Source organism: Pedobacter folensis, from assembly GCF_056490665.1.
This window is the reverse complement of sequence record NZ_JBWJIF010000002.1, coordinates 57,672-115,342: the sequence shown is the minus strand read 5'-3', so window position 1 is coordinate 115,342 and position 57,671 is coordinate 57,672. Positions and strand designations below refer to the sequence as shown.

59 protein-coding genes (2 of these 59 cut by a window edge) are annotated in these 57,671 nt (G+C 38.5%); 27 read left to right on the top strand and 32 right to left on the bottom strand.

Annotated elements, in window-relative coordinates:
- The 5 genes from AC04QZ_RS09080 to AC04QZ_RS09060 all read left to right on the top strand — a co-directional run.
- Positions 1-204 carry the 3' portion of a tRNA-binding protein gene (locus AC04QZ_RS09080; RefSeq protein ID WP_086548207.1) on the top strand. The gene continues 132 nt to the left of window position 1, outside the view, so only the last 204 of its 336 coding nucleotides appear in the window; its start codon lies off the left edge, out of view; its stop codon occupies positions 202-204.
- Positions 205-442: 238 nt separating this feature from the next.
- Entirely contained in the window at positions 443-910 is a 468-nt protein-coding gene (locus AC04QZ_RS09075; protein WP_086548206.1) for a nucleoside deaminase, read from the top strand.
- Positions 911-1,119: 209 nt separating this feature from the next.
- A complete protein-coding gene (locus AC04QZ_RS09070) occupies positions 1,120-1,728 on the top strand; it encodes a superoxide dismutase (RefSeq protein ID WP_086548205.1) in 609 nt (202 codons plus the stop codon).
- A 98-nt stretch (positions 1,729-1,826) separates the two neighbouring features.
- A complete protein-coding gene (locus tag AC04QZ_RS09065) occupies positions 1,827-2,288 on the top strand; it encodes a hypothetical protein (protein ID WP_086549451.1) in 462 nt (153 codons plus the stop codon).
- Positions 2,289-2,326: 38 nt separating this feature from the next.
- Positions 2,327-2,557 (top strand): hypothetical protein, encoded by a 231-nt coding sequence (locus AC04QZ_RS09060; RefSeq protein ID WP_478357503.1) that lies wholly within the window; start codon positions 2,327-2,329, stop codon positions 2,555-2,557.
- 162 nt (positions 2,558-2,719) lie between these two features.
- Here AC04QZ_RS09060 and AC04QZ_RS09055 read toward each other — a convergent pair whose 3' ends face one another.
- Entirely contained in the window at positions 2,720-3,652 is a 933-nt protein-coding gene (locus tag AC04QZ_RS09055; RefSeq protein WP_478357502.1) for a LysR substrate-binding domain-containing protein, read from the bottom strand.
- Positions 3,653-3,775: 123 nt separating this feature from the next.
- Positions 3,776-4,702 carry a GDP-L-fucose synthase gene (gene fcl, locus AC04QZ_RS09050; protein ID WP_478357501.1) on the bottom strand — a complete coding sequence of 309 codons (927 nt, stop codon included), beginning with the start codon at positions 4,700-4,702 and terminating at the stop codon, positions 3,776-3,778.
- A gap of 113 nt (positions 4,703-4,815) precedes the next feature.
- Here fcl and trmB point away from each other — a divergent pair, with 113 nt between their 5' ends.
- Positions 4,816-5,466, top strand: a complete 651-nt coding sequence (trmB, locus tag AC04QZ_RS09045) for a tRNA (guanosine(46)-N7)-methyltransferase TrmB (RefSeq protein ID WP_086548201.1) — start codon at positions 4,816-4,818, stop codon at positions 5,464-5,466.
- On the top strand, positions 5,466-5,798 hold the full coding sequence (locus AC04QZ_RS09040; protein ID WP_478357500.1) for an MGMT family protein: 333 nt from the start codon (positions 5,466-5,468) through the stop codon (positions 5,796-5,798). Before trmB ends, AC04QZ_RS09040 begins: the two co-directional genes overlap by 1 nt.
- Here AC04QZ_RS09040 and AC04QZ_RS09035 read toward each other — a convergent pair.
- Entirely contained in the window at positions 5,788-6,147 is a 360-nt protein-coding gene (locus AC04QZ_RS09035) for a hypothetical protein (protein ID WP_478357499.1), read from the bottom strand. The genes AC04QZ_RS09040 and AC04QZ_RS09035 overlap by 11 nt on opposite strands.
- A gap of 51 nt (positions 6,148-6,198) precedes the next feature.
- Here AC04QZ_RS09035 and AC04QZ_RS09030 point away from each other — a divergent pair, with 51 nt between their 5' ends.
- The 3 genes from AC04QZ_RS09030 to AC04QZ_RS09020 all read left to right on the top strand — a co-directional run bounded on the left by AC04QZ_RS09030 (position 6,199) and on the right by AC04QZ_RS09020 (position 7,576).
- Positions 6,199-6,540 (top strand): carboxymuconolactone decarboxylase family protein, encoded by a 342-nt coding sequence (locus AC04QZ_RS09030; RefSeq protein WP_478357498.1) that lies wholly within the window; start codon positions 6,199-6,201, stop codon positions 6,538-6,540.
- Positions 6,541-6,624: 84 nt separating this feature from the next.
- Positions 6,625-6,987 (top strand): four helix bundle protein, encoded by a 363-nt coding sequence (locus tag AC04QZ_RS09025; protein WP_478357497.1) that lies wholly within the window; start codon positions 6,625-6,627, stop codon positions 6,985-6,987.
- Position 6,988: 1 nt separating this feature from the next.
- On the top strand, positions 6,989-7,576 hold the full coding sequence (locus tag AC04QZ_RS09020; RefSeq protein WP_478357496.1) for a DNA-3-methyladenine glycosylase I: 588 nt from the start codon (positions 6,989-6,991) through the stop codon (positions 7,574-7,576).
- Positions 7,577-7,637: 61 nt separating this feature from the next.
- On the opposite strand, the gene AC04QZ_RS09015 is transcribed toward AC04QZ_RS09020, so the two are convergent.
- Together AC04QZ_RS09015 and AC04QZ_RS09010 are read right to left on the bottom strand one after the other, a co-directional pair.
- Complete coding sequence (locus tag AC04QZ_RS09015) at positions 7,638-8,318, bottom strand: hypothetical protein (protein WP_478357495.1); 681 nt, start codon at positions 8,316-8,318, stop codon at positions 7,638-7,640.
- A 47-nt stretch (positions 8,319-8,365) separates the two neighbouring features.
- Positions 8,366-9,136: a hypothetical protein gene (locus tag AC04QZ_RS09010; protein ID WP_478357494.1), complete on the bottom strand. Its 771-nt coding sequence runs from the start codon at positions 9,134-9,136 to the stop codon at positions 8,366-8,368.
- 159 nt (positions 9,137-9,295) lie between these two features.
- Between AC04QZ_RS09010 and polA the strand changes: the two genes are divergently transcribed.
- The 3 genes from polA to AC04QZ_RS08995 all read left to right on the top strand — a co-directional run bounded on the left by polA (position 9,296) and on the right by AC04QZ_RS08995 (position 13,635).
- Positions 9,296-12,103, top strand: coding sequence for a DNA polymerase I (gene polA / locus AC04QZ_RS09005; protein WP_478357493.1), 2,808 nt, complete (start codon positions 9,296-9,298; stop codon positions 12,101-12,103).
- Positions 12,104-12,155: 52 nt separating this feature from the next.
- On the top strand, positions 12,156-12,965 hold the full coding sequence (locus AC04QZ_RS09000; protein ID WP_478357492.1) for an energy transducer TonB: 810 nt from the start codon (positions 12,156-12,158) through the stop codon (positions 12,963-12,965).
- A gap of 325 nt (positions 12,966-13,290) precedes the next feature.
- Positions 13,291-13,635, top strand: a complete 345-nt coding sequence (locus AC04QZ_RS08995; RefSeq protein WP_478357491.1) for a hypothetical protein — start codon at positions 13,291-13,293, stop codon at positions 13,633-13,635.
- Positions 13,636-13,903: 268 nt separating this feature from the next.
- Here AC04QZ_RS08995 and AC04QZ_RS08990 read toward each other — a convergent pair whose 3' ends face one another.
- From AC04QZ_RS08990 to AC04QZ_RS08975, 4 genes are all read right to left on the bottom strand, one after another.
- Entirely contained in the window at positions 13,904-14,581 is a 678-nt protein-coding gene (locus AC04QZ_RS08990) for a metal-dependent hydrolase (RefSeq protein ID WP_478357490.1), read from the bottom strand.
- A gap of 77 nt (positions 14,582-14,658) precedes the next feature.
- Complete coding sequence (locus AC04QZ_RS08985) at positions 14,659-14,964, bottom strand: YbaB/EbfC family nucleoid-associated protein (protein ID WP_086548189.1); 306 nt, start codon at positions 14,962-14,964, stop codon at positions 14,659-14,661.
- Between the two features lie 255 nt (positions 14,965-15,219).
- Positions 15,220-16,452: a serine hydrolase domain-containing protein gene (locus AC04QZ_RS08980; RefSeq protein ID WP_086548188.1), complete on the bottom strand. Its 1,233-nt coding sequence runs from the start codon at positions 16,450-16,452 to the stop codon at positions 15,220-15,222.
- 68 nt (positions 16,453-16,520) lie between these two features.
- Positions 16,521-17,072: a cupin domain-containing protein gene (locus AC04QZ_RS08975; RefSeq protein WP_478357489.1), complete on the bottom strand. Its 552-nt coding sequence runs from the start codon at positions 17,070-17,072 to the stop codon at positions 16,521-16,523.
- Positions 17,073-17,273: 201 nt separating this feature from the next.
- On the opposite strand from AC04QZ_RS08975, the gene AC04QZ_RS08970 reads away from it, so the two are divergent.
- Positions 17,274-17,651, top strand: a complete 378-nt coding sequence (locus tag AC04QZ_RS08970; protein ID WP_478357487.1) for a GxxExxY protein — start codon at positions 17,274-17,276, stop codon at positions 17,649-17,651.
- Between the two features lie 110 nt (positions 17,652-17,761).
- Here AC04QZ_RS08970 and AC04QZ_RS08965 read toward each other — a convergent pair whose 3' ends face one another.
- The 3 genes from AC04QZ_RS08965 to pdhA all read right to left on the bottom strand — a co-directional run bounded on the left by AC04QZ_RS08965 (position 17,762) and on the right by pdhA (position 22,386).
- Positions 17,762-19,540 (bottom strand): DUF885 domain-containing protein, encoded by a 1,779-nt coding sequence (locus AC04QZ_RS08965; RefSeq protein ID WP_478357486.1) that lies wholly within the window; start codon positions 19,538-19,540, stop codon positions 17,762-17,764.
- A 143-nt stretch (positions 19,541-19,683) separates the two neighbouring features.
- A complete protein-coding gene (locus AC04QZ_RS08960; RefSeq protein WP_478357485.1) occupies positions 19,684-21,360 on the bottom strand; it encodes a 2-oxo acid dehydrogenase subunit E2 in 1,677 nt (558 codons plus the stop codon).
- A 30-nt stretch (positions 21,361-21,390) separates the two neighbouring features.
- The gene (gene pdhA, locus AC04QZ_RS08955) at positions 21,391-22,386 is read right to left on the bottom strand and encodes a pyruvate dehydrogenase (acetyl-transferring) E1 component subunit alpha (RefSeq protein ID WP_029274973.1); all 996 of its coding nucleotides are present in this window, start codon (positions 22,384-22,386) and stop codon (positions 21,391-21,393) included.
- 494 nt (positions 22,387-22,880) lie between these two features.
- On the opposite strand from pdhA, the gene AC04QZ_RS08950 reads away from it, so the two are divergent.
- The 3 genes from AC04QZ_RS08950 to AC04QZ_RS08940 all read left to right on the top strand — a co-directional run bounded on the left by AC04QZ_RS08950 (position 22,881) and on the right by AC04QZ_RS08940 (position 25,150).
- Entirely contained in the window at positions 22,881-23,438 is a 558-nt protein-coding gene (locus AC04QZ_RS08950) for a C40 family peptidase (protein ID WP_029274974.1), read from the top strand.
- A 266-nt stretch (positions 23,439-23,704) separates the two neighbouring features.
- Complete coding sequence (locus tag AC04QZ_RS08945) at positions 23,705-24,802, top strand: CapA family protein (protein ID WP_478357484.1); 1,098 nt, start codon at positions 23,705-23,707, stop codon at positions 24,800-24,802.
- Between the two features lie 165 nt (positions 24,803-24,967).
- Positions 24,968-25,150: a hypothetical protein gene (locus AC04QZ_RS08940; RefSeq protein WP_086548182.1), complete on the top strand. Its 183-nt coding sequence runs from the start codon at positions 24,968-24,970 to the stop codon at positions 25,148-25,150.
- 127 nt (positions 25,151-25,277) lie between these two features.
- On the opposite strand, the gene AC04QZ_RS08935 is transcribed toward AC04QZ_RS08940, so the two are convergent.
- The gene (locus AC04QZ_RS08935; protein ID WP_029274977.1) at positions 25,278-25,463 is read right to left on the bottom strand and encodes a hypothetical protein; all 186 of its coding nucleotides are present in this window, start codon (positions 25,461-25,463) and stop codon (positions 25,278-25,280) included.
- Positions 25,464-25,577: 114 nt separating this feature from the next.
- The gene (locus AC04QZ_RS08930) at positions 25,578-27,620 is read right to left on the bottom strand and encodes a M13 family metallopeptidase (RefSeq protein ID WP_478357482.1); all 2,043 of its coding nucleotides are present in this window, start codon (positions 27,618-27,620) and stop codon (positions 25,578-25,580) included.
- Between the two features lie 127 nt (positions 27,621-27,747).
- On the opposite strand from AC04QZ_RS08930, the gene AC04QZ_RS08925 reads away from it, so the two are divergent.
- Positions 27,748-28,980 (top strand): carboxypeptidase-like regulatory domain-containing protein, encoded by a 1,233-nt coding sequence (locus tag AC04QZ_RS08925; protein WP_478357481.1) that lies wholly within the window; start codon positions 27,748-27,750, stop codon positions 28,978-28,980.
- A gap of 91 nt (positions 28,981-29,071) precedes the next feature.
- Complete coding sequence (locus AC04QZ_RS08920) at positions 29,072-30,013, top strand: SPFH domain-containing protein (RefSeq protein WP_057930724.1); 942 nt, start codon at positions 29,072-29,074, stop codon at positions 30,011-30,013.
- Positions 30,014-30,235: 222 nt separating this feature from the next.
- Here AC04QZ_RS08920 and AC04QZ_RS08915 read toward each other — a convergent pair whose 3' ends face one another.
- From AC04QZ_RS08915 to AC04QZ_RS08900, 4 genes are all read right to left on the bottom strand, one after another.
- Positions 30,236-32,401, bottom strand: a complete 2,166-nt coding sequence (locus AC04QZ_RS08915) for a carboxy terminal-processing peptidase (RefSeq protein ID WP_478357480.1) — start codon at positions 32,399-32,401, stop codon at positions 30,236-30,238.
- 270 nt (positions 32,402-32,671) lie between these two features.
- On the bottom strand, positions 32,672-33,361 hold the full coding sequence (locus AC04QZ_RS08910) for a hypothetical protein (RefSeq protein WP_086548179.1): 690 nt from the start codon (positions 33,359-33,361) through the stop codon (positions 32,672-32,674).
- Positions 33,362-33,390: 29 nt separating this feature from the next.
- Positions 33,391-34,233, bottom strand: coding sequence for an isoaspartyl peptidase/L-asparaginase (locus tag AC04QZ_RS08905; protein ID WP_478357479.1), 843 nt, complete (start codon positions 34,231-34,233; stop codon positions 33,391-33,393).
- Between the two features lie 72 nt (positions 34,234-34,305).
- Positions 34,306-35,181 carry a cyanophycinase gene (locus AC04QZ_RS08900; RefSeq protein ID WP_086548177.1) on the bottom strand — a complete coding sequence of 292 codons (876 nt, stop codon included), beginning with the start codon at positions 35,179-35,181 and terminating at the stop codon, positions 34,306-34,308.
- Between the two features lie 294 nt (positions 35,182-35,475).
- On the opposite strand from AC04QZ_RS08900, the gene cphA reads away from it, so the two are divergent.
- On the top strand, positions 35,476-38,091 hold the full coding sequence (cphA, locus tag AC04QZ_RS08895; RefSeq protein ID WP_478357478.1) for a cyanophycin synthetase: 2,616 nt from the start codon (positions 35,476-35,478) through the stop codon (positions 38,089-38,091).
- 204 nt (positions 38,092-38,295) lie between these two features.
- Here the strand turns inward: cphA and AC04QZ_RS08890 are convergent, their stop codons facing one another.
- From AC04QZ_RS08890 to AC04QZ_RS08825, 14 genes are all read right to left on the bottom strand, one after another.
- Complete coding sequence (locus tag AC04QZ_RS08890) at positions 38,296-38,751, bottom strand: PA2169 family four-helix-bundle protein (protein ID WP_086548175.1); 456 nt, start codon at positions 38,749-38,751, stop codon at positions 38,296-38,298.
- A gap of 137 nt (positions 38,752-38,888) precedes the next feature.
- On the bottom strand, positions 38,889-39,806 hold the full coding sequence (locus tag AC04QZ_RS08885; protein WP_478357477.1) for a glycosyltransferase family protein: 918 nt from the start codon (positions 39,804-39,806) through the stop codon (positions 38,889-38,891).
- A gap of 172 nt (positions 39,807-39,978) precedes the next feature.
- Complete coding sequence (locus tag AC04QZ_RS08880; protein WP_478357476.1) at positions 39,979-40,740, bottom strand: class I SAM-dependent methyltransferase; 762 nt, start codon at positions 40,738-40,740, stop codon at positions 39,979-39,981.
- 13 nt (positions 40,741-40,753) lie between these two features.
- Positions 40,754-41,401 carry a class I SAM-dependent methyltransferase gene (locus AC04QZ_RS08875; RefSeq protein WP_086548171.1) on the bottom strand — a complete coding sequence of 216 codons (648 nt, stop codon included), beginning with the start codon at positions 41,399-41,401 and terminating at the stop codon, positions 40,754-40,756.
- On the bottom strand, positions 41,398-42,717 hold the full coding sequence (locus tag AC04QZ_RS08870) for a flippase (protein WP_478357475.1): 1,320 nt from the start codon (positions 42,715-42,717) through the stop codon (positions 41,398-41,400). Before AC04QZ_RS08870 ends, AC04QZ_RS08875 begins: the two co-directional genes overlap by 4 nt.
- A gap of 88 nt (positions 42,718-42,805) precedes the next feature.
- A complete protein-coding gene (locus tag AC04QZ_RS08865; protein WP_478357474.1) occupies positions 42,806-43,417 on the bottom strand; it encodes a hypothetical protein in 612 nt (203 codons plus the stop codon).
- Positions 43,418-43,462: 45 nt separating this feature from the next.
- Positions 43,463-43,975 carry a DinB family protein gene (locus AC04QZ_RS08860; RefSeq protein ID WP_478357473.1) on the bottom strand — a complete coding sequence of 171 codons (513 nt, stop codon included), beginning with the start codon at positions 43,973-43,975 and terminating at the stop codon, positions 43,463-43,465.
- Positions 43,976-43,994: 19 nt separating this feature from the next.
- Positions 43,995-44,702 carry a DUF4476 domain-containing protein gene (locus AC04QZ_RS08855; protein ID WP_478357472.1) on the bottom strand — a complete coding sequence of 236 codons (708 nt, stop codon included), beginning with the start codon at positions 44,700-44,702 and terminating at the stop codon, positions 43,995-43,997.
- A gap of 74 nt (positions 44,703-44,776) precedes the next feature.
- Positions 44,777-45,466, bottom strand: a complete 690-nt coding sequence (locus tag AC04QZ_RS08850) for a YjjG family noncanonical pyrimidine nucleotidase (RefSeq protein WP_478357471.1) — start codon at positions 45,464-45,466, stop codon at positions 44,777-44,779.
- A gap of 41 nt (positions 45,467-45,507) precedes the next feature.
- Positions 45,508-45,825: a low molecular weight protein tyrosine phosphatase family protein gene (locus tag AC04QZ_RS08845; protein WP_478357470.1), complete on the bottom strand. Its 318-nt coding sequence runs from the start codon at positions 45,823-45,825 to the stop codon at positions 45,508-45,510.
- 74 nt (positions 45,826-45,899) lie between these two features.
- A complete protein-coding gene (upp, locus tag AC04QZ_RS08840; protein ID WP_478358347.1) occupies positions 45,900-46,544 on the bottom strand; it encodes a uracil phosphoribosyltransferase in 645 nt (214 codons plus the stop codon).
- 92 nt (positions 46,545-46,636) lie between these two features.
- Positions 46,637-47,905, bottom strand: a complete 1,269-nt coding sequence (locus AC04QZ_RS08835) for a DUF7033 domain-containing protein (protein WP_478357469.1) — start codon at positions 47,903-47,905, stop codon at positions 46,637-46,639.
- A 134-nt stretch (positions 47,906-48,039) separates the two neighbouring features.
- Entirely contained in the window at positions 48,040-48,546 is a 507-nt protein-coding gene (locus tag AC04QZ_RS08830; RefSeq protein WP_145954283.1) for a DUF6702 family protein, read from the bottom strand.
- A gap of 58 nt (positions 48,547-48,604) precedes the next feature.
- A complete protein-coding gene (locus tag AC04QZ_RS08825) occupies positions 48,605-49,270 on the bottom strand; it encodes a class I SAM-dependent methyltransferase (protein ID WP_478357468.1) in 666 nt (221 codons plus the stop codon).
- Between the two features lie 251 nt (positions 49,271-49,521).
- Between AC04QZ_RS08825 and AC04QZ_RS08820 the strand changes: the two genes are divergently transcribed.
- The 7 genes from AC04QZ_RS08820 to AC04QZ_RS08790 all read left to right on the top strand — a co-directional run.
- Complete coding sequence (locus AC04QZ_RS08820; RefSeq protein WP_086548161.1) at positions 49,522-50,106, top strand: HupE/UreJ family protein; 585 nt, start codon at positions 49,522-49,524, stop codon at positions 50,104-50,106.
- Positions 50,107-50,117: 11 nt separating this feature from the next.
- Entirely contained in the window at positions 50,118-52,490 is a 2,373-nt protein-coding gene (locus tag AC04QZ_RS08815; protein WP_478357467.1) for a M1 family metallopeptidase, read from the top strand.
- Positions 52,491-52,942: 452 nt separating this feature from the next.
- Positions 52,943-54,985 (top strand): excinuclease ABC subunit UvrB, encoded by a 2,043-nt coding sequence (gene uvrB / locus AC04QZ_RS08810; protein ID WP_086548159.1) that lies wholly within the window; start codon positions 52,943-52,945, stop codon positions 54,983-54,985.
- 77 nt (positions 54,986-55,062) lie between these two features.
- Positions 55,063-56,355: a DUF3472 domain-containing protein gene (locus tag AC04QZ_RS08805; protein WP_478357466.1), complete on the top strand. Its 1,293-nt coding sequence runs from the start codon at positions 55,063-55,065 to the stop codon at positions 56,353-56,355.
- 55 nt (positions 56,356-56,410) lie between these two features.
- A complete protein-coding gene (locus tag AC04QZ_RS08800; RefSeq protein WP_086548157.1) occupies positions 56,411-56,608 on the top strand; it encodes a YwbE family protein in 198 nt (65 codons plus the stop codon).
- Positions 56,609-56,738: 130 nt separating this feature from the next.
- Complete coding sequence (locus AC04QZ_RS08795) at positions 56,739-56,987, top strand: DUF4834 family protein (RefSeq protein WP_086548156.1); 249 nt, start codon at positions 56,739-56,741, stop codon at positions 56,985-56,987.
- Between the two features lie 264 nt (positions 56,988-57,251).
- On the top strand, positions 57,252-57,671 hold the 5' portion of the coding sequence (locus tag AC04QZ_RS08790) for a nuclear transport factor 2 family protein (protein WP_478357465.1). The gene runs 30 nt beyond the window's last position; only the first 420 of its 450 coding nucleotides appear in the window; the start codon lies at positions 57,252-57,254; its stop codon lies beyond the right edge, outside the window.

Below are 57,671 nucleotides of genomic sequence, written 5' to 3'. Positions count from 1 at the left end.
AAAATGAGCAGTGCACAAATTACCAAACATTATACATTGGAAGAATTGCCTGGAAAACAGATTGTGGGGGTAATTAATTTCCCGAAAAAACAGATCGGCAAATTTATGTCCGAATTTTTAGTTACTGGTTTTGCCGATGAAAACGGCGATATCGTATTAACAGCTGTGCAAAGTAAAGTGCCTAACGGGAGTAAGTTGGTCTAGTTTGCACACGTTTTCCTATTTCCCGCAGATTTAAAAGGATAAGAAACGCAGATTTTCTTAAGCAATTTTAAATCTGTTTGATCTGCGGTTTCCATCAGTGCCTATCTGCGGGAAAATAAGCTAGTTATTTTCCAGGCCATGCTAAAATAGTCCTGATTAAAGTGTTTGCTCTAGACCTTTGAAGATACCCAGCACTTTGCCGTATTAAACTTCGGAAGTGTTAGCCTATATTTGCTTCATGAGTTTTTACAATTTCGAAAATACCGATCCCGAAGAAGAAGATATCCATTATATGAAATTGGCTTTGGAAGAAGCGAAAAAAGCTTTGGCTGATGATGAGATTCCGATCGGCGCTATCGTGGTCAGTAAAAACAGGATTATTGGCCGGGGTTATAATTTAACTGAACGCTTTAATGATGTAACCGCACATGCCGAAATGCAGGCCTTTACTTCTGCTGCCCAAACCATTGGCGGAAAATATTTAAGGGATTGCACCTTATATGTAACCATCGAGCCTTGTGTAATGTGCGCCGGTGCAAGTTATTGGACACAGATTGGTCGTATTGTTTATGGGGCCCGCGAAGAAAAAAGAGGCTTTATCTCCAAAAATGCAAACCTGCTTCATCCTAAAACCGTATTAAAAGGAGGTGTAATGGCGGAAGAATGTGCCACGCTGATGAAAGATTTTTTTGCGAAGAAGCGGTAGAGGAGATTGACCATCAACGATTGACTAAAGATCAATTTTTTCATTAAAAACCACTTGGCTATCGCCCTGAACCTTACAGCTTTTTAATCCTCCCGGCTTTACAACAATACACAGAAAACGATTTGATGATAATAACATGAACAAATCTTAACGTTCTAATGTTATATTTGCTACAAGAAACATTTTTAAATCTTTAAACATAAAACATTATGGCTTTTGAATTACCTGCGTTACATTACGCAACCGATGCATTAGAACCGCATATTGATAAAACTACCATGGAAATCCACCATGATAAACACCATCAAGCTTACGTTACCAACCTAAACAAAGCGTTAGAGGGTAAAGCAGAGGCGACTTCGAGCATCGAGGAAATTGTAAAACACATTTCAAAATTCCCTGCTGCTGTTAGAAACAATGGTGGTGGCCACTATAATCACTCTTTATTCTGGAACATTTTAGGCCCAAATAAAGGTGGTGAGCCAACTGGCGATTTAGCTAAAGCAATTAACGAAACTTTTGGTTCGTTTGCTGATCTTAAAACTAAATTACAAGAAGCTGGTGCTACCCGTTTTGGTTCTGGCTGGGCCTGGTTATCAGTTGGTGCTGATAAAAAACTTCAGGTTTCTTCTACACCAAACCAGGATAACCCTTTAATGGATGTTGCTGAAGTTAAAGGAACACCAATTTTAGGTATCGATGTTTGGGAACACGCATATTACTTAAAATACCAGAACAAACGCCCTGATTATTTAGCAGCAATCTGGAATGTAATTAACTGGGATGCAGTTGCTGAGCTTTACAAAAAAGCTTTATAAGCAAAACATTCAATAAAATTTGAGAGAAGTCCCGATGTAAATCGGGACTTTCTTGTTTTAAGATAATTAAGTAACTTCGCAGGTATAAAATGTTCGAAATGAAAAGGCTTGTAATTTTATTTTTAATTATTGTTGGTGTAAATGGATTGGTGCGTGCACAACAGAATAAAGTACCAACTCCAACGGAAATTGCACAGAAGAATGTGGAGGATCTGGATAAGCGGTTAAAACTGAATGGAACACAAAAAAGCGTAATCTACAGCTTTACCTACAACCAGGCTAAAGAACAGGCTGATTTAATTAAAAGACAACAGGCAGGCAACTCACGTGAAGAGGATGTAGATAAATTCTATAAACTCCAGAACGAAACCTCAAAAAATATCCGCAATGTTTTAAGACCAGAGCAACAAACCGAATATGACAAAATCATTGAGGAACGTTTAAGTGGTAAAGGCTTAAAAGCGAAAAACAAGAAAAAGAAAAAAGGCGAAGAGGAAGAAGTGGAAAGCGATATTAAAGGATTGCTATCTGCACCTCCAATACAAAAACAAGATCTTTAAGCATTTAGCGCTTTTGTAATCGGTTAATTCAATAACAAATGCCCGAAATAATCTTAGGCACAATTGTACTCGGACTACTATTGTCGCCACAATTACTTGCAGGTTTTTTGGCAAAACGAACAGGCCGGAATTTTTGGTTCTGGTTTTTCATTTCCTTTTTAATCCCCATCATTTCATTAATTATTTTGATCTTTTTAGAGGATAAAAATCCAGCTGCAGCAGGCTATAAATTAGCTGAACATGTAGATAGAGATAAGAAATTAGTTTGAGATGCGGTAGAATAATCAATTTTATAGAAAAGTCGTCATCTCGACTGAAGCGCAGTGGAATGGAGAGATCTATCTAGGATAGATTTAGCTTCGCTGAGCACTACGTGGTTCTCGGCTACGTTACACTCCGCCCGAAATGACGATCGTGAAGCAAGCTGTAACTTATATCCCAACAATATCTTTTTTCTTTTTTTGCTTCATGGCTTTTGGGATAATTTCTAAAATCTCATCTTTTAAAGCATTAAGCATCCGTTTTTTAATGAAGTTTTTATGTGTGACCAGACTGATCTCGCGCACAGGCTCAGGCGATTTAAAATGACGGATTTTATTGGTCTGTTTTGCATTTAATTCGGTTATGGCCAATTCAGGCAATAATGTTGCACCTCCGTTTAAGTCAACCATGCGCACTAGGGTTTCTACACTACCGGTATTGTATTCCAGTCCTTGTAACCTGTTGTTTTTGGTGGAACGGCAAATATTCAATACCTGATTGCGCATACAATGACCTTCGTTTAAAAGCCAGATATTTTCGTCATTCAAATCTTCGGCATCAACTGCTTTCTTTTTGTAAAGCTTGCTGTTTTTGCTGATGTAGCTTACAAAGTTTTCGTAATATAGTGGGGTTTCGGTAATGTTCGGGTCGGTAAGTGGCGTGGCCAAAATGCCGCAATCCAATACACCTGTTTTTAGGTGGTGAATAATATCTTCGGTGGTATATTCCCAGATTAAAAGTTTTAGTTCAGGATATTTATCCAGCATGGCCGAAATCACTTCGGGCAGCAGATATGGTGCAACAGTTGGGATAACGCCTATTCTTAATTCACCAAGAACATCCTGCTGCTGACTGCTGATGAGTTCTTTAATCTTGCCGCTTTCCTGTAAAATAATTCTGGCCTGGGCAATAATCTGGGCGCCAATTTCAGTCGGGCTTACAGGCTGTTTGCTCCTATCGAAAATTTTAACGCTAATCAGTTCCTCCAGTTTTTGTACCTGCATGCTTAAGGTAGGTTGCGTTACAAAACATTTATCTGCAGCAGTAACAAAACTTCTGTAAGTATCTACAGCAACAATATATTCTAGCTGAACTAAAGTCATATAGGTAAAATTGATTTATATTTTCAAATATATAAATTCTAGCTATATAAAATTATGGAATGAGCAAATTAATGAGTGATTGAATGGAAGCGGATTTAATCCTTCTCTCATTCAATCATTATTTTAATATCTGCTTTCGAAATCCTGATAAGCCAAAGCTATACCCTCAGGGAGCTCGATTTTATGTTTCCAGCCTAAATTGTGGAGCTTGCTTACGTCCATTAATTTACGTGGTGTTCCATCGGGTTTAGTGGCATCAAACACCAATTTTCCTTCAAAGCCCAAAACATCTTTAATCAATAAAGCCAGGTCTTTAATGGTTAAATCGTGCCCGGTACCAATATTGATCAGGTGCGGCTCGTTATAGTGTTGCATTAAGAAATAACAGGCATCGGCTAAATCATCGGCGAATAAAAATTCGCGCATGGGTGAACCCGATCCCCAAACCACAACTTCTTTTTCGTTGTTTGCTTTTGCCTCATGTACCTTACGGATCAAGGCAGGTAAAACATGCGAATTTTGTGGGTGATAGTTATCATTAAAACCATACAGATTTGTTGGCATTACCGAGATAAAATTACAGCCATACTGATCGCGGTAGGCATCACACATTTTGATGCCTGCAATTTTTGCAATGGCATAAGGCTCATTAGTATGCTCTAAAGTTCCGGTTAAAAGGTAATCTTCTTTTAAAGGCTGTGGGGCCATTTTAGGGTAAATGCAACTCGAACCCAAAAACATGAGTTTTTTAACGCCGCTTACATAAGCGTTGTGGATCACATTATTTTGTATGGCTAAATTCTCGTAAAGAAAGTCGGCGCGATAAGTATTGTTGGCTACAATTCCACCCACTTTTGCTGCGGCAAGAAATACGTAGTCTGGTTTTTCTGCTGCAAAGAAATCTGTAACGGCCTGTTGGTTGCGTAAATCTAATTCGCCGGAAGTTTTAGTTACAATATGCTCATAACCCTCTTTTTGCAGTTTGCGGTAAATAGCCGAACCCACCATGCCACGATGGCCTGCAACATATATTTTAGCGTTTTTTTCCACGGTATTTTTTATAGGCTACAAAAATACGATTCCTAAATAAGAATGGCAGTAATCTTTCTGGCAAAAGAAACTTCGATTATTGATTTAATTGTATTTTTGCAGAAAAAAAACTTTTGGGTAAAGATAAACTTAGGCGTTTTGCAGAAATCGAAACATTTGCAAACGTATATCAACTGGAACAAGGAAAAGCTTTAAAGGGAAACTGGGCTTCAGCACATTTTAAAAATACGAATCCCATTGTGCTCGAGTTGGCATGTGGAAAAGGCGAATATTCGGTAAATTTAGCCAGACTGTTCCCTGAAAAAAACTTTATAGGCGTTGATTATAAAGGTAACCGCATTTGGAGGGGGGCCAAAACAGCTATTGAAGATGGAATTAACAATGTTGCTTTTTTAAGAATCCAGATTGAAAATTTACTGGATTATTTTAACGAAGGAGAAATTGATGAGATTTGGATCACTTTCCCCGATCCGCAACCACAGGATAGCCGTGAGAAAAAAAGGTTGACTTTTCCCGCATTCCTGAACCGTTATAAACTTGTTTTAAAACCGGGAGGCAACGTTAATTTGAAAACAGATAACGACCAACTGTATGCTTATACTTGCGAAAAAGTGGCAGAATTAGGCTTGCCTGTACATAAAAATACCGATCATCTGTATACTTCTGATCTAGTTGATGAGGTATTGTCGATCAAAACCTATTACGAGAAAAAATACTTGCTACACGATAAAAATATTAATTATATTCAGTTTTCTTTTGAATAATGGATACCAACTTTTACGAACAGGTTTATGAGATTGCCCGGTTAATTCCGAAGGGAAGGGTAACTTCTTATGGAGCCATCGCTAAAAGTTTGGGTGCAGCAAAATCATCACGAATGGTGGGGCATGCCATGCTTTATGCCGGAACAGCCCACCCCAAAGTACCAGCCCACAGGGTAGTAAACAGTAGTGGTTTACTGACCGGGAAGTTTCATTTCAAACCTCCGGAATTAATGGAAAAATTGTTAAGAAACGAAGGCGTTGAAGTAAAGAACGATAAGGTGGTTAACTTTAAAAAGGTATTCTGGAATCCGATGGAAGAAATTACAATATAACGGGTAAACTTCGCTTATAATCAGTAAGGGTAAAAATAATCAAAATCAATAAGCCCAGGCAGGCGTAGAAAATTTCGTCAACTAAATTTCCTTTAAAAAGCGTAAAGGCTAAAATGACAAGAACAATACTGACAAAAAACTCGATAAGGCCATGAAGTTTAAGGTTAATAATTTTAAAAATGCCTCCACTAAAGTTAGTGCTCACTGTTAATAAAAAATGAATAATGCCTAGCACATATGCCAGTGTTGAAGCAGTTTTAGAAAGGCCAAAAACATCAGGTGAAGCCAATAGAAGCATTACTAATAGGTAGTCTAAAACAGCATGAAATTTTGGAGATATCATTTTCATAATCAAATGTTTATATCTCTAACAAATAATAGTTAAAAAAGATTTTAGAATATGGGAAAGCTTATAGAAGAATTTAACGGCTATCGTGAGAAAATGAACGATAGGATAATGGAAACGGCGAACACAAATATTAAACGTTTTTTTGCCCTGGATACCACCTCCTATGCTGATGGAGCTTTAGATGTTAAAACGAAAGAGATGTTAGGTCTGGTAGCCTCAATGGTTTTGCGTTGTGATGATTGCATTAAATACCATTTGGGTAAATGTTTTGATGCCGGCGTAAACCATGAGGAGATGAACGAAATTTTCATGATTGCCAATCTGGTGGGTGGTAGTATTGTAATCCCGCATTACAGAAGAGCTGTGGAGTATTGGGATGAGCTGAATGCTTAGTCCATAGTCCATAGTCCATAGTCTTTAGTCCCAAGTCTATAGTCTCATTCTCTTCCCAAATTGTTATATTAGTTTTAAAAAACGATGGGAAAGTTTAGGGAATTAATAGCCTATAAAAAAGGATTCGCCCTCCTGATGGATATCTTTACATTGACGAAAGATTTCCCTAAATCAGAGCAGTATAGTTTGGTTGATCAGATCCGTAGATCTTCGAGATCTGTTTGCAGCAGTATTGGTGAAGCCTATAAAAAAAGAAGATATCCAAATCACTTTATTAGCAAGCTATCAGATGCTGATATGGAGAATGGCGAAACGCAAGTTTGGTTAGATGTAGCACTTGCGTGTAATTATATTTCTGAAGAAAAATTCAATTACCTGGATGCTCAATGTGAGGAAATAAGTAAATTATTAAATTTCATGATTAGCAACCCTGCAAAATTCGCATAATATGACTGAAGACTCTGGACTGAAGACTAAGGACTTAATAACCCGTTGCACCTGGGCTGGCTCTGATCCGCTTTATATCAAATACCACGATGAAGAATGGGGGAAGCCTGTTTACGATGATAAAATCTTATTCGAGTTTTTAATACTGGAAGGTGCTCAGGCTGGTTTAAGCTGGATTACCATACTTCGAAGAAGAGAAAACTATCGTAAAGCCTTTGCCAATTTTGATGTGAACCAGGTAGCTGCTTTTACCGAAAAAGATGTAGAACGCTTAATGAACGATGAGGGCATTATCCGCAACCGTTTAAAAATTAATGGAGCCATTACCAACGCCAAACTGTTTATTGAAATCCAGAAAGAATTTGGCAGTTTCTCTAAATACATGTGGAGTTTTGTTCCTGGGGGTAAACCGATCCAAAATCACATCGAAAAAATGAGCGATGTTCCACCAAGGACTGAACTCTCCGACCAAATCAGTAAAGACATGAAAAAACGGGGCTTTAAATTTTTCGGTACCACCATCTGTTATGCCCACATGCAGGCAACCGGAATGGTAAACGATCACCTGTTAAACTGTTGCGCAAGATAAAATTTAGTTTAATATTTGGTCAAAAGCGATTTCGCAATCCTGAAATCAGTTAATCCTAGCGCTATTTCTTTGTCGCATTATACTCCTTAACCCATTCAATTACATCCCGGCTGTTAAAATCTGTCCCGGCTTCTACTTTAGCTTTTAAGGCAGGCTGATCACCGATTTTTTGCAATAGAATATTTTTAACCTCCGTCTTTTTGGTGTCCTCTGTAATCGCTTTCATGGGTACTTCCTGTAAAGGTCCGGCACCAGGCTTTTCAATAAAGTAACGGATAACGGGTGCTCCTGCTGGTCTTTCTGGTGCAGCGCTGCGTCCGCCGCCGATGCTGATACCTCCACCCATGCCCATGCCCCCATAACCGCCGGTTCCGGTACCAATGCCAATCGATGGCCTGAATTTTACTTTTTTCTCTTTCACTTCAGGAACCAGTGTGCCTCCGCCAAAAGAATAAAGATTAACCGTTCCCATTTCGATTATCTTAACAAAACGATATTCGAAGTTTCGTCCATTTGCAAAACCCTTGCTTACAAAACTATCACCGTTCCAGAAGAAGTTTTTAACATCCTTTGCCGGCAAAATTACATCCGCTTCATCATTGGCACTGATAAACACAGAAAAATAATCGGTTCCCTTTATCGTCCCGCGGATGACATCATCATTGTTTTTAACGATAAAATCCTGAGCTGAAAGTTGATTTAGCGTAAACAAGAAAAGAAAAACAGGTAATAAAAATTTCATTTGATCAATTGCTTTTCACAAATAACGGAACTTAATTCCAAAACATACTAATTCAGGTTAATTTTGATATTGCCCGCTGCTACATCAGGATGTTCTTTTTGGAAATTAATAAATGATTCTTTCATTTTATTTAAGGCATAAGCTTTTGTGTTGGGGATGTTTTTGCCCAATGCATAAAATTTATTCAAAACATAAAGCTTAAACAGGTAATTCTTTAGCTCCGGATCAGCCTGCGTATCAGTCATCACTTTACGCAAGTTTTCCCGGTCAATAAAATTAACCAGCCCTACATTACTGGCTATGTAGTTGGCAATCTTGTTAATATTTTCCTGTTCTTTGGTAAAAGCATCTTTTGCGGTATTAATATCATCAATTGCTTTTAGCTGTACTGCAATTTCTTTTGCCAGAACCGCTTTGCTAACCGCAACCAATCCTTTGGGGATATAAAATGTAGAATCGGTTTTATAGGGATCAACAAATAGGAATAGCGTATCTTTTGAATCGGGATTTATCAAAGTATAGCGATCTACAATACCAGTACTTGAATGCTGACTACTTCTTTTAGTAAAATCGATTTTTGATCCATTTGGCCAGCGGTAAGAATTTTCCAGTTTGGCCATTCTTACTTTTAAATTATCTCGGTCGCTGATGTTTTTAAAAGCCCCACTGCCTATGGGCCGGTCTATTGATGCGCCATAAGCATCATCAGGTCCTTTTAGGTTTTCGAAAGTGATGTAGGTCATCAAGGTATCAGATGGGAGTTGAGCCTTGGTTAAGCAGGCAATTAAGCAAAAAATTAAGGTGTAGCAAGTTTTCATAAAAGCGTTTTTATTTTGATGATGCTTAAAATAAGAGATTTCAATAAATAAATTTATTTTTTTTGTTGAAAAAGCATTTTAGTGATATGACTAACTTTGGTTACTTTTATCACTCGATAAATCTATTTGTCGGTGTAATCATTAAACCGGTGTAATCACATGAATAAAAAACTCTTTCTCCTAGATGGTATGGCGCTGATGTACAGGGCGCATTTTGCATTAAGTAAAAACCCTCGTTTTACCTCAACAGGCATCAATACATCAGCAGTAATGGGCTTTACCAATACTTTGTTAGATGTTTTGAAGAAAGAAAAACCAACGCACATTGCGGTTGTTTTCGATACCGAGGCACCAACAGAAAGGCATACAACTTTTGAGGCTTATAAAGCACAACGTCAGGCCATGCCCGAAGACCTTGCAGCTGCCATGCCTTATGTGATTAAGTTAATCACTGGTTTTAATATTCCGGTAATCACCTCTGATGGTTACGAGGCCGATGATATTATTGGTACACTAGCCAAAAAAGCTGAACTAAAAGGTTACCAGGTTTACTGTATGACGCCTGATAAGGATTTTGCTCAATTGGTTTCCGAAAATATTTTCATTTACAAACCTGCCCGTATGGGTAACGATATGGAAATATTGGGGGTAAAGGAAATATTAGCGAAATGGGAGATTGAAAATGTGCTGCAGGTTATTGATATTTTAGGTTTATGGGGCGATGCAGTAGATAATATTCCAGGTATTCCAGGCATTGGCGAGAAAACAGCGAAAGCTTTGATCAAACAATATGGTTCTATGGAGAACATTATTGCAAATTCGCATGAGTTAAAAGGGAAACAACGCGAAAACGTAGAAAATTTTGCTGAACAAGGTTTAATATCGAAAAAACTGGCTACGATTTTATTGGATGTTCCCGTTGAACTGGACGAGGCCAGTTTAGAACTCTGCGATCCTAGCCGCGATTTATTGGAGCCGTTGTTTACCGAATTAGAATTCAGGACTTTGGGCCGCAGGGTGTTTGGCGATGAATTTTCGGTTACTACAGCGCGCTTTCAGGAAGGTACGCAGACCGATTTGTTCGGTAACCAGACAGGGGAAGCCATTCAATATACCAATACGCTTGAAGAAGAACCAGCAGAAAAGCTTCCGGCTAAAACCATCGAAAACACCGAACACGATTATCAGTTGGTTGATACTGCTGAGCAGCGTGCAGACTTGATTAAATTATTACTGGCTGAAAAACGGATCTCATTTGATACGGAAACCACAGGTACCGATGCAAACATGGCCGATTTAGTTGGTTTATCTTTCTCTATAAAACCAGGTACAGGCTATTATATTCCCGTTCCGGCGGCCAGAGAAGAAGCTCAGGTTATTGTTGATGAGTTTAAGGTGGTATTGGAAAATGAAGAAATTGAAAAAATTGGTCAGAATACCAAATACGATATTTTAGTGCTGAAATGGTACGGCGTAGAAGTAAAAGGTAAACTCTTTGATACCATGCTTGCCCACTACCTGATTGATCCTGATACCCGCCATGGCATGGATGTATTATCTGAAAACTATCTTGGTTACTCGCCTATTTCCATTACCAAACTGATTGGTGCAAAAGGCAAAAACCAGGGCAACATGCGCGATGTACCGGTAATTGATGTGGTAGATTATGCCGCAGAAGATGCCGATGTGACTTTACAGCTGGCACATATCTTCGAGCCAAAATTAAAAGAACTAAATGCAGCTAAATTAGCTGATGAAATTGAAAATCCTTTGGTTTATGTTTTGGCAGATATAGAAAAAGAAGGTGTCCGCATTGATATCGAAACCTTAAAAGCCTATTCTAAAGAGCTCGAAACCGAAATTATCAAGTTTGAGCAGAATGTTTACGACAAAGCTGGAATTAAATTTAACCTGGCTTCGCCAAAACAATTGGGAGAGGTTTTATTCGATAAACTTCAGCTCGATCCGAAAGCTAAAAAGACGAAGACAGGCCAGTATCAAACCGGTGAAGATGTTTTATTAGCTCTGGCCAGTAAAAGTGATATTGTACAGGATATTTTAGATTTCCGCCAGTTACAGAAGCTTAAATCAACCTATGTGGATGCATTGCCATTAATGGTTAATCCTAAAACCGGCAGGGTGCACACTTCCTACAATCAGGCTGTTGCAGCAACGGGAAGGTTAAGCTCAAACAATCCAAATTTGCAGAATATCCCGATTCGTACCGAGCGTGGCAGAGAGGTGCGTAAAGCCTTTATTGCAAGGGATGAAAATCACATCTTGTTATCGGCCGATTATTCGCAGATAGAATTGCGCATTATTGCCGAAATCAGTAAGGAAGAGAATATGCTGGATGCTTTTAATAAAGGAATCGATATCCACACCGCAACAGCCGCAAAAGTATATGGCGTAAGTATAGAAGAGGTAGATGGAACGCAGCGTAGAAATGCCAAAGCCGTTAACTTCGGAATTATTTACGGCCAGTCTGCTTTTGGTTTATCGCAAAACTTAGGTATTCCGCGTAAAGAGGCTGCCGAAATCATTGAACAATATTTTGCACAATATCCGGGTATTAAACGTTACATGAGTGATACGATGAACTTCGCCCGCGAGAACGGATTTGTAGAAACGATAATGGGCAGAAGACGTTATTTAAGAGACATTAACTCTGCCAACCAAACGGTAAGAGGTTTTGCAGAACGAAATGCCATCAACGCGCCCATTCAAGGCTCTGCGGCTGATATGATCAAGATTGCCATGATCAATATCCATAAAGAGATGAAAGCACAAAATTTACAATCAACCATGACCATGCAGGTGCATGATGAGTTGGTGTTTGATGTGCTGAGATCAGAAAAAGAAGCAATGAAAGCAATTATTCAGGATAAAATGGCCAATGCCATTAAATTGACCGTACCGATCGTGGTAGAAATTGGTGAGGGCGATAATTGGTTGGCCGCACACTAACATGAAAGCGTTCTCCATGTATATTGTATGCTGCTTCATATCCATTGGATGTTTGGCGCAAAAAAGCGATACACTGATTACCTATAATTTTGGCGGCAGCCTAGCAAAAGGGGAAAATGTGAGCGTCTATAAAATTAATAGGAGAGATACAATGGCGTGGGTTAAAACTACCGCCGATAAAAATTTTGTTCTACTCAAAAAAGAGACCTTTGCCGATGAACAACTGACCGTACATGATGGGAGTTACCAAGAATTTTTGAATGGCAAGCTTTTTATCCACGGACATTATGATAAAAATGCTAAAACAGAAAAATGGATAATTTTCGATTCTCTGGGCTACACAGCGCAAGAGATTCATTTCCTAAACAATAAATTTGATGGTCCATTTAAATCTTTTTGGGATAAGGACCATGTAAAATATCAGGGCAATTTTAACCAGGGTTTAAAAACTGGGGAATGGAAAATCTTTTACCTCAACCAAGAACTGGCAGCCAAAGAGCTTTATAATACAACAGGCGATTTAACAGAGAGTGCATATTTTGATCAAAATGCTCGGCCAACAGTGAAGAAAAACATTTTAACCGAGCCGATTTACAAGGGCGGTTATCCGAGGTTTTATAAATTCCTAGCTAAAACCCTTCGTTTTCCCGACCCCGATCTAACTGGCCGGGTAGTTTGTTCCGCAATGGTAAATACTGATGGCCATTTATCAAACATTGAAATATTTTCCTCATCGCATGTTAGCCTAAGTCAGGAAGCCATTAGGGTGCTCGAATTATCACCTCCATGGCTTCCAGGTACTTTGTTTGGTGAACCTATGGCTATGCAAATCAAAATTGCAATCAACTTTACGATTAACTGATGATTTTTTTTGATAACTGAACCTTCCTAAAAGGAGTTTAGTTGGAAAGATAAAGTAGATGTAAAATTAGTGCCCAGCAACTAACAACTATCCGAAGTTAGGGATATCGCTAACTAAAAGGCTATAGCTTTATTCTTAAGAAAGCGAGAGTGTAATAATACCAAGCCATGTAATAAATTATTAAAAATTATTATCTTCATTAAAACTTCATTCAGATTAATCAATTTTATATCAACAAATAACGAGTAAACAAAAATCGAAAAAGATGAAACCTCGGAGTGAAACAAAGAAGCTTCATCACAACTAAAAAACAAATCCAAGTATTATGAAAAAGTTATTGAGTTTAATCGCAGTCGCAGCATTTGGTTTAACAACAGCATTTGCACAGACACCAGCTACGGCTCCTGCAGCTAAAGCTAAAACAGTTGTAAAAAAAGAAGTAAAAACAACCACAGCACCGGTTAAAGCAGGTGTAAAACAAGAGGCTAAAAAAGTAGAAACTAAAACCACTACAACAGCTGCTAAAGTAAAAGCAGATGGTACGCCAGATATGCGTTTTAAAGAAAATAAAGCAAAAGCAGTAACTAAAGTGGCTGGTCCAACTAAAAAAGACGGAACAGCTGATATGCGTTACAAAGCAAACAAAGCTGCTGCCGCTAAAAAGAATTAGGTTCAGGTTTATAATTTGAAGGGTCTCCAATGAAAGTTGGAGGCCCTTTTTTGTTTTAGAACATTTTAATACTAGCGGCGTCACCCTGAATTCATTTCAGGGTCTTAATAGCCGGAAAGATGCTGAAATAAATTCAGCATGACGATCAATTTTAGATAAATGAATATTTTCGTTGGTCGTGATTGACTGGAATGCAGTAGAATGGAGAGATCTGCTAGATAGATCTCTCGACTGCGTTGCACTCCGCTCGAGATGACGGTGAATTAAATTATAAACTTATCGTTTCGCCAATTTCTGGCAGCAATAAGGTTTTGTTTTCGCGCTTAAATTTATCCAAAGCTGCTTTGGTATCAATTTCGATTACCGGGAAAGTATTGTAGTGTACGCCGATTACCTTGTCGCAATCGAAATATTTCGTTGCAACCAAAGCATCATCAACATCCATAGTGTAATTTCCTCCAATCGGTAAGATGGCATAATCCAGGTTGTAAATATCCGCCAAAACTTTCATCTCGATGGTTAAACCTGTATCCCCGGCAAAGTAAATCTGTTTACCCTCTACTTCAAGTACAAAACCAGCAGGATTTCCGCCATAACTCCCATCTGGTAAACCCGATGAGTGTGTAGCCGGTACCATGCGCACCGCTCCCCAGTCGAAGGTAAATTTACCAAAATTCATTCCATGTACTTTTTCAACGCCTTGTTTACTTGCCCAATCTGTTACCTCTGGCATGGCTATAACTGTTGCTTTTGTTTGTTTGGCAAGTGCTACCAAATCGGCCACATGATCGCCATGCCCATGGCTAACCAGGATATAATCGGCCTCAATGGTTTTAATATCTATATTTTTAGCTAATGGATTGTGCGATATAAACGGATCGAACAGTAATTTTTTGCCCGCTGCCTCTAACAAGAAACAAGATTGGCCATAATAGGTGTATTTCATAATTGTGGTCTCAGGATTTAGTATTGCACATTCAGATTAATGCACACAACAATTTAACAATAAAACAATTGTATCACTTATTGCCCAAACATACCGCCTAAACCGCCAAGCATATCTTGTGCCGATGCCTGCATTTCGGCGGCGCTTACCTGTTCGGCGCTTGCCATAGCTTTATTAATAGCCGTTAACAAAAGTTCTTCCAGTTCTTCCTTATCGGCATTTTTCAAAAACGTCTCATCAATAGAAACTCCGGTGATGGCTTTGTTTGCTGTAGCGGTGATTTTTATGGCACCATTTTCAACTTCGCCAAATACCGAGATCGTATCCAGGCGTTTTTTAATTTCTTCGGCTTTTTGTTGAGCCGCAAATAATTTATCGAACATAACTTGTGTTTTTATTATAAAACGAAATTAGGGTAAATTGTTTTTTAGTGAGCGAAATATTTGTTTTTTGAAGCGCAGGTACAGCAACCAGATCGAGCTTTGTTCCCGTTCTTCGCTATATCCTTTCGCTGCGCTACAGGGATGCCGCTTCGCCCGGGGCTAAGCAATTAATTCCTGTTCGCGTAGCTTCCGTTAACAAGCCTTTGCCAATTAACCCCGACCGTAAATACTGATTTTTTCCCGGCCTTATATTAATTAATCCTCGTCGCTTCCCGGTAAACTGCCGTTGCCATGATAAGCCCCCTTACGGATAACCGGCATATTGAAGTGTTTATAAAGTTCGTCAAGATGCATCAAACTTCCGTTAGTAAGGTTGCCTAAAAATATAATGACAATGTTTTTGTCTAAATCCCGCACATAAATATGGCGGAAACCATGCCACCAGCCGGTGTGGTAAACCACTTTGTCCATTTTGTCGCCATCGAACATCCTCCAGCCGTAGCCATAGTTAAAATGACCGTTTATTGGTTTATTGCGACCAACATACGCAGAATCGAGGCTCTTCTTGGTCAGTAATCTTCCGTTTTTCAGGTATTTATCAAATAATACCAAATCGTGTACTGTGCTATAAATGCCTTTATCTCCAACCGGTCCGTCTAAAAAATTCTGCGCTACAGAGTATCTAAAACTATTGCGGTCGTGACCCACCACATCAACCGGAATTTTTTCATACTCAGTGGTGCTATACACATGTGTATGTTTTAATCCGGCAGGTTTAAACACATGTTCCATCATATACTGCGAGTAACGTTGTCCGGTTACCTTTTCTATAATGGCGCCCAAAACCATAAAGTTTGAGTTATTATAGTGAAAACGGTTATCGGGTTTAGTATATGGATTTGGTTTCCGTTCAGCAATAACATTCATTACTTCCTGATTGGTGACACCTTTCTTCATGTTGCGCTTTTCCTTACGCCAGATATCGTCTATGAAGTACACATAGTTCATCATACCGCTGCGGTGAGAAAGCAGTAATTTCACCGTTATGCCTTCATATGGGAAGTTGGGGTAGAATTTTTTTACATTATCGTTCAACGAAAGTTTCCCTGCTTCTACCAATTGCATAATCGCTGTACCGGTAAAGGTTTTGGTAATCGAAGCCAGCTCAAATTCTGAGTTAATGGTTAAACTATCGCGGTGCAGGTAATCGGCCCATCCAACGGCTTTTTCGTAAAGAATTTTTCCGTCTTTGGCGACCAGCATATTTCCGTTAAAATTGAATTTCCGGTGCAGGTTATCTACAAAATCAGCAATCCATTTATCGCCTTTTTGTGGATTATAAACCAGTAAGAGGCTATCTGCTTTGTCGTCGTCTTTAGTGCGGATTTTTTTTTCAGCGGCCTTTTTCTCTTCAGATTTTTTGCTTGAACATGCGGTTAGTAAAGTTACAGAGAGGGCTAATGCTGAACATATATATCGAAAATTCATTTATATTAAGGATAGTGTATTTAAAACCCGAAAATTAAAGAATTTTAGACGGTTAAAACGAAAGAGTTTTACACATTTTCGCAATTTTGATTGTACCAGCACTCAAATAAATGACCTTTACTTCCATAAACAGGGTCGCTGTCTGGATTTTTCACTTTGGCAATGGTTTCATCTGCTTCAGGACGCTCCTCAGCTTTGCCATATTTTATATCATAATCTGAACCATTTGGATAGGCACCAACAACAGTGAAGTCGTCGGTTGAGTTCAGTTTTTTATGTGCTACACCTGCAGGGATAATAACCACATCACCTTTGTCCAGCTCTATACAAACACCATGATCGCCCCCAAACTGTACGTCGGCTTTGCCGCAGAATACGCCCATTACTTCATGTGTATTGCTATGGTAATGGTGGTAATCAAAAATACCATCTACCCAGGCGTTGGTATATCCGTTCTGCGCAAAAACCCTTTTAATTACTTCTTCAGTATCATCAGGGTGCAACCTAAAGGTACCTTTGTAAATCATTAGCGGCAAATTCGGATTATTCGGAAAATCGCCGTTCTCCTCTATTTTATGCGCAACCAGGTAAGCTTCCTGAATCAATTTTTCTTTGTCCATGATTTGGGTGTTTTATTATTTAACAAAGTAATTGGCAAAGGGTTTACAATTCGCGGGTTTTTCTCCCGCAGATTTAAGATGATTAACGCAGAGTCATATACTTTAATTCTACAGAAAACAAAGAACCAACTTTTATAATTACCAAGATTATCATATTTTTATTTCATCATCCTGATTAAGAATACCTAACTAATTTTCAACATGGATGAGAACAATATCTCTTATCAAATAAGGGGAGCAATATTTACAGTTTACAATACATTAGGGCCAGGGCTACTAGAGTCTGCTTATGAAACTGTACTGGCTTATGTTTTAACAGAAAATGGGTTAAATGTTAAGCGGCAAGTGCAATTACCTATTGTTTTTGAAGATATAACCCTAGATACTGGCTACAGGATAGACTTGTTAATAAATGACTTGGTGATTATTGAAATCAAATCTGTAGAAACAGTTGCTCCTGTACATCATAAACAAGTGCTTACATACCTCAAGCTTTCCGGTCTCAAACTTGGGTTACTGGTTAATTTTAATTCATCAGACATTTCTCAGTCTATATGGAGAAAAGTGAATGGGCTTTGATAAATGTTTCCCGCTGATCGCTACGAAAAACGCCGAGTTGAATCATTCTATCTGCGTTCTTTGCGAAATCTGCGGGAAACATCTTTCTTTTATCATTCAAAAGATATAAACTACTTCTGGCTTTCCGCCCAGGTATCCATTTTCGCTTCAAAAACAGATAATGGGAAAGATCCATCTTTTAATACTGCAGTATGAAAAGCGGCCACTTTAAACTTCGGACCTAGTTCTTTCTCGTATTTGGTTCTCAACTCCCTTATTTTCATTGCACCTGTTTTATAACCTAAAGCTTGTGCAGGTATGCCCATGTAACGTTCAATTTCTGCAGTAGCACCTTCCGTGCTAATGGCTTCATTATCTGTCATGTATTTAATAGCTGCTTCTCTGCTCATGTTTTTGGTGTGGATGGCCACATCAACCACCAGGCGAATGGCTCTGTGCATTTCATCACCCAAGGCCCCCATGTGCTGATAAGGATCTTGATATAAGCCTAATTCTTTGCCCAACGATTCGCAGTATAAGGCCCAGCCTTCTACATAAGCGTTATGACCGCCAAAACGACGGAAATTAGGGAGCGATTTATTTTCTTGCGTTAAAGAAATCTGATAATGGTGACCAGGTATAGCTTCGTGTAAAAAAAGAGATTCCATTCCCGAGGTGGTGTTAAATGTTTTAGCATCTAAAATGGGTACATAAAAGATTCCTGGACGTGATCCGTCAGCCGAACCTGGATTATACTCTGCGCTGGCAGATGCTGCCCTGAAAGCTTCTGTTTGGCGGATTTCGAAGGGTGTTTTAGGCTCAACATCAAACATCTTTTTCAAATTGGGTTTCATGCGCTGGTGAATGTGCTCAAAGGCCGCTAAAACTTCTTTTGGAGTTTTATAAGGCATGAATTTTTTATCTGTTTTCATGTATTCGAAAAAGGCTTTCAAATCGCCCTTAAAGCCTACCAGGTTTTTGATGCTGTCCATCTGGCCTTTAATACGGGCAACTTCTTTTAAACCCGTTTGATAAATTTCTTCCGGCGTTTTGTTGGTGGTCGTTTGTTGTTTCACCAGATAAGTGTACCAGGCTAAACCACCTGGCATGGCCGAGTAACCTGAAGTAGTTCTGGTTTTTGGCAAATATTCATTCTGCAGATAATCGCCCAATTTTTTGTAGGTAGGGATAATTACTTTGGTGATCGAATTGCGGTACGCTTCTGTTAACTTTTGTTTATCTGCTGCAGAAAAACTGGCCGGCATTAATTTGATCGGTCCATAAAATAAACTTTCTTCGGGCGTAGCCACAACCATACTCTGCATCTGAGGGATCATTTTAATCACCAATGCTTTTGGCAATACAATACCGGCGGCAGCGCCTTTTTTAAAATTGCCAATGGCGGTATCGGCCCATACCGAAAAGGCATCAATACGTTTTAACCAATCTTCATAATTCTTTACCGTTTTAAAAGGCTGTATGCCCGTTCCGGCACCAAACTGACCAATGGTTAAAGGCAAAGCAAACATCTGGTTAAAGGGCAGGTATTCGAAGTGATATTGAAGTCCTTCGATATTGATGTCTAACTGATCTTTTAAATAATCGAAAGATAATTTATCGTTTGCACTGAGGCTTTCTCTATCATATTTGCCCAGGCTATCTAAATAACGTTCGTTATAGCTTTTAAATTCTTTTATATAGGCTTGCGACCCGTCGTTGGCTAAAAGGTCATTATAACGCTCGTCGCCAATATAAGTGGCATTTATGGGATTTAGTTTTAATCCATCCTGATAATATTGTTCGCACAGGGCTGCAAAAGTTTTGTTTTCGGTGGTATTGTCCGAACTACTTTTTTGCTTGCAGGCAACCACCGCGGCAATGCAGGCTGCAAAAAGAAATATCTTTTTCATTTATTTTGAGTTAAGGTTCTAATCAAAAATAACAAATTATTAGCCATTTATCAGTAGGTCGCCTTAACGCAAAAAAGCCACCCCTAAGGGATGGCTTTAATATATAATCAGTATGAAACTGAAAACTGTGAATTGCTAACTGATTAAGCTAATAACCTGATTGGCTCTTCTAATAAACCTTTTAATGTTTGTAAGAACTGTGCTCCGGTTGCACCATCAACCACACGGTGATCGCAACCTAAAGTCAATTTCATTACGTTACCAGGGACAACAGCACCATTTTTAACCACAGGAACTTGTTGTATTGCACCTACTGATAAAATTGCACCATCAGGAGAGTTGATAATTGAAGTAAACTCATCAATACCAAACATACCTAAGTTAGATACGGTGAACGTAGAACCTTCCCAATCTGCTGGCTGTAATTTTTTAGCTTTTGCTTTACCACCAAAATCTTTTACTTCTGCAGAGATATGTGATAAAGATTTGCCATCAGCGAAACGCACAACCGGTACCAATAAACCATCTTCAACAGCCATAGCTACACCAATGTTGGTATGTTCGTTAAATCTGATTTTATCGCCACCCCATGATGAGTTAACAGCAGGGTGTTTTTTCAATGCAACGGCAACCGCTTTAATTACGATATCGTTGAAAGAAACCTTAACAGGAGCAACTGCATTAATAGCCGTACGTGCAGCCATTGCATTGTCCATATCAATACTGATGGTTAAATAGAAATGTGGCGCGGTGAATAAACTTTCTGCTAAACGTTTTGCAATTACTTTACGCATCTGCGAAACCGGCGCTTCAGTAAATTTAACTTCACCAACATATTGAGGGATTACTGGTGCCGGAGCAGCAGCTTTCTCGGCAGCCGGAGCTGATGCAGATTCTGCTTTTGCTGGTGCTGCACTTGGTTTAAAGTTTTCGATATCTTTTTTAATGATACGGCCACCTTCTGCACTACCTGCAACCTGTGCCAGGTCGATTCCTTTATCTTTAGCAATTTTCTTAGCTAAAGGAGATGCTTTAACGCGGCTATCGCTGTTGTCTGTAGTTGTACCACACGATGAAGTTCTTGGTGTTTCAATTTCAGCAACAGGTGCAGATTTTTCTGCTTTAGGTGCTTCAGCACTTTCCGCTTTTGGAGCCGGGGCTGAGCCACCTGCTAAAATTCCGCTCACATCAGTTCCTTCAGGACCAACGATAGCGATAATTCCGTTTACTTTTGCAGCAGCACCTTTCTCTACACCGATGTGTAATAAAGTTCCGGTTGCGTAGCCCATTACTTCCATAGTTGCCTTATCGGTTTCTACATCAGCAAGCACATCATCATCTTTTACTTTATCGCCAACTTTTTTATGCCATTCAGCAATTACGCCTTCAGTCATGGTATCGCTTAACAAAGGCATGCGGATAACCGTAACACCTTTTGCTGCTAATTCTTCTTCGCTTAAGCCACCGCCCTGAGCAGGTGCAGCTTCTTCTTTTTTCTCTTCAGCCTTTGGAGCGTCAGCACTTTCGGCTTTTGGGGCCTCTGCACCTTTTTCTGCTTCCAATGCTGCTTTATAATCTTCGCCTTCTTTACCAATAACGGCCATGATGGCATCAACCGGAACAGCTGTTCCTTCTTCTACACCTACGTATAAAAGCGTACCATCCCAATAAGATTCCATATCCATTGTTGCCTTGTCAGTTTCTACTTCTGCCAAAACATCGCCGCTTTTCACTTTATCCCCCACTTTTTTATGCCACTTTGCCAAAACCCCTTCGGTCATGGTGTCGCTCATTTTGGGCATTTTAATTACATCAGCCATTATATCTAATTAATTGAAATCTTATTAATATTAGTCCATTACGTAAGGGTAGTCCTGTTGCATATATACATCTTTGTATAATTCAGATGCATCAGGCCAAGGAGATTCTTCAGCAAATTTTACTGCCTGATCTACAATTGCTTTTACTTTAGCTTCTACTTCTTCAATCCAGGCTTGATCTGCATACTTTTCTTTAAGAATCGTTTCTCTTGCGTGCTCAACCGGATCTTTTGCTTTATAATCTTCTAATTCTTCTTTGGTACGGTATTTTGCCGGATCTGACATCGAGTGACCACGGTAACGGTAAGTTCTCATTTCTAAGAAAGTAGGTCCTTCACCTTTACGTGCACGTTGGATCGCTTCGTCCATTGCATTATGAACCGCAACCGGATCCATACCATCAACTGGTGCACATGGCATATCAAAACCTAAACCTATTTTATAAATATCGGTCATGTTGGTTGTACGTTGTACTGAGGTACCCATTGCATAACCATTGTTTTCGCAAACAAAAATAACTGGCAATTTCCAAAGCATGGCCATGTTAAAAGTTTCGTTTAATGCACCCTGGCGCACTGCACCATCGCCCATATAACAAATGTTAACATTATCAGTTCCTTTGTATTTTTCTGCAAAAGCAACGCCAGCACCTAATGGAATCTGACCACCAACAATGGCATGACCACCGTAGAAGTTATGCTCTTTGCTGAACATGTGCATTGAACCACCTTTACCTTTAGAGCAACCTGTAGCTTTACCGTACATTTCTGCCATAATACTATCAGCACTAACTCCTAAAGCTAAGGCATGAGCATGATCACGATATGTTGTAATCATTGAATCACCTTTTTGCATTGCAGATATTGCACCTGCAACTACAGCTTCTTGTCCAATGTATAAATGACAAAAGCCACGTATTTTTTGTTGTCCGTATAACTGGCCAGTTTTTTCTTCGAATTTGCGCATCAGCAACATTGACTCAAACCACTTTAACCAGGTATCTTTATTTATTTCTACTGCACTCATTTTAGGGTATTTGTTTTTTGCGACAGCAAATCTAATTTTTTTATTGTAATTTTTGGCACTTTTTAGTGTAAAAACATCATAGTATTAGGGTTGTAATCAGATTTAACAGTTGTTTTACAATTAAATATAAAACCAGGGAACCGATATCGATTTAATAGCGATTTCTTATAATTAAATCAATGCCCTTTATCATAATATGGAATCAATTTATTCTGAAATTTAATTCTGCATATGTGCTTATTTCCATAATTTAAAATAACACCGATTTATTCCTGTTTAGAATATTGAACTAAATCGTTTTTTTTAAAAAGATAATTTTAAGGCTAAGTTTATGAACAAAAATGAGGAGCAAAAAATAAAAATGTTAATAACTTTCGTTTTTTAACGTCTAACATTTGGATAACATTTGTATAATTAATACTTTTGGCAACCAACAATAAGCCCATGTGGTGTACGTTAATGTGTAAGTGAATACCCAAACATAACTGTATAACATGATTAAAAAATTTTTGTTTTCTACTCTAATTGCTATTTGCACGCTCTCAGCCGCATTTGCGCAAACAAAAACAAAAGAATCTGGTAAAGAATTAAATGATCCCGACAACCTTGCATCGCAATATTTTTCGCAGGTTATGGGTGTTGCGGTAGATGCAACTTCGAATTTAAAACTGTACAAGTTTATTTACGAATGGATCGGAACGCCTTATAGTTATGGTGGAAACACCAAAAGAGGGATAGATTGTTCGGCTTTCACTAAAGCGATTTACGATAAAGTTTTCAACACCACCATCAGAAGAAACTCGCGCGATATTTTTAGTATGGTAGATCCACTTTCTAAAGAAGATTTAAAAGAAGGTGATTTAGTTTTCTTCAAGATTAAAAGCAGAAGTATTTCTCATGTTGGTATTTACCTGGGCGATAACAGGTTTGCACATGCATCTAGTTCTCGTGGTGTCGTAATCAGCAACCTCAACGAACCTTATTACAGCCGTTATTTTTACAAAGGTGGGCGTGTGTTAGAATCATTTAAGAAAGAATTTACAGTAGAATAGATCAGTTGACATTTTCAGTTAACAGTTAAAAACATATACAATCCTCCTGAAGAAATTTTGGAGGATTTTTTTATACCATCAAAATCAAAACTAAACCACTATGGACTGAAAGTCTATAGGTTTTACGACGAATGAAATCATTGTTAAAGAAGGCCACAGACTCGCATATTGTATCTAATCTGTGAATCTGTGGCAAAAAAATAAAAATTTGTAGAAAAGAAAGTCTTGCACTAAAAGTGCATCGTTTCGACTAACGGATGAGACCAATGAAGTTTATCAATACCCTTATAATATCCGCTCTTGCGTTAATTATTTTAATTAGCTGCACGAGTAATAATGCACAGGTTACTACGCCGGTAGCCAAACAAGATACGGTAATCAGAAAAATAAAGGATACCATATCCATTACAGCCGTAGGCGATATTATGCTTGGCTCTGCTTTTCCTTCTAAAACTAACCTCCCTCCTGACGATGCTGTAAACAGCTTTCAGGCGGTAGACAGTTTATTAAAAGGAGATATTGTTTTTGGTAACCTGGAAGGTTGTTTCCTTAACTCAGGCAATTCGAACAAATGTAATGGCATTAACCCGAATAACTGTTATGCTTTTAGAATGCCGGAGCGTTATGCCGGGATATACAAGGATGCAGGATTTAATGTGTTGAGTATCGCCAACAACCATGTGGGTGATTTTGATGCCAGGGGAAGAAAAAATACAGCCAGGATTTTAGACTCGCTGCAGATCCATTATGCCGGACAGGTAAATAAACCTTTTGAAGTTTTTGAAAAAGACAGTGTAAAGTACGCATTCTGTGCTTTTGCGCCGAACGAGAATACCGTATCGATCAATAAAATCGACAGCGCCAAAGCTTTGGTTGCACGTCTAAAATTGATGGCCGATATTGTGATTGTCTCTTTTCATGGTGGTGGTGAAGGTGCAAGGTTTGAACATGTTCCCCGTAAAAACGAGATTTTTTATAAAGAAAACAGAGGTAATGTTTACGCCTTTGCACATGCTGTTATTGATGCTGGTGCTGATGTGGTATTGGGACATGGTCCGCATGTAACCCGCGCTGTTGAAGTGTATAAAAATAAATTCATTGCTTACAGTTTGGGTAATTTTTGCACCTATGGTATGTTTAGCTTAAAAGGCAATAACGGCATTGCGCCCTTGCTTCAGTTAAAAGTAAATGCTAAGGGTGATTTTTTGTATGCCGATATTGTATCAGTTAAACAGGATAAGGTTAGCCGTTTAACCCTCGATGAAAATCATGGTGCCTTTAAACGAATTAAAGAACTGACAGATATTGATTTTGTTGGCCATCAGTTAAAATTCGCAGATAACAGGATTAGTTTAAAAGATTAATTTTCTCCGACATCAATCTCAATTTATTTCAGAATATTTGTTGGATGAAAGCATCATGATTTTTTAAATCACCTAGTGACAGGAATAAACGGCTCAAGCCTTCTTGAACACCGTTACCACACTACACATGATAGCTTCATCATTGATTAAAACAACATTATAGGGATGAAAAAAGGATTAATACTTCATTATATTATAGGTATAGCCGCCGCTATTTTAGTACTGGCAGCAGCCTACTACATCAACCAAAACCCCGATAATTTACTGTCGGCAGGGATTATTATTCTGGCGGGTTGCCTGGTCGCTTTTAGCCAGTACCAGATCATCAAGCACAAAAAGAAGCAATAGTATGATTGCGACTATACTCCAGATCACAAAGACTGGAAATGCTAAAGATAGCATCTACCTTGCTTTAGCCATCGGAGCGGCGGTTGTTCTGTTTGTGCTATCTAAAAAGTTCAGGAGAAAAGCCTGATTAGCTTTCGTCCTTGGTGTTCTTCACCAGGCCAATTCCAGATACAAAGAATATAAGTCCGATGATGCCGTAAACCATCAATCCCCTTGTATTTTCGCTGTGGCTAACAAAGCCATAACCAGCGTATATCAATCCAATTATACCAAGTACGGTTAATATTGTTCCAAAAGTGCGTTTTACATTCATATGGTTTATTATTTAATAAGGTAAAGACAAAATATGATCGATTTTGTTTTAAACAAACAAAGAAGCCCATCTCATCAACTGAAATGGGCTTCTTTTATGGGGGTGAAGGATAACTTACCAAACACCTAAACGGTTTGCCGGAGTTATGTACATTTTTGCGGTTGCAGGAATGTTGAAGGCTTTATAAAATGCTTCCATATTATACACAGGTCCGTTTACCCTGAACATCTCTGGACTATGTGGATCTGTTTTTAATCTTACACGCATACTTTCGTCGCGGGTTTTAATTCTCCATACCTGGGCAAAGCTTAAAAAGAAACGTTGATCGGGGGTAAAACCATCAATCTTTTTATCGCCTTTTCCTTGTTCGGTTAATTTAAAGGCATCGTAGGCAATGTTTAATCCGCCAATATCGGCCAGGTTTTCGCCTAAGGTTAACGAACCATTTACATGCTGATTATCCAACAGCGAGAAGTTGTTGTAAAATGTTTCTACTTTACCTGCTTTGGCTTTAAATTTATCGGCATCAGCTTTTGTCCACCATTCTTTTAGGTTACCAACGGCATCATACTGGCGACCCTGATCATCAAAACCATGTGTCATTTCGTGACCAATTACAGCACCTATTGCACCATAGTTAATGGCATCATCAGCGGCAAATTCAAAGAACGGGAACTGTAAAATTCCTGCAGGAAAAACAATTTCGTTGAAAGATGGATTGTAATAGGCATTAACTGTTGGTGGAGTCATTCCCCATTCGGTTTTATCTACATTTTTGCCCAGCTTATCCATCATTTCCTTGTAGGCATGTTTACTGGCCGACTGAAGGTTTGCATAATAAGTGTTTTTCGAAACCTCAACATCATCGTACTTTTTCCATTTATCAGGATAGCCGATCTTTTTGATAAATGCGTTTAATTTTTCTAAAGCTTTCTTTTTGGTTTCCGGGGTCATCCAATCTACCTTCTGGATTCTCTCTGCATATACTTTCTGTAAATTGTTTACCAAAGTTAACATACGTTCTTTGGCCTCTGGCTTGAAATATTTTTCGGCATATAATTGGCCTAAAAGCTCACCTAAATTACGATCAGTAGCATTTACAATGGCTTTCCATCTTTCTGTTGGCGCCTGTTGACCATATAGTGTTTTAGAGAAAAAATCGAATTTAGCATCTCTGAATTTTTTGGTAAAAGCATTTGCCGATCTGTTTAAAGCATCAAACTTTAATTTTTCTTTCCAGATTTCGATAGGCTGGCTTTTTACCAGGGCTGATAAGGTTTGATAATATTTTGGCTGTCTAACAATAACAGTATCAGTACTAGCGCCCAGTTTACTTAAAACGGATTTCCATTCAATATTTGGAGTCTGCTTTTGAAAATCAGCCACGGTCATTTTGTTATAGTTTTTCTGCGGATCGCGCAGCTGAACAGGAGTTGAATGCGACTGGGCAATTGCTGTTTCGAGTTTTAAAATGTTATCGGCATATTTTGCTGCATTTACAGAATCGCCAGCGAGGCCAAAAATTTTGGTGATGTATTTGATGTACTCCACCCTGATTTTCTTTGCCTTCTCGTCTTGTTCTAAATAGTAACTGCGGTCTGGCAGGGTAAGGCCAGCCTGTGAAAATGATAAAGCATTTTTGGTGCTTAATTTGTCATCGGGTTCTACACCAAAGCCCAATAAATCTCCTTCGCCATTTTTATAACCATCGGCAACAAAGTTGATTAAATCCTGATCATTTTTAATCCCTTCTATTTTACTTAAGAGCGGTTTTATAGGTTCGATGCCTAACTTTTCGATGGTAAGCGTGTCCATTCCACTGGTGTAGAAATCGCCAACTTTCTGTTCAGTACTTCCTTTGGCTGCATTGGCTTTTGAAGAGTTTTCCAGAATGTTGTTCAGGTTCTTCAGGTTATCGTTATATAAAGTATAAAAAGAACCCCAGCCTGTTTCGGTTTTTGGAATTTCGGTGTTTTTCATCCATTTCCCGTTGGCATACAGGAAAAAGTTATCACCTGGTTTTACAGTAGTGTCCATGCCGGCTTTATCGAAAAATTCGGTGCGCGCATTCGCCACATCGGCATCCTGATGGCTTTTATTCTGGCAGGCAGCAAAAAGCAATACGCCGGCAGCCGGAAGAAATAATTTGATTTTCATTGTATATAAGTTAGTTAGAAAAGCTTAAAGCTACAAAATGCCTGATGTAGTTTGTATGAATTTTTTTATAACTTCATCAAATTCTTACATGGATATACAACAAACGCTATCAGCCAAATATTTAACAATGAATAAAACGCTACTCAAAAAGACCTCTTTATGCATATTCTTTTCTTGCATAGTAACTTTAGTTTCTGCCCAAATTACGATACAGGGAAAGATTTTAAATGCCGAAACCAAAAAGCCTGTTGAAAATGCAAGTGTATATTTTAATAATACCCAAATTGGTGCAACAAGCGATGAAAAAGGGCAGTTTAAATTATACACCAAAAGACTTTATAGCGACCTGGTGATTTCTGCTATTGGCTACGAAAGTAAAACCGTTAATACCAGTGCTAACCTTACCAATTACACCATTTTGCTAAAAGAAAAAACCAATAGCCTTATGGAAGTAACGGTAAGTACTGGTAAAAACGACTGGAACAAATGGGGAGATCTTTTTTCTATGCTTTTATTGGGTAACAATCCGTTTAATCGGCGTAATTGTAAAATAATGAATCCGAACGACATTAAATTTTATTATGATGAGGATAAACAATACCTGGAAGTAATAGCTGAAAAGCCCATCCTGATCAAAAATAGTGCTATGGACTGCCTCGTGCATCTGGATATTTATGAGTTTGGTTATCACTTTACCGATGATAACCTTACCTACAGCTCTTACGCTTATTATGATGGTTTTGGCAATAAACCAAATAAAAGCAGACAATTAGCGATCAAGGTTAATTATTTAGGATCAAGGATGCATTTTTATAGAAGCTTGTATGCAAATACGCTCGAAAAAGAAAACTTTCAAGTATACCGTTATACCGCTGTAAAGAATATAGAGCGGGAAAATGTTTTCAGAGCTGTGCAACAATATAGAGCGGCTAAAATGGCGGCTGGGCGAACCGGCAATGCGTTACTTAAATTATCAGATAACCCTGATTCGGCCTCGTATTATAAAAAAGTATTGATGCAAAGCAGCATTTTAAAGTGGGATACCTCGAGGGTGGATTACAAACAGTTTTTGAGCTTCGATAGCCTAAATCACAAAATGACGTTCAAGTTTAATGATACACTTATGGTGGTATATAAACGAAATCAGAACATGCTGGGAGGTTTAACCATGTTGCGTTTGGGTGCAATTAAAGAGTTATCAACTGTGGACCTAAAAACACTGTTACATTTAACTGATAAAGAAGGTGTAGAGATAGATCCTATGGGATACGTAACACCAAACTGGTTATTGATGACCGGTGATATGGGAAACAGGAGGCTCGCTGAGCAACTTCCTTACGATTTTATATATAGCCCTTAGCCCGGCGGAACCGCACTTTTTAAATCCATCACGAAGTAGAGGTCTAGGTATATTGCATTTATTTTTTATAACTTCATAAAAAAATCTAATTATGCAATACACCATTTACATTATAGCTGTGGTAGGATTTATCATCCTGCTGAGCTCCTTTGTTACTGTTAAACAGGGAACCATTGCGGTGGTAACCGTTTTCGGTAAATACCGCCGCCAGTTAAGACCGGGCTTAAACTTTAAAATTCCATTAATAGAGCAGATTTATTCTCGTATTTCCATTCAAAACCGTTCTGTGGAGCTATCCTTTCAAGCGGTAACGCAAGATCAGGCCAATGTATATTTTAAGGCCATGCTATTGTATTCTGTGGTGAACCAGGATGAGGAAACAATTAAAAATGTAGCTTTTAAGTTTGTAGATGCGACCAACTTAATGCAGGCATTAATCAGAACCATCGAAGGTTCGATTAGGGCATATGTGGCCACACAAAAGCAGGCGAATGTTTTGGCGCAGCGTAACGAAATTGTACTTCATGTGAAGGAACAGATTGATCAGGTTTTAGACGGATGGGGTTACCATCTTCAGGATCTTCAATTGAATGATATTACTTTTGATGAAGAAATTATGCGTTCGATGAGTCGTGTAGTAGCTTCAAACAACTTAAAGGCAGCGGCTGAGAATGAAGGTCAGGCATTATTGATTACCAAAACCAAAGCTGCCGAAGCGGATGGTAATGCAATCAAGATTGCGGCTACGGCCGAGCGTGAGGCTGCACAGTTGCGCGGGCAGGGTATTGCTTTATTCCGTGCCGAGGTTGCACATGGGATGAGTAAAGCCGCTCAGGAAATGGAGCAAGCCAATCTGGATATTTCGGTAATCTTATTTACCATGTGGACGGAATCGATTAAACATTTTGCAGAGAATGGTGATGGAAACGTGATTTTCCTTGATGGAAGCAGTGAAGGCATGAACAGGACCATGAAAGAAATGATGGCCATGCAGTTAAACAAACAGACTGAGCCAACCGCGAAGAAGGGCTAATGCTTTAGTGTTGTCAGATGTTACCATCTGAGAGTTAATATAAATAAAAAGATAAATGTCGTTCAGTGTAGGATAGAAATATCCGATACCACGAGAAAATTGCCTTTAGAGTTGTCAACTTTCTAGCAAATTGGTTATTAAAGTTGACAACTCTGAAATCCAATTACAAAAAAGGCCGCTTTAGTTTTGCTAAAGCGGCCTTTTTGTTGAATATATTTCTTTTTAGTTATTCTTTGGCATCACACCTAAGTTCATCACATAGTTGCCAGATTGCTGCATAAAATCGCCCATTACTTTTAACGATTCATCTTCTATAAAATCGAAAGCATCTTGCTTGGTAATTTTATCTCCTTTTTTAATGGCAGGCAAGCCTCTCAGCGCTCTTAATTCATTCTGTCTGGCAAGTGTTTTAGCTTCCTGCGCATCGCGCTCTGCTTTAAGTTTTGCTTCGTTTAAAGTTACAGAAACTTCAGTATCGCGTTTTTTAAGATCCGCAATATCTTGTTTCAGGTATTTAAAATCCAACGAATTTGCAATACGCTGTTCGCTATTTTTGATTAACTGTGCTTTAACAGGAGTCAGATTTGCAACCGGTTTAAAGCTTGAGCTTGGAATAACGTCCCATGGTAACGCTGATGATTCAGTGTCTTCACCAATTTTATCCATCGGATAAACTGAAGGGAAAACAACGTCAGGTGTTACACCTTTATGCTGCGTGCTGCTTCCTGCTACACGGTAAAATTTAGCCATGGTTAGGTTAATCTGTCCTAAATTAATATCAGCCGGATTTGCTCCGCTTGGCGAAGTGCCAACTGTTTTATCTTTAGAAATTAATCCGGCTACTCTTTGCAACATACTTGGGTTCACCAGTTTGTTTAAATCGATAGAAGACTGAACGGTACCTTTACCATAGGTTTGGCTACCCATAATAATACCACGTCCATAATCTTGTATTGCTCCGGCAAAGATTTCAGATGCTGATGCGCTTAAACGGTCTACCATCACGCCAAAAGGGCCATCCCAGGCTACACCGCTGTTTTCATCTTCATCTACTTCAATTTTACCGCGTAAATCTTTTACCTGAACAACAGGTCCTTTATCGATAAATAAACCCGTTAATGAAATGGCTTCAACTAATGAACCTCCACCGTTTCCGCGTAAATCCATTACAATGGCATTTACTTTATCATAGGTTTTTAACGAATCAATTAATTTTCTAACATCACGGGTAGTGCTTTTGTAGTTTTTATCACCTGCATTAGCGGCTTTAAAATCAGCATAAAATGCTGGAAGGGTGATAATGCCGATTTTATAATCTTTACCATTGCTATTAATGGTTTTAACTTTTTTCTTGGCCGATGTTTCTTCTAAAACAATTTTATCGCGAACTAGATCGATAATTACCGGTTTAGACGACATTTCTTTTCCAACTGGGATTACTTTTAAACGCACCTTGGTTCCTTTCGGACCTTTAATTTTAGATACGGTGTTATCCAATCTCCAGCCTACCACATCTACAAATTCTCCATCACCCTGTGCTACGGCAATAATGCGGTCGCCAGCACTTAATTGTTTGCCTTTAAATGCAGGTCCGCCAGCAATAATTTCAGAAATTTTAACGACTTCGTTTTCTAATTGTAAACGGGCACCAATGCCTTCGAAAGAACGAGACATATCTTCGTTAAATGCTGCTGCATTGGTTGGGTTAAAATAATTGGTATGTGGATCAATAGATTCAGTAAAGGCATCCATCAAAATCTGGAAAACATCCTGATTATTGGTTTTTGAAGTCTGCGATTGTAGGTTCTGATAACGTTTAGTTAAGGTTTCTACGTTCTTGGCTTCTGCAGTGCCAGCCAGATTTAAATTAATCAGTTCGTATTTAACACGTTTTTTCCAGGTATCATTTAAGGCTGCTGAAGAAGTTACCCAAGGCTGTTTCTCCCTGTCGTAAACATAGCTGTCGGTTTGATTAAAATCGTATTTGGTTTTAATCTGTGCTAAAGAATAGGTGAAATATTCGTTTAACCGTTTGGCATAAACGTTATAGATGAAAAACGGACCACTTAGATCACCATTTTTGAAATCATCATCCAAAGTATATCTGTATTTTTCAAATTCTTTGATATCTGAAGCCAAAAAGTAATTTTTGCCCTGATCCAGCGACTTGATATACTTATCTAAAATAATCGAAGATATAGAATCGTTGATCTGAATTTTTTTATAATTATAACTCTCGATCAAATTGACAACCTCTTTTATCACAAGTTGTTGCTGCTCGTCTGGTTTCACATTGGTAACACCCTCAACCATTGGCTGAGTTTTAGGTGCAGCATGACAAGCAAGTACTGCCGCAGTAAAAATTACAAAAAATATTCTCTTTAACATCTCTTTAAATGATTTAAAATCCATTTCCAATTCTATATAGCCAATATGATACCATTTTAGCAAAAAAACAAAAAAGAGACAGCATTATTACCGTCTCTTGTTAAAACTTTATCAAATCTAACTAAAAGCTTTTTATTTAACAATTTCTTATGTAGAACGTTGCGCGTTATTTTTTGTTTTGATTGACACTCAAAATTTGACCATTTACAGACCTTTAAAGCCTATATGATGGGTAATGTAGTAAGATTTACGGGAAAATAAATATTTAAATTAGCTAGGATTTACCTTTTTGCTGGTGGTTTTGCTGGCAATCATTTCTCTGGCATCTTTGATTTGTGCCTTGTATTGCGTGCTTTTGATGGAGTTGGCCAGCCATTCAGCCGATTTCAGGTCTCTCAGTGCAAGTGTAAAATCTTTCTTTTTAATTTTAACCTGAACAATACCTAAAATGGATTCAATGTAAGAATTATTGCTTTTTAACTGTTTTGCCAGAATACCTTGCTGTGTGTAAAACCACATGGATTGGGTGTACTTGGTATTGGCCAGGTAAACTTTGCCCAAAAGATTATACGTGTTCATTACGCCAGCTCTGTTTCCGGTTTTAGAATAATTTTTTAACGCCACATTTAAAAGAATCTGCTCCGCATCCGTGAAACGCCCAAGTTGATAATGCATACTGCTCATCTTGATAACGGCCTGTCCGTACCTGTTGAAGTTTTTTACGGCATTATATTCGAAAGCTGCTTTGCCAAATAAGGTGAGGGCTTCGTTGTAATCGCCTTTTCGCTCTAAGTCTTCTGCTTCCTCAAAAAAAGAATTGCCGTCTTCCAAATCAAATTTAGATACTGCAATATTTATAGCACTACCATTAGGTTCTTGGATCTCAGATTTATCTATGTTTTGAGCTTGTAGTTGTAATGATGCAAAAAGGCCGATTAAAGCCAATACAATCTTGGTCATGCAACAAAAATAATACTTTAAATCTAATTTTAGCTAAATACCTGTAAATTAACATCAAAAGATGCCCAAACCATGTATGGATGCGAGTCGCAATGATATACTTCGCCTGCCGCAGAAATGCCTATAATGCCTGCAAAGCCATCAAAAGCTTTCAATTCGGCAAAGGATTTGTCTGACGCTTCCTTTAAAGAAAATCCATCCGTAACTCGGGTTACAATTTTGGCGGCTAAAGCACCGCTTACAATATCTTCACCTACCCCGGTACAGGAGATACCTGCATATTGATTAGCGTAGTTGCCGGCCACGGTTGCAGAATCGCTTACCCGGCAAGGGATTTCGAAACCTTTTCCGCCGGTGGAGGTTGCTGCTGCTAAATTTCCATCTGCATCAAGTGCTACACAGCCTACGGTTCCTTTATTGTTTTTTTGGTTCAATTTAGCTTCGTATTCTGACTGGCGCTGCGCGGTAATCGGGTTGAAATATTCAAATCCATTTGCTCTTGCAAATTGTTGTGCGCCATCACCACTGAGTACCCGGTCATCATAAGGTAACAGGTGTTGTGCAATTTGTATCGGATTTTTAACCTCCTCTACATTAATGACGCCACTAAATTTTTCAGTTTTACCATCCATTAAGGCTGCGCTTAACCTCACCTTTCCATCGCTTTGGATCTGCGAACCAATACCAGCGTTAAACAGCTCATTATCTTCCAGCAAAGCAACGGTATAAACCACGGTCTCTAAAGCGGTATGTGTTTTTAGATATTCGTGTCCGAGCGTAACAATCGAAGCTAATGCATCTTGTTTAGCTTTTTTTGTTTCCTGGTTGGTAGACGATTCGCTGAAGAAGCCGCCATGTATGATTAGTTTCATCTGCTGGATTTGAGTATTGAGACATTTAATAGGCTTAGGCCTTAAACCCTAAACCTTCCACCTTAAACCTTTTTAGGCTATCGGAACAACCTTTGGATGATGGATCACTAAACTATGGTCTGTTAAATCATAAACGTCGCCATCGCACATGACGTGTACCACCATGTTTTTAATGGAAACAGGTTGTCCCATTTCTACATCAGTTAAATTGGTGTCGGCCATATTACGGCCATCTACTAAAATTACCATACCAGAACCAATGGCTTCCATGGTATGGCCATCAGAGATGAAAAGTCCGGTATCTTCGCCAAGCCCAATGCCTAAAATACCAGGATTGCTGGCAGCGGCATATAACAAACGACCAATTCTGCCGCGTTGAACAAAGTGTGTATCTACAATAACATCATCAATAAAGCCTAATCCACCGGTAATTTTAACCTCTCCCTTAAGTAAGGCATCCTTACTGCTGCCCTGATAAATCATGTTTTTAGAACTTGCCGCGGCTCCAGCCGAAGTACCTGCAATAACCACGGGTTCATTTCTATATTTTTCTAACAGGATCTGGTGGATTTTTGTTCCGCCAAAAATTGACGAAAGGCGAAGCTGATCGCCACCGGTAAAGATAATGACCTCTGCGGCTTTGATACGTTCATAATTTTCATCTGAATTGGCTTCTTCGCGATTGGTAATATTAAGTACACCCACATTATGCACGTCTAATTGTGCATAAGCCTTGATATACTCTTCGCCCACTTTTTCGGGCATTAACGATGCTGTGGTGATGATCTCGAAGCGAGATTGGGTATCTCTTAATGATTCGGTAGTAATCCGTTTTAAAATTCCACGCTCAAAAAAATTCATGTTATCAGGCAGTCCAAATTGCGTTTCTGCGAAGCTACCTGTATTTATTGCGCCACCAATGATGATGAGTTTACCTTTCGGAACCATTCGTTGTGTATTATAATTGTATCAAAAAACCCAAATATATAGGCTTAAGATAAAAAACACGACTTTTTTTGTCAAGAATATTCAATTTATTAACAAAAGTTAAAATATTATAACATAAAATTAACGCTGTTGTGCTTGAAAGTAAAACAAATAGGCGTTAAAATTGATTTAGGTAAATGGGACGCCTAATTTCAAAATAAATGCATAATTTACAGTCATCAATTTCATTCTAAAAATTGAGTTAAAAAGGCCATCCCAAACGCTTGTTTAAATAAAAAACGAACAAAACATTACATGAAGATATCAAACATACAAGTATTAAGAGGGCCAAATATATGGTCAATTAGCCGGAAAAAATTAATCCAGATGCGCTTAGATCTGGAAGATTTGGAGCAAAAGCCAACCAACGTAATTGAAGGGTTTAGTGAACGGATAGAGAAATTGTTGCCCAGCATGTTTACACACCGCTGTTCTAAAGGCGTAGAAGGCGGGTTTTTTACACGGGTGAAAGAAGGAACATGGATGGGGCATGTAATTGAACATATTGCTTTAGAAATCCAAACACTGGCCGGGATGGAAACTGGCTTTGGCAGAACACGTCAAACTAAAACGGAAGGTATTTATAATGTGGTATTCAGTTACCTGGAAGAAAAAGTTGGTGTTTACGCTGCTGAAGCTGCAGTTAAAATTGCCGAAGCCCTGATTAATAATGAAGAATACGATTTAGAGCACGATATCCGCAGGATGAAAGAAATCCGCGAGCTGGAAGCATTAGGCCCGAGTACAGGCTCTATTGTGGAAGAGGCCGTAAGCAGAAGTATTCCCTGGATCAGGCTGAATAAAAGTTCGTTGGTACAGTTGGGATATGGTAAAAACCAGGTCCGCTTTAGGGCAACCATGACCGAAAAAACCAGTAGCATTGCCGTAGATATTGCCAGCAATAAGGAAGAAACAAAACGTTTGCTTACCGAAGCGGCCATTCCGGTAGCTTCTGGAGTAACCATTTCAAATCCTGATGATCTGGAAGCATCCGTTAAAAAAGTTGGATTTCCTCTAGTTTTTAAACCACTTGATGGCAACCATGGTAAAGGTGCAACCATTAATGTGAAAACGATGGAAGATGCTGTTGCCGCTTTTGAATATGCCAAAACCTATTCGAGAAAGGTAATTATAGAAAAATTTATTACCGGATTCGATTTTCGTGTGCTGGTAATCGATCATAAAGTAATTGCTGCCGCGCAACGCGATCCTGCACATGTTAAGGGGAATGGAATTCACACCATTCAGGAGTTAATTGATAAGGAGAATGAAGATCCACGCCGTGGTTATGGTCACGAAAATGTGTTAACCGAAATTGCTGTTGACAGGGATACCTTGGATTTGCTGGCCAAAAAAGAATATACCTTAGAAACCATTCCTGAAAAGGGAGAAGTGGTTTATTTAAAATCTACCGCAAATTTAAGTACAGGTGGAACATCTATCGATGTAACCGATATTGTACATCCACAGAATATTTTTATTTGTGAAAGGATTTCGAGGGTAATCGGATTGGATATCTGCGGTATCGATATTATGGCGCAGAATCTTACCCAACCCTTAACCGAAAATGGCGGGGTGGTTTTAGAGGTAAATGCAGCACCTGGATTTAGGATGCACTTGGCACCAAGTGAAGGTTTGCCTCGAAACGTAGCTGCGTCGGTTATTGATATGCTTTATCCGCAAGGAAAATTATCACAAATCCCAATTATTGCAGTAACCGGAACAAACGGAAAAACCACTACCACGCGATTAATCGCGCACATTATCCGTAGCAATGGTAAACGCGTAGGTTTTACCACCAGTGATGGGGTATATGTGCACAATACGATGTTGATGAAGGGTGATACCACCGGGCCGGTAAGTGCCGAGTTTATTTTAAAAGACCCGACAGTGGAGTTTGCCGTACTGGAAACTGCCCGTGGTGGCATTTTAAGAGCAGGGCTGGGATTTAATGCCTGTGATATTGGCGTAGTGACCAATATCCAGGAAGATCACCTGGGTATTTCTGATATTCACAATCTGGACGATTTAACGCGGGTTAAAGCTGTTGTGATTGGGGCAGTGCGCCGTAAAGGCTGGGCGGTATTAAATGCCGATAATGGTTATTGCGTTCGTATTGCCAAAGACGCCCGTTGTAATGTGGCTTATTTCAGCATGGATGAAAATAATCCTGTCGTTAAAGAACATTGTAGAAAAGGCGGTATCGCAGCTATTTATGAAAACGGATACATTACCATTAAAACCGGCGACTGGAAATTAAGGGTAGATAAAGCCACCCATATTCCTTTAACTTTCGGTGGGTCTGTAAACTTTATGATTCAGAATGTGCTTGCAGCAACGCTGGCAACCTATTTATGGGGTTATAAACCTGAGGATATCCGTTTATCGTTAGAAACATTTATTCCTTCAGCAGCGCATACACCGGGAAGGATGAATATTTTCAGGTTCAAAGATTTTAAAGTACTAGTCGATTTTGCGCACAACCCGGATGGATTTAATGGCGTAAAAGGTTTCTTACAAGGGGTTGAAGCTACTGAGCATGTAGGTATTATTTCGGCAACCGGAGATAGAAGAGATGAAGATATTATCGAAACTGCCCGTATTTCTGCACAGATGTTTGATAAAATTTATGTTTGTCAGGAGAAATATCTCCGTGGCAGACAACAACAAGAACTGGTTGATCTGCTGGTAAAAGGCATCAAAGAAGTTGATCCAAATAAAGAAATCATCATCAATAACAAAAGTACTGAGTGTTTGCAGATTGCGATAGAAACCGCTAAAAAGGGTTCTTATTTAACAATTTTAAGTAACACGATCGATAATACAATTCAACGTGTTACCGAACATTTAGATCGGGAATTGGAATCTTAGTTTCATTAATTTACATCACCACCAATCGTCATTTCGAGCGGAGTGCAGCGCAGTCGAGTACCACGTAGTACTCAGCGAAGCTAAATCTAAATAGATAGATCTCTCCGTTCCGCGTTGCTCCAGTCGAGATGACGGTACATAATAAAAAAAGCTCCTTCGATTAATTAATCGAAGGAGGTTTTTCCGTTTTTATATTTAATTCACCTATGCCTGCGCATCACGTAACCTTTTAATTTCATCATGCGATGTTCTTAATGATGCCTTTTGGTCTGAAATTAAATCTCTGATATTTGAAGGAATACCTTCTTCTTCCAGTGCCATTTTGTATGCATTTTGAGCAGCATCTTCGCCAAACTCACAATTGTTTAAAACGGTTTTACGATCATGACCAGTAAATAATGCTTTAACATCCATCCAGGCCCTGTAAATTTTACCCGAATTGGTCGTTCCTGTTTCAATATCTTCGCCCAATGCCGCCACCTCAGTAGCCAAAGCCATTTTATATTTTTGACTTTCGCCTATCATATTTAAAAATAAGGTTTTTAAATCAGCGTCTCCGTCTTTTAATTCCTGACGCGCTTTTTCATAACCTTCAATACGGTCGTTATTAATTTGAATGAGGTCGTTTAATGTCTCTGCTGTTGCTGTTGTCGTTTTCATGTTTTTTATTTTTATAGTTTCGATGTTATATAAGCAACATGGCCAATTAAAAAAAGGTTTGTCATTTTTTTAATTGTCTACAACAACAAGCTATATCAGCTCATTATGATGATCTACCTGAATGGGTGGTGGATTAATTATTTTTTTGAAAAATATTGCGCCAGCTTTTCTTTTACAAAACGCCTGACACGGGTTACCATATTTCCTTTCCGTTTAATCAAAAAGCTTTTGATGGCTTTGTAAGCTATGGGATCTTCAGCTATTACGGTTGGAAATTCGACAATTGGTTTGGGGTTGATAATGACGTTATAGATGTCGTTTATTCCTGAGTGTACACCTGTGCCATCATGCCCAATATTGTTTACGAGTGATTGCGAAGGATTAAGTGTGATGCCTCCTTTTAGAAAGATAGAAGCATACCATCTTATGGCCCAGCTGTTGTTTTTCCCTTTCTTAAACTCCTGCATCTGTTTCCAGAAATTCATTTTATTATCGATGGAAAATGCCGTTCTTTTCTTTTTATCAAACTGTTTTATCAGAACGTCAATATCGGGTTCGAAGTTTTTCCATGCCCTTCCCCATGTGGCCCAGCCCCAGCTTGTGGCTGCCCTGTAGAAAAAAGATTGCGAAAGTTTATCTGATTTTAAGGGATACATGTAGGCTCCGATATGCATTACCTTTTCCTCTTCGCGGTAATGGTTTAAAGCATTGTTGAAATAGGCTAAAGTATGTGGAGAGGTAACGAGGTCATCTTCAAAAACAATTACCTGATCGTGTTCTGCTATTAATTGGCTTACACCTGCAATTACCGAATTGGCTAAGCCTGCATTGGCCTTACTTTCGATTACCTTAACCGATTTAAAACCTTCTGCTTTTTTAATGATCTTTCTTACCGCAGCAACTTTTTCTTCATCCTGCACGGTTTTGGCACCATCGGAAAAGATATACAGATGACTCTGTGCAGCCAATTCATTTTGTTGCAGGAATTGTAACGTACGCTCGGTATGCTGCGGACGGTTATATACGAAAAGTGCTATTGGGGCAAGGTTTTGCATTTTTGTTTATAAGTTAACCATATCAATAAATTGGCCAATTGTTGTCGCCCATCGTCATTTCGACTGGAGCACCGCGGAATGGAGAAATCTACAAATTAAGAATCAAGTGAAGATTCTCGGCTTCGTTCCAATCGCTCAAAATGAAGATCTTCCAACGTATATGTTAAATTACCTAAAATATATGTAAGTTATGGTCAGATTTTTTGGTTAGCACGGTATAGGCATTAGCAAATTGCTCTTGCTTTTTCTTCCCAAACCAGTTACCTAAAGTTTTCTTGATCTGGTATTCGAGCTCGATTTTTAAGTTTTTAGCAAACGTTTTTGGTGCTTTTCTATTGATAAACTCATTAAACTTTACCGTTTCTGGTGCAGTCATCGATACTTTATCTTCTAAAATTTCTAAACCTTCACTCTGCAACAAAAACCTTAAAGAAGTAGGCGTGTACATGTTAATGTGCCCGTAATCCAGAAAATGTTTCATTCTTTGGTCTACTCCGAAACGATAATCTTTAGGTACTTCTACTACAATATATTTGGCTACTCTTTTCAATTCACGGATCAGGATTCTTTCGTGTTCTACATGTTCTAAAACGTGCGCAAGAATAATCAAATCAAAAGTATCATCTTCATAAGGAATTTTGTATCCATCAAAAGTCTGCGCTTCTTTTAAACTAGCAAGGTTACGGTCTTTTATAATGTCGACACCACTTTGTGCAATTTCTAAAGCATACAATTCTGGTGCGAAATGCCATTCATTTAAAAAATGTAAAATACTGCCATCTCCGGCGCCAACCTCGAGCACTTTTTTAGGTTTTAATCCTTTGCAAACATCAATAATGTTTTGTGCTTTATATTTTGCACCGAGCATTCTCCATGCTACATCACTATTGGTATAAAAATTATCGTATGCCGTTTTTACTTCTTCGCTTAACATGATGCGTACTGATTTAAATACCTAAACAATTATCCTGCTTGTAAAAAACTGAGGTTGCTTTTTCGTAAAAAAGACCTGGTGAAATCCCACTGAAGCTGATTTCTTTAAATCCCTGAGCCTTTAAAAGCACACGGGCAGGATTATACACTTCACGCTCACTATCATCCAAAACCAATACACCATTTGCTGATAATGCCGCTACACTATACTTGCAACAGTTTACACGATCACGCCCATCAACAATAATAATGTCGAACTTTTTATCAAGCAAGGTTGCTTTTTTAGCATATTCTCCATCTTTTTCCAATTGGCAGAAGATCATTTCGGCATTGGCCGGACTTGTATTTTTAACTTTATCAAACCAGCCTTTATCGTGCTCTACAGAAGTCACTGAGCCAGCTCTTTCGGCATAAAAAATAGTAGAACTGCCAGAGCCATACTCGAAAATATGCTGTGTTTTGTTAATGCGTTCCTTAATAAAGTCGATAAAAGAATAGGTTACCCAAGGCAATGCTTTCCCCTGACCGTCTACTGCCTGTTTTTTATCAAAAGCCGTGAACCAGCCAATGCTGTTCAGGTAGCCTTTATGTCCGTATGATAATAATGCCTTAAGCCTGCCTGGCTTAGCAATTAATGTGGTTAATGCTTTAAGAGTACTCAACGTTTAAATATTTTTTGAAATGCGGTGACCAAAAATAATGATTTTAACATCATTATACCCTGTTGTCTGGTTTTAGGGATTAATAAAAGGTAAAATGTAGATACAAAGCAGGCTATAAGGGTAGCAACTGATGCTCCTACACCGCCATATTTTGGAATTAACCAAAGGTTTAGCAGAATATTGACTATAGCACCTGCGGCTGTTCTATAAAATGAGATTTTTGTAAAGCCCTCGGCAACTAAATACTGAGAACTTGCAGTACCCAGAAATACAAAAATCCCCGACCAGATATGAATGGAAAGCATAGGGCCAGCGCCATCATATTTGCCTCTGTAAATAAGGTGAATAATATCTGCAGCAAAAAAGCTGATAAATAAAGCAACAGGTAAACTTATAAAAATTAGTAAATCGTAAAGGTTTTTAAGCCGCTTTTGATAACGGTCTAGATCTGTTTTTCGGGCATTTAATAAAGCAGGGAATACAGAGGTAACAATTGCAACCGGAATGAAATACCATGCCTCGCTGAGGTTTTGTGCAGAACTGTAAATCCCGATGGCTTTACTGCCAATGCTTTTTAGCATCACCACGTCTATCTTCATGTAAATGGAAACCATTACCGCCGAAAGGATGAGCGGCGATGATTTTCTTAATAAGGATTTCGCTCGTTGTTTGTCAAAACTCCAGTTGAAAATACTAAAGCCTCGTTTCTGATAAACAATTATCAGGCCTGCTGCCAAGATCAATCCTTCTAAAACATATGCGAAGACTATATAGATCAAGGGAAGCGACAAAACAATGATAGCTATTTTAATTATTGAAATTGTAACCAGACATACATTCTGGACCTGTACAACGTATTTGGATTGTACTTGAGACTGAAAGTATGCATCAATAACATTAAATGATTTAAAAAAAGATGCGAAAGCAAGTAGACCAATAAGTAAGGTTAAGGGAGTGCCGGGATTTGATGATAAATTGTGGCTGATTAAGTAAATACCAATTGCAATAGGGATAAGCAAGCCGTTTGTAGCTATTCTGAGCCATAATGAAGTCCCCAGAATTTCATCACGCTTATTCGGCTCCTGAATAATTTCACGGATAATGAAAGTATCAAGACCTAAGGCGCCTACTGCAGCAAGTATTGCCACCAAAGACAATCCAAAACTTAAATCTCCAAATAAAATAGGGCCTAGGTAGCTTGTAATTAATACGTTTACAATAAGGCTGAGCCCCTTGCCAAATATGACCCATCCCGTATTTTTTAAATACTTGTTAAATGCTTCTTCGTCAAAACCTTTTATGGCGGGTAATTTCATTAACGCAAAGATGTAAAAAAATGTGCGTTAAGTTAGATAGGCCAAATTCAAAATATTTTAATGCGTTAATTACATGAAGTATGTCCTATTATTTTCCTTCACTTTTTGTCTCCAGTGCTTTTGTTTCTGAAGTTTTAGAGTCAGGAGCTGGAACAGGTGTCGTAGTTACAGCCTGGGCAGGTTTGCTATTTAAAGGTGCACCAACAGCAATATCACACCTATGGTTAGGCTGTCCGTGAGGTGGGTTCAAGCCCTTCCCTGTTTTTATCGCTACCGTTTGTTTTACTGCAGGCTGTGTGGTCACGATCTGGGTGGGTTTGCTATCTAAAGGGGCGCCAATCGCAATATCACATCTGTGGCCTGGTTCTCCATGTTTAGGATTTAATTTTTTACCTGAGGTATTTACTGGTGGTGCCGGAACAGTTACGGGTTGCGGACTAACACTCTTTTGTGGTTGAACTGCCGCTGTTTGGTTTAATGGTGCACCAACCGCTAGCGCACAGGTATGCCCGGCATCGCCATGTGGTGGATTAAAAATAAGGTTGGTTTTGGCAGTTTGTACTGCGGGTTGAACAGCATTGCTTTTCTGAAGGCCTTGTATCCCGGTAGGTGTTGGAATAACCGCTTGAGCAGTTTCTTTCTTTTCGCTATTACAGGCGCAAAGTATAGTTAATGCGAATAAGTAAAAAGCAGTTTTCATGGCGATGAATTTAGTATACTCAAATATGGGGAAATTAATTTACGCCTAAAAACTCTTTTCTATTCTTTCTAACTGTTTGAGGTGGTGTTTTAAATGAATTTCAATAAATCTTAGCCATTGCCGGGCATTTAAGTAGCCTAGGCGCGGGTGTTTTGTTTTACAATCGGCTTTTGCATGGGCAATTGCAGGGTAATTATCATCAAGCCCTTTTTCAAACTCTAAAATAAAATCGAGCGCTTCTGTTTTGCTGATTTTTTTTACCCTTTCGGCCAGTCTTTTCGGAACTTTATACTTTTTTGATGGTGGTAAGCTACCTAAAACCAAAATCAGTTTTACAATAAAATGCGTGGCTTTGTTTTCGCCTTTACCACTTGCCGCACGTTCGAGTGCAATTAAGGAGAGCAGGCTTGAATCGAAAATATGCGAATATACTTCACTATAGCTCCAGCCATCAATGGGTGGCGTGGTTTGAAAAATATCCTCATCATAGTGAGATAATTTCGATTTATAGGCATCGACAATTTTATGTATCGATGCCTTTATTTTTGCAGCCGTCATTCAATAAAGATAAGCCGATTTACTGCTTCTCCAAATATTTTAAGAAGTCGTCCTTATTAGATGAAAAAACAAAAATATCAGATAAGCTAAAATAGTTCTGTGGGTCGGCAACGGTTTTGTAAAGATTCTTGGCTACTTTCAAACGTTCGTCATCAAAGGCGAAGGATTTTAAAAGCAACCTGGCCTGAGCGCTTAACAGTGAGGCATTTTTACTCACTACATTGATCATTCTTGTTCTGCCATCATCAAAACTTTCTTTTTTGTATTGGTTTAAAAAAGTCTGAAAAGCCTCATCAGAGAGTAATCTATAATTGAAATCAGATTGTGGTTGAACCGGTGGAACAATACCGGTATTATAGTCTCCGGTATAACCGTCAAAATCGTTTAGGGCATATTGCCTGTTGCGATAGATATTTAGCTGTTTTAAAGTAATCAACCTTTTATCTTCAAAACTTAGTACCAGTCTTTGTTGTGGAATAACCTTAATTCTCTGTTTTAGCACGACGGTATTGCCCTGAATAATAGATAACATGGGTGCTGAATTGTATACATTATAAAAACGGAACCTGCCATTGGCTGACCCAACCAGTTCTTCATCTAAATATACATTATACTTGCCTGGGTTAACGATTTGCAGAAATACTTCGGCAGCACTGCGGTTGTTTTGAGCGAAAGTTAGGGTAGCAAAAAGCATTGCCAATCCTAAAAAGATGGTTTTTTTCATCATAATAAAGATTTCATTTGTGTGTGTATTCAACTATTGCCAAACAAATGCCAAAATGAAACAAAAAAGGAGTAAGGCTAAAAAAGTTTTAATAATTCTTCCAGGTGAACGATTTCCCTTTTAACATCTTCGGGCTTTTTTTTCTGTAAAGGATTAAAAAATATAGCCTCCATACCAAAGTTTAATGCACCATAAATATCGGCTTCGAGGCTATCGCCAATCATAATACTTTCTGCTTTTAAAGCTTTGGCCTTATCCAGCGCATATTCGAAAATAATAGGATTGGGTTTGTTTACACCCACATCTTCTGAGATAATTACATTTTCGAAATATGGATTAAGATTCGAAAGGTTCATTTTGGTTAAAGTTGTTTCCTTAAAGCCGTTAGAAATAATATGCAGGGTATATTTTTGCTGCAGATAACCCAAAACATTTTCAGCCCCTTCGAACAAATTGGTTTTAGTGGGTGAAATATTAACATAATCATCTTCAAACTGATGAGGTACCGCATCGGGATGAACACCCAGTTGAATAAACGTTTTGTTGAACCGCTCCGATCTTAAAAAATCTTTGGTGATTTTTCCTAAATGGTAATCGGCCCATAACTGATGGTTATTTTCGGTATATGTGGTGATAAAATCGGTACATGATTTTAAACCCAGCTCATCTAATTTATAGGTTTGGTAGAGCTCATTTAACGTTTCTTCGGCATTACGGTCAAAATCCCAGATGGTGTGGTCGAGATCGAAGAAAATGTGCTTTTTCATGAGTGATGATTTTCACAAAGGTAGCCTAATGATTCTTTGATTTATAGATAATCGGCAACTTTTGCGTTTAACTCTTCAATAAGTTCCTGATCCATGTATTGATAGTCATCTGGAATATGGAGTGTAATTATTTCCTTTTCACCGGTTTCTTCGGGAAAACGTTCTATGATCCTTTGCTTATGCTTTTTCTCCATCACAAAAATGAGATCTGACCAGATTATCAATTTTGCATTGATTTTAATTCTGGCCGAGGGCGCTGTTCCTGCTGATCTGACCTCGTGTTCAGGATGGTTTTTATAGATGTTTTCGGCAGTGGCGCTACGCCATTTATTTCTACTGCATATAAAGAGGATGTTCACTTAATTGTTTTATAAGGAGGTTTAGCTTTGGACTAAAGACTCTTGACTAAGGACTCTAGACTAAGGACTAAAAATTAAACTTTCTCTCCGTATGCCAGATCACCGGCATCGCCAAGCCCCGGCACGATGTAAGATTTACTGGTCATTTCTTCATCAATGGCACCAAGCCAAAGTTTTGCTTTAGGCAGATTAGCGCGCACATGGGCAACACCTTCTGTACTGGCTATTGCGGCAACAATATGAAGTTCTGCAACTTTATAACGGTTGATCAGTTCTTTACAGCACATTACCATGCTTTGTCCGGTAGCCAACATGGGGTCAGCCATAATTAATACCTTACCTTCCAAATCCGGTGTAGAAATGTAATCCATTTGAATCACAAAATCTCCACTCTTTTTTACTTTGCGATAGGCTGAAATGAAACAGCAATCGGCTTTGTCGAAGATGTTAAGCAAACCTTGTTGAAGCGGTAAGCCTGCCCGGAGTATCGTAGCCAAAACAGGCTGCTGAGTTAAAACTTCGCAAGGTGATACACCTAATGGGGTTACAATTTCTTTGGTGGTATATTGAAGTGATTTGCTGATCTCGTAGGCAAAAAACTCCCCAAGCCTTTCCATGTTTTTGCGGAAACGCATCGAATCTTTCTGGATGTTCTCATCCCGAAGTTCGGCAATAAAGGTATTGGCGATAGTTTTCGTCTTGCTTACATCAAAAATCATCATATTTGTTTTCCGGTATCTTAATGATTTATCCCAGCGGGAGATTTAATCACTAAATTTAATCATTTTAAGCCGAATAATTTAAACTAAAATCAATTTCCGGCGTAATTCAGCATTTCTCCAAACAGCGATTTTAATTTTTTGTATTTAGCGTTTGCCGACAGGCTTTTTAGGTTCCAGCTGCTATAAAAGGTACCGTTTACCACTTTCACTGCATCGATATACTGGCGCACTGTTTTTACCGCTGCTTCGTGTGTTAAAAATTGAAGAATATGATCGGTGAGGCAATAAGAATTAACGATTAAGGGGGTCACTTTTTCAAGCTGAAGATCGTACCAGCTAAATGGTGTACAGGTGCCGGCCCTAAAGCCCAATACATTGCTGTAGCCCATAGAATAATCGGAAGTAATGCCAGAATTGAGAATGTTTAAATAACAGATGGGGAATTTTAAAACTTCCAGTTGCTGACTGCTTACCGGAACGGGGTTTGGATGAATTTTTTTGAGCTTGACCAAGCCTTCCTTAATCTCGAACATTTTTTCCTTATCGCTTGCGCAAGGTCTTAATAATCCAACTGATTGGCCGCTAAGTGTTTTTGAAATACCATTGATCTTAATGTAATTGATGGGTACATCAGGGAAATCGACAAAATAAAGGGGGGTACTCTTTTTTAAAGAAAATAGCTGGTTCACCTCAGCTAAAACCTGTTCATTGTTAATGCCTATTCCTGTTAGCCTGTCAAATTTCGAACTCAAATAATTGTTTTCTTTTTTAAAGAGCGCACTGAAAATAAATTTGGTTCTATTTAATAATCCCTCAGGTAAGTTGGGCAATATATTGAAATGTATGGTTGGTTGGTGTTGAAATTTCTTTTCATGGAACTTAAAATGCGGATGTTTTTTTTTGATCAGACTTTTAATGATCAATGCCCATTCATCAATAACCGGTTTATCTAAAATCTTCCATTTGTGCTGGTAGCTTTTTGATGGCTTAAAATCTTCTTCGTTTTTTTTGGGATAAAAATATTCCTCATAACGGCTTAATATAAAAAAAGAGGCTGCAAAAACATCGAAAGGTAAGGCCGATTGAGCAACCGGAAATGGAGCCTGATATTCGCCAAAAGTTATCGTTTTGGGTTTAATTTCTTCTAATTTGTTGGAAAAGAGTAAAGCGGTGCTTTTAAAAAAAAGTTCTTCGCCTAAAGGCTCCTCGCCATAACTGATTTTGACGTGGTTGCTTTCTAGAAAATATTGGCTATTGCCCGTAAATTCTAATTCTGCTTTAAGAATATCTTTAAAAATAAAGTTAAAGATATATTTTATCCGAGGCGTTAATATGTTGGAGAAGATGATTAGATGCATAACTTATTTTAACAACACGGTATTTAAAAAAAGATTACAAGAAATATTTCTCAGCAGATATTAACTTCAATAATATTGCTTCTAAAATTAACGGTAATTTAACATTGAACCGTTATCTAATACAAAAATTACAATTAAAAGTTTGCGGTGAACTTTTTTTCAGGGTAAAGGATTTTGGTGCTTTTACGGATAGTGCCTTTTACAATATGTACAATGCTCATCTGATCGTCAAACATATCGTATAAAATAGAATTACTCACCTCAACCGATTTTATTGACGAAATTTTCTCCACTTCAAGATAAATATTAGTAGCCTCGTGGTCGATCTCAAATCCGATGTAATTCATCGCGACAGCTTTACCATTGGCCTTTAGCTGTAAATGTGCAAGCAGGTATTTTTTTACCAGTTCGTCCATCGCGCTCTTCATATTCGGATTGCTCAGATCGGTTTTTTGTTTATATAATTTGGCTAATATGGCCTCAAAGTCGTCTGAAAAGATTTTACAGCTTACTTCTAAAGTTTTATCCTTTGCATTAAAGTTTACTTCAGTTGTGCTTACATGCAAGGGATGTTTTATTCCTGCGCCGACAGCAAAAAAAGCAACACACAAAAGCAAAAGGCTATATTTTAATTTACGCATTAACATATTTAAATCTTTCCTTAAAAAAGTTAAGGCAGCAAAGTTAACAGATAATCATCTACTTGTTAAATGTAATTAAGGTGTTGTGCCCGCATTGTTCTAAATGTAAGTGCCTGAAATTTAAGCTGGCGAATATTTTACTGAGTTTTTTGTGGGATGGATGAACATGGGTAAGCTTAATATTAAAATTTTCATTGAGCCAATAACTCGTTTGAATGGCTAATTTTCTAAAACCCGATTCTTTTGCCAGTTCTTCTTTGTGATATTTCTCATTGTTAACCACTATAAAACCGTAGCCATTTTTTTTGATTAAATTGTAGATACATTTTGCAAACCGGTAATCATTGATACAGTAATACCAACATATGCGATTAAAGATTATATCGAACTTGCCCTGGGCTTCCTCCAAGTAACCCAACGAAAAATTAATAACCATATTTTCTTCCTTAGCTTTAGCTTTTGCTATGGTTAAGTAATTCCGGCTGATGTCGTGCCAGGTCACTTTTGCTCCCCTCCTGGCAAATTCAATACTGTATTGCCCCGGACCGGCACCAAGATCGAGTAAAGTTTTGTCTTCGAAATCGCCCAGATGGGTTTTTATAGCATCAATTATTCTGTTGTCGATTTTTTGGTATTCATTTGCTGCATATTTTTCTGCAAAAGCTTTTGGAACCGGATCGAAACCTTTCTCAGGTTTTTGTAAATAATATTTAAGCCAAAGCATAGTGTTGAATAAAAGACCAATAGTTTTACCAAGTTACCGCATTGGCCAGGTATATTAAACAACAATTTTGTTTACAACTGTAAACCCAGTTATTTACGACAAAACTTCATCAAAAAGCATTAAATGAGTTAAAAGTTGGTAACAAATTTGGTATTTAGGGTTTTTTTGAAGGATATTTCGGGTTTTTGTAATTAAAAATATAATTTTAGCTATTGTAAACTATTTCATTCTCAATAGTTAGCTTATTATTCATGCCGCTACAGGATTTTATCTTTTATTTTAAATTGGGTTGGGCGCACATTATCAGTGCCGATGCTTTAGATCATCAGCTGTTTGTGTTAGCCCTGGTTGCTATTTACAGTTATGTCAATCTAAAACAAGTACTCATACTGGTTACAGCCTTTACCATTGGCCATTCATTTACCTTACTTTTAAGTGTATTGGATATCATCAGGTTTGATAGTAAATGGGTAGAATTCTTAATTCCCTGTACCATTGTCATTACTGCGATCAGCAATTTGTTTAGAAAGAATTTTTCTTTAAAATCAATTAAAATCAATTACTTCCTGGCACTGGGCTTTGGACTTATTCACGGCATGGGCTTTGCCAACTCCATCCGGATAATGCTGGCCAAAGATCAGAACATTGGCTGGGGGCTATTTGGTTTTAATGTAGGTTTAGAGGCCGGACAGATTTTTATGGTGATTATCATCTTACTGATTACCTTTTTAATTTTTAACTATACCCGCATCAAACGTATGAGCTGGGTTTTATTTATATCAGCAGCCGTATTTAGCCTGGCTTTAAAAATGGCTTTAGAACGAATTCCTTTTTAATAAACCGTATAATGAATAAACTATTTACTTTAACCGGCCTGCTATTCTTTTCTGCTAGTGTAGCTATGGCTCAAAATACCCAGAATAACCCGGGGAGTAACCATGGGAATAAATTTGAGCAGTTAGGCACCATTTTACCAACACCTAATGAACAACGTACCGCCAGCGGAGCGCCAGGAGTTAAATACTGGCAGCAACGTGCCGATTACAACATCAAATGTGAGCTGGATGAAAAAAATCTGTTGTTAACCGGATCTGAAACGATTACCTATACCAACAATTCTCCCGATCCTTTAACTTATATCTGGTTGCAGCTTGATGAAAACGAGCATAGCACAGATAGAAATGCCAATTATCAGGATGCGACTAAAATGCCTGCCACCGGAACGACTAAAAACTTAGATCAGTTAAGTGCAACAGGAAACAACGGTTATGGAATAAATATTACCAAATTAACCGATGCAACCGGTAAAAACCTACCATATACGGTTAACAAAACCATGATGAGGGTTGATTTACCTGTAGCGCTGAGAAGTGGGCAAAAATTTATCTTCAACATCGATTGGAACTATAAAATTTCTGACCGGATGAGTGTAGGTGGCCGTGGAGGCTACGAGTTTTTTCCGACGGATGGAAATTACCTGTTTACCATGACGCAGTGGTACCCACGTTTATGTGTATACAGCGATTTTCAGGGATGGCAGAACCATCAGTTTACAGGTAGAGGCGAGTTTGCCTTAACCTTTGGCGATTTTAAAGTTCAAATGACAGTTCCGGCCGATCACCTCGTGGGATCAACAGGAGAGTGTATCAATTATAGTGCTGTTTTAAATCCTACACAATTAAGCAGGTATAATTCGGCCAAAACTGCAGCAGCACCTGTAGAAATTCAAACTTTGGCTGAAGCTAAAGCAGCAGAAACCAAAAAATCTACCGCTAAAAAAACCTGGGTTTTTAATGCGAATAATGTCCGCGATTTTGCCTGGACATCTTCCCGCAAGTTTATCTGGGATGCCATGCCTCAAAAAATTCAGGCCAATAACAATACTGTGATGTGTATGAGTTTTTATGGAAAAGAAGCATACAATCTGTACAGCAAGTTTTCTACCCGCGCGGTGGCACATACCATTAAAACCTACTCAGATTTTACTATCCCTTATCCTTATCCGGTTGCACAAAGTATCGAGGCCGCAAACGGAATGGAATACCCGATGATCTGTTTTAACTACGGCCGTACAGATACCGACGGAACATACAGCGAAAGCACTAAAAATGGCATGTTAGGTGTAATTATTCACGAGGTGGGGCACAACTTCTTCCCAATGATTGTCAATAGTGATGAGCGCCAGTGGACCTGGATGGATGAAGGATTAAACTCTTTTGTGGAGTATTTAACCGAAGAGCTTTGGGACAACAAATTTCCAAGTAAAAAAGGGCCGGCGTATACCATTGTTGATTATATGAAATTACCAAAGGATGAGCTGGAACCAATTATGACCAACTCTGAAAATATTACCCGTTTCGGCCCGAATGCCTATTCTAAACCTGCTACTGGTTTAAATATACTTCGCGAAACCATCATGGGAAGAGAACTTTTCGATTATGCATTTAAAGAATACTCGAGAAGATGGGCCTTTAAACACCCTGAACCTGCTGATCTTTTCCGTACGATGGAAGATGCCAGTGGTGAAGATTTAGACTGGTTTTGGAGAGGTTGGTTTTATGGAACCGATCCATGCGACATATCATTAGATAGCGTGAAATTTGCGAAAGCCGATTTTCCTAAAGATTTACCGGAAGCCAAATCGAAAATGGTTAAAATTGATAAACCTGCGGTTAATGCCTTTGAGGATATTTCGAAAATCAGGAACCGTGAGGATAAGAAAATTAATTTTTATGTAGATAAAACACCTGCAGCACAAGATTTCTATTATAAATATGATAGGGGAATGGTTGCTGTTGATACCACTGTAGCTGTTAAAACAGAAACCGCTGCAACACAGGAAGCTGTTCCTTCAGCAGAACAGGACAAATATGGCGATAAATTTCTTTACGAACTGAGCTTTAGCAATAAAGGAGGTTTAGTAATGCCGGTAATTGTTGAGTTTACCTATAAAGACGGAACAAAAGAAATAGACCGTATTCCGGCGCAGATTTGGAGACATAATGAATTGAAAACAGCTAAATTTTATGTTAAGAATAAAGAAGTAGCCTCTATTTTAATCGATCCATTGCGTGAAACTGCAGACATTGATACCTCAAATAACAGCTGGGGTGGTAAGGCAAAAGAAAGCAAGTTTAAAGTATATAAAACCAAAGCTGGCGGAGCAGTAAGAGGGCAATCGGTTGGTAAAAACCCAATGCAGGCTGCTGCGGGTAAATAATCATGTCGCCATCCTAAGCGACCGCAGTGGAGAGATCTTTTAATATAGCTCAAAGATCTCTCCACTCCGCTTTGCTCCGGTCGAGATGACGCCGATTTTAGAATCTGTCAATCGTAGCTTGTCGAAAGGATTGAGAAATCCCCGTTGAATTTTTTCAATGGGGATTTTTATTGAGGTGTAATACTAAGAATCAACCTAGTAAATCAAAAGTTAAACTTTCGATTTACTAGGTTGGTATGTCTTTAATCTATCTGAAAGGCTATTTGGGTATTGAAGGTTATAAATTCCTGAAAGGAATAAATTTCTTATTACGCCAACTTTTCTGACTTTCTCCTGTTTTACACTTTGCAGCCTAAACCGTATATTTCCTCCCAGCCGTTTATGTTTTTATAAGCGGAGGAGAGAACATTAAAATTGATTTAAAGATCAATTTTAACTAAGTTTGATTACCCATGAAATTTAAAATCACCTCAGAATATCAACCTACCGGAGATCAGCCCAACGCTATAAAACAATTGGTAGATGGCGTAAATGCCAATGAACATTATCAGACTTTATTAGGGGTTACCGGATCGGGAAAAACATTTACGGTAGCCAATGTGATTGAGCAGACGCAAAAACCTACCCTGATTTTGAGTCATAATAAAACTTTGGCGGCCCAGCTTTATGGTGAGTTCAAAAATTTCTTCCCTGAAAACTCGGTGAATTATTTTGTTTCTTATTACGATTATTATCAGCCCGAAGCTTTTATTGCATCGAGCAATACTTATATCGAAAAAGACCTGAGCATAAACGAGGAGATTGAAAAACTGCGGTTACGTACTACCTCCTCATTAATGAGTGGCAGACGGGATATCATCGTGGTATCGTCCATTTCCTGTATTTATGGTATGGGTAATCCCGAAGATTTTTCGCGCATGGTTTTCCGTTTTGGCGTGGGTTTACGGATTTCGAGGAATGCCTTTTTGCATAGCTTGGTGGAGATTTTATATTCCAGAACCACAACAGACTTTAAACGCGGAACCTTTAGGGTTAAAGGCGATACCGTTGATATTTTTCCAGCCTATCTTGACCATGCTTACCGCATTTCTTTTTTCGGTGATGACATTGAAGAACTGTCTTCAATTGATCCGGTTTCCGGAAAAACCATCGAGAAATTAGAAGATATGGCCATTTATCCTGCCAATCTTTTCGTTACACCTAAAGATAGGTTCAATTCTTCGATCTGGGGAATACAGGAAGAGCTGGAAATCCGCAAAAACCAGTTAATTGCAGACCGGCATTTGCTGGAAGCAAAACGTTTGGAAGAACGTACCAACTTCGATATCGAAATGATGAAGGAATTGGGTTATTGTTCTGGAATCGAAAACTACTCACGTTTCTTTGATGGAAGGCAACCCGGTATGCGTCCTTTCTGTTTGTTGGATTATTTCCCGGAAGATTATTTAATGGTGATCGATGAAAGCCATGTTACCGTTCCGCAGATCAGGGCCATGTATGGTGGAGATAGATCGAGGAAATTATCTTTGGTGGAGTATGGTTTCCGTTTGCCAGCGGCACTTGATAATAGACCTTTAAACTTTAACGAGTTTGAAGCCCTTGCGCCACAAACCATCTATGTAAGTGCAACTCCGGCCGAATATGAATTGGAAAAATCAGAAGGGGTAGTAGTAGAACAGGTAATCAGACCTACAGGTTTGTTAGATCCTGTTATTGAGATCAGACCTGCTATTAATCAGGTTGACGATCTTTTAGATGAGATAGACATTACCATAAAAGATGGCGGACGTATTCTGGTTACCACATTAACCAAACGTATGGCTGAAGAACTGACAAAATACCTCGATCGCTTAAATATCAAAACCAGGTACATCCATTCTGAAATTAAAACCCTCGAACGTGTAGAAATTCTTCGTGGTTTACGTTTAGGAGAATTCGATGTTTTAGTGGGGATTAACTTACTACGTGAAGGACTAGATTTACCGGAAGTTACCCTGGTGGCTATTTTAGATGCCGATAAAGAAGGTTTCTTGCGCTCGGAGAAATCGCTCATCCAAACCATTGGCCGTGCAGCCCGGAACGATAAAGGCCGTGTAATTATGTATGCTGATGGCATTACAGATAGTATGGAGAAAACAATATCAGAAACGAACAGACGTAGAGATATACAGATTGCCTACAATCTCGAAAATGGTATTACCCCAAAAACAGTTGGAAAATCAAGAGAAGCCATTTTAGAGCAAACTTCAGTGCTCGATTTCTCGCAAAAAGCAAGTGATAACAAAGCAAGGGCCTATGTCGAAAATGCAGAAATCAGTATTGCTGCGGATCCGATTGTACAGTATATGGGTAAAGCGGAACTACAAAGGGCAATTGATACTACCCGTAAGGATATGCAGAAAGCAGCAAAAGATATGGACTTTTTGCAGGCCGCAAAATTGCGTGATGAAATGTTTGCCCTGGAGAAAATGTTCAACGAAAAATTCGGTAAGTAACGATTTGGTTTTAAAGATTGATTTTTAGATAATTTGACTTAGAATTGCAATTCAATAAGTTATCTAAAAATCATCAAATGAAATCTCTAAAACTAGTCACGCTGATCGTACTCGGCGCCCTGGGACTTAAAAGTTATGCCCAAAATGCGACAACAATATCCCTCCCACTTGCAGGCAATGCTTACAGTTCCTTACATGAAGATGCTGAAAGAACCTTGTCCAACAGAGGAATTGTTAACTGGTCTAATCCGAAAGAATATTTTACAGCTTATTTTAGGGTTTCCAAGCCTGGTACAGTAACGGTATCGCTAAGCGACAAACCGGTTTTAGATGGGCAATCGGTGGTAGAATTTGCCATTAACAACCAAGCCAAAAAGGTAAGTTTTGATGAAACCAAGCCTTTTGACGGTAAGATTGGCGAATGGAGTATTAAAGACACAGGTTACGTAGCCTTAACCATTAAAGGAATAAGCAAAAGTGCCGGCAAATTTCCCTCGATACAGACTTTATCCATCGGCGGTACAGCTATTGAAGGCAAAACCGCTTACGTTAAAAACAACGAAGGCAACTTTTTTCATTGGGGCAGACGTGGGCCATCGGTTCACCTGAACTATCAGCAACCAGAAAACGTAAATGCAGAGTGGTATTACAATGAGGTAACCGTACCAAAAGGAGAAGATATTTTAGGTTCTTACTTTATGGCAAATGGATTTGGCGAGGGTTATTTCGGTATGCAGGTAAATAGTCCAACAGAACGACACATCTTGTTTTCAGTATGGAGCCCTTTCAGTACTGACGACCCTAAAAGCATCCCCGAATCACACAAGATTAGAATGCTAAAGAAAGGCGAAGGTGTACACACAGGAGAGTTTGGGAATGAAGGCGCTGGAGGACAGAGCTACCTGAATTATATGTGGAAAGCAGGAAACACCTATAAATTTTTATTGCATGGCTTACCCGGAAAAGACAGCCTAACCACTTATACAGCTTATTTCTTCGCTCCTGAAACCAACAAATGGCAATTAATAGCCAGTTTTACCAGGCCACAAACTAAAACTTATTTAAAACGCTTCCATTCCTTTTTAGAAAACTTCTCACCTGTACAGGGCGACCTGTCGCGTAAAGTTTTATTTGATAACCAATGGATCTGCGATGATAAAGGAACCTGGACTGAATTAAAATCTGCCCGCTTTACGACAGACAATACCGGAGCAAAAGGATACCGGATGGATTATCAGGGCGGGTTAGATAAAGGCGCCTTCTATTTGAAGAACGGTGGCTTTTTTAACGACTATACCACACCAAGAAAAATCTTTACCAGAAGCACCGCCGGTAAAAAACCTGAAATAGATTTCAGTAAATTACCTTAACACTGAAAATAATTATGGAATTTTGAAGCTTTAATTATTATCATATTACAGCAGAATGGACGGGCAAAACAGAAAAGACATTTATCCAGGATTAGAAGTCGGGATTATTTTGAAGAAAGATCAGCGATCGGGAAACATCACCTATGGTGTAGTGAAAGATCTGCTTACTTCATCCGCATTTCACTCCAGAGGGATAAAAGTGAGGCTCGAAGATGGTCAGGTAGGCCGTGTAGCTGAAATTATTGAAGATTAAATGGGAGGTTATTAAAACCTTTGCAAGCTTATTTGCGTATTATATTTGTAATCAAAATGCAATTAAAGGCTAAATAAGTAACAAAATAAATTTTATGACGTCTATATTTGTAACAACAGTAATTTAAAGAATGGCATTAGTAAAATTCATTTTCATCGCAATATTGGTACTTTGGCTGATCAGAATGTTGATTAGGTTAATTCTGCCAATGCTGTTTAATAACCTGGCCAGCAAAATGCAAAGTCAGGCAACAGGACAGCAACAACAAAGAAGGTCAAAACCTGAAGGCTCTATTTCGATAGATTATATGCCTCCAAAGCCTGATCAAAGTAAAACAGATAAACTCGGCGACTTCGTAGATTACGAAGAAGTGAAATAAAAAGAACCCTGAACTTGTTTCAGGGTTTTTTGTTTTATATAAGGCGGTATCATATTTTAATTCAACCGAATTTTTCACATTATGCCTGTCTAAATGCCTTATAAGATATTTAAAGCGGATCCTTCGACAAGCTCAGGATGACAATTCTATATTTGGGATACAGACTCTTTTTTGTTTGAATTCAAAAAGCAATAATTTAAAATATATAGTTTAAGTTTAATGTTTATAATCCTCAACTCGAAAACCAGATATACACGCTCAGTTATGAAATATTTTATTGTTTTTATCTCCTTATGGATCGTCAGTAAGAAATGCTTTAGCCAGACCAAACAGGATAGTTTAGCAATCAAACGTGCTGCTCTTGATTACATTGAATCGCAACATAACCCAAATCCTAAACAAATGGAGCAGGCTTTGCACCCAAGGCTTGTCAAAAGAACATTTTGGACAGACAAGGAAACTAACAAAGATTATGTTCGTGAAACCTCCGCAGAATCGATGGTTATCTTAGCCGAAAACTACAACCGCAAAAAAGACAAGTTCCCTGCTGTTCCTAAAAAAGAAGTTAAACTGCTGGATATCTCAGAGAAAACAGCTTCAGTTAAATTAATTGCAGATGAATGGATCGATTATATGCACCTGGTTAAACTAAATGGCACCTGGAAAATTATTAATGTGCTTTGG

Coding starts and splice junctions, on each gene's coding strand:
- AC04QZ_RS09075 (WP_086548206.1), top strand. CDS start 443: ATGAGTTTTTACAATTTCGAAAATACCGATCCCGAAGAAGAAGATATC.
- AC04QZ_RS09070 (WP_086548205.1), top strand. CDS start 1,120: ATGGCTTTTGAATTACCTGCGTTACATTACGCAACCGATGCATTAGAA.
- AC04QZ_RS09065 (WP_086549451.1), top strand. CDS start 1,827: ATGAAAAGGCTTGTAATTTTATTTTTAATTATTGTTGGTGTAAATGGA.
- AC04QZ_RS09060 (WP_478357503.1), top strand. CDS start 2,327: ATGCCCGAAATAATCTTAGGCACAATTGTACTCGGACTACTATTGTCG.
- AC04QZ_RS09055 (WP_478357502.1), bottom strand. CDS start 3,652: ATGACTTTAGTTCAGCTAGAATATATTGTTGCTGTAGATACTTACAGA.
- AC04QZ_RS09040 (WP_478357500.1), top strand. CDS start 5,466: ATGGATACCAACTTTTACGAACAGGTTTATGAGATTGCCCGGTTAATT.
- AC04QZ_RS09035 (WP_478357499.1), bottom strand. CDS start 6,147: ATGAAAATGATATCTCCAAAATTTCATGCTGTTTTAGACTACCTATTA.
- AC04QZ_RS09030 (WP_478357498.1), top strand. CDS start 6,199: ATGGGAAAGCTTATAGAAGAATTTAACGGCTATCGTGAGAAAATGAAC.
- AC04QZ_RS09025 (WP_478357497.1), top strand. CDS start 6,625: ATGGGAAAGTTTAGGGAATTAATAGCCTATAAAAAAGGATTCGCCCTC.
- AC04QZ_RS09020 (WP_478357496.1), top strand. CDS start 6,989: ATGACTGAAGACTCTGGACTGAAGACTAAGGACTTAATAACCCGTTGC.
- AC04QZ_RS09015 (WP_478357495.1), bottom strand. CDS start 8,318: ATGAAATTTTTATTACCTGTTTTTCTTTTCTTGTTTACGCTAAATCAA.
- AC04QZ_RS09010 (WP_478357494.1), bottom strand. CDS start 9,136: ATGAAAACTTGCTACACCTTAATTTTTTGCTTAATTGCCTGCTTAACC.
- polA (WP_478357493.1), top strand. CDS start 9,296: ATGAATAAAAAACTCTTTCTCCTAGATGGTATGGCGCTGATGTACAGG.
- AC04QZ_RS08995 (WP_478357491.1), top strand. CDS start 13,291: ATGAAAAAGTTATTGAGTTTAATCGCAGTCGCAGCATTTGGTTTAACA.
- AC04QZ_RS08990 (WP_478357490.1), bottom strand. CDS start 14,581: ATGAAATACACCTATTATGGCCAATCTTGTTTCTTGTTAGAGGCAGCG.
- AC04QZ_RS08985 (WP_086548189.1), bottom strand. CDS start 14,964: ATGTTCGATAAATTATTTGCGGCTCAACAAAAAGCCGAAGAAATTAAA.
- AC04QZ_RS08980 (WP_086548188.1), bottom strand. CDS start 16,452: ATGAATTTTCGATATATATGTTCAGCATTAGCCCTCTCTGTAACTTTA.
- AC04QZ_RS08975 (WP_478357489.1), bottom strand. CDS start 17,072: ATGGACAAAGAAAAATTGATTCAGGAAGCTTACCTGGTTGCGCATAAA.
- AC04QZ_RS08970 (WP_478357487.1), top strand. CDS start 17,274: ATGGATGAGAACAATATCTCTTATCAAATAAGGGGAGCAATATTTACA.
- AC04QZ_RS08965 (WP_478357486.1), bottom strand. CDS start 19,540: ATGAAAAAGATATTTCTTTTTGCAGCCTGCATTGCCGCGGTGGTTGCC.
- AC04QZ_RS08960 (WP_478357485.1), bottom strand. CDS start 21,360: ATGGCTGATGTAATTAAAATGCCCAAAATGAGCGACACCATGACCGAA.
- pdhA (WP_029274973.1), bottom strand. CDS start 22,386: ATGAGTGCAGTAGAAATAAATAAAGATACCTGGTTAAAGTGGTTTGAG.
- AC04QZ_RS08950 (WP_029274974.1), top strand. CDS start 22,881: ATGATTAAAAAATTTTTGTTTTCTACTCTAATTGCTATTTGCACGCTC.
- AC04QZ_RS08945 (WP_478357484.1), top strand. CDS start 23,705: ATGAAGTTTATCAATACCCTTATAATATCCGCTCTTGCGTTAATTATT.
- AC04QZ_RS08940 (WP_086548182.1), top strand. CDS start 24,968: ATGAAAAAAGGATTAATACTTCATTATATTATAGGTATAGCCGCCGCT.
- AC04QZ_RS08935 (WP_029274977.1), bottom strand. CDS start 25,463: ATGAATGTAAAACGCACTTTTGGAACAATATTAACCGTACTTGGTATA.
- AC04QZ_RS08930 (WP_478357482.1), bottom strand. CDS start 27,620: ATGAAAATCAAATTATTTCTTCCGGCTGCCGGCGTATTGCTTTTTGCT.
- AC04QZ_RS08925 (WP_478357481.1), top strand. CDS start 27,748: ATGAATAAAACGCTACTCAAAAAGACCTCTTTATGCATATTCTTTTCT.
- AC04QZ_RS08920 (WP_057930724.1), top strand. CDS start 29,072: ATGCAATACACCATTTACATTATAGCTGTGGTAGGATTTATCATCCTG.
- AC04QZ_RS08915 (WP_478357480.1), bottom strand. CDS start 32,401: ATGTTAAAGAGAATATTTTTTGTAATTTTTACTGCGGCAGTACTTGCT.
- AC04QZ_RS08910 (WP_086548179.1), bottom strand. CDS start 33,361: ATGACCAAGATTGTATTGGCTTTAATCGGCCTTTTTGCATCATTACAA.
- AC04QZ_RS08905 (WP_478357479.1), bottom strand. CDS start 34,233: ATGAAACTAATCATACATGGCGGCTTCTTCAGCGAATCGTCTACCAAC.
- AC04QZ_RS08900 (WP_086548177.1), bottom strand. CDS start 35,181: ATGGTTCCGAAAGGTAAACTCATCATCATTGGTGGCGCAATAAATACA.
- cphA (WP_478357478.1), top strand. CDS start 35,476: ATGAAGATATCAAACATACAAGTATTAAGAGGGCCAAATATATGGTCA.
- AC04QZ_RS08890 (WP_086548175.1), bottom strand. CDS start 38,751: ATGAAAACGACAACAGCAACAGCAGAGACATTAAACGACCTCATTCAA.
- AC04QZ_RS08885 (WP_478357477.1), bottom strand. CDS start 39,806: ATGCAAAACCTTGCCCCAATAGCACTTTTCGTATATAACCGTCCGCAG.
- AC04QZ_RS08880 (WP_478357476.1), bottom strand. CDS start 40,740: ATGTTAAGCGAAGAAGTAAAAACGGCATACGATAATTTTTATACCAAT.
- AC04QZ_RS08870 (WP_478357475.1), bottom strand. CDS start 42,717: ATGAAATTACCCGCCATAAAAGGTTTTGACGAAGAAGCATTTAACAAG.
- AC04QZ_RS08865 (WP_478357474.1), bottom strand. CDS start 43,417: ATGAAAACTGCTTTTTACTTATTCGCATTAACTATACTTTGCGCCTGT.
- AC04QZ_RS08860 (WP_478357473.1), bottom strand. CDS start 43,975: ATGACGGCTGCAAAAATAAAGGCATCGATACATAAAATTGTCGATGCC.
- AC04QZ_RS08855 (WP_478357472.1), bottom strand. CDS start 44,702: ATGATGAAAAAAACCATCTTTTTAGGATTGGCAATGCTTTTTGCTACC.
- AC04QZ_RS08850 (WP_478357471.1), bottom strand. CDS start 45,466: ATGAAAAAGCACATTTTCTTCGATCTCGACCACACCATCTGGGATTTT.
- upp (WP_478358347.1), bottom strand. CDS start 46,544: ATGATTTTTGATGTAAGCAAGACGAAAACTATCGCCAATACCTTTATT.
- AC04QZ_RS08835 (WP_478357469.1), bottom strand. CDS start 47,905: ATGCATCTAATCATCTTCTCCAACATATTAACGCCTCGGATAAAATAT.
- AC04QZ_RS08830 (WP_145954283.1), bottom strand. CDS start 48,546: ATGCGTAAATTAAAATATAGCCTTTTGCTTTTGTGTGTTGCTTTTTTT.
- AC04QZ_RS08825 (WP_478357468.1), bottom strand. CDS start 49,270: ATGCTTTGGCTTAAATATTATTTACAAAAACCTGAGAAAGGTTTCGAT.
- AC04QZ_RS08820 (WP_086548161.1), top strand. CDS start 49,522: ATGCCGCTACAGGATTTTATCTTTTATTTTAAATTGGGTTGGGCGCAC.
- AC04QZ_RS08815 (WP_478357467.1), top strand. CDS start 50,118: ATGAATAAACTATTTACTTTAACCGGCCTGCTATTCTTTTCTGCTAGT.
- uvrB (WP_086548159.1), top strand. CDS start 52,943: ATGAAATTTAAAATCACCTCAGAATATCAACCTACCGGAGATCAGCCC.
- AC04QZ_RS08805 (WP_478357466.1), top strand. CDS start 55,063: ATGAAATCTCTAAAACTAGTCACGCTGATCGTACTCGGCGCCCTGGGA.
- AC04QZ_RS08800 (WP_086548157.1), top strand. CDS start 56,411: ATGGACGGGCAAAACAGAAAAGACATTTATCCAGGATTAGAAGTCGGG.
- AC04QZ_RS08795 (WP_086548156.1), top strand. CDS start 56,739: ATGGCATTAGTAAAATTCATTTTCATCGCAATATTGGTACTTTGGCTG.